At 49.8% G+C, this 57671-nt stretch carries 49 protein-coding genes and 14 pseudogenes (1 of these 63 only partly in view); 8 read left to right on the top strand and 55 right to left on the bottom strand.

Annotated elements, in window-relative coordinates; genetic code table 11:
- Positions 1–26 carry the 5' end (the start) of a class II glutamine amidotransferase gene (locus tag J4685_RS20000; RefSeq protein WP_000333387.1) on the bottom strand. 742 nt of this gene lie to the left of the window's left edge, so 26 of the gene's 768 nt are visible here — the first part of the coding sequence; it begins with the start codon at positions 24–26; its stop codon lies beyond the left edge, outside the window.
- Positions 27–189: 163 nt separating this feature from the next.
- Positions 190–768 carry a D-sedoheptulose 7-phosphate isomerase gene (gene lpcA / locus J4685_RS20005; RefSeq protein WP_000284051.1) on the bottom strand — a complete coding sequence of 193 codons (579 nt, stop codon included), beginning with the start codon at positions 766–768 and terminating at the stop codon, positions 190–192.
- 239 nt (positions 769–1007) lie between these two features.
- On the opposite strand from lpcA, the gene fadE reads away from it, so the two are divergent.
- The 4 genes from fadE (at position 1008) to pagN (ending at position 6156) form a co-directional block, all read left to right on the top strand.
- Positions 1008–3452, top strand: a complete 2445-nt coding sequence (gene fadE / locus J4685_RS20010; RefSeq protein WP_000973047.1) for an acyl-CoA dehydrogenase FadE — start codon at positions 1008–1010, stop codon at positions 3450–3452.
- Between the two features lie 108 nt (positions 3453–3560).
- Positions 3561–4328, top strand: a complete 768-nt coding sequence (locus J4685_RS20015) for an amidohydrolase (protein WP_000015789.1) — start codon at positions 3561–3563, stop codon at positions 4326–4328.
- A 370-nt stretch (positions 4329–4698) separates the two neighbouring features.
- Entirely contained in the window at positions 4699–5106 is a 408-nt protein-coding gene (locus J4685_RS20020) for a Spy/CpxP family protein refolding chaperone (RefSeq protein WP_000788200.1), read from the top strand.
- Positions 5107–5436: 330 nt separating this feature from the next.
- A complete protein-coding gene (gene pagN, locus J4685_RS20025; protein WP_000787605.1) occupies positions 5437–6156 on the top strand; it encodes an adhesin/invasin protein PagN in 720 nt (239 codons plus the stop codon).
- 3 nt (positions 6157–6159) lie between these two features.
- Here the strand turns inward: pagN and J4685_RS20030 are convergent.
- Positions 6160–6348 (bottom strand): annotated as a pseudogene (locus J4685_RS20030) (hypothetical protein).
- A gap of 56 nt (positions 6349–6404) precedes the next feature.
- Between J4685_RS20030 and J4685_RS20035 the strand changes: the two are divergent.
- Positions 6405–6517: pseudogene (locus J4685_RS20035) on the top strand (hypothetical protein); the annotation flags it as partial.
- A gap of 601 nt (positions 6518–7118) precedes the next feature.
- Here J4685_RS20035 and tioA read toward each other — a convergent pair.
- The 6 genes and pseudogenes from tioA to tcfA form a co-directional block, all read right to left on the bottom strand.
- A pseudogene (gene tioA, locus J4685_RS20040) lies at positions 7119–7736 on the bottom strand (protein TioA).
- Between the two features lie 139 nt (positions 7737–7875).
- Complete coding sequence (gene tinR / locus J4685_RS20045; RefSeq protein ID WP_000219488.1) at positions 7876–8331, bottom strand: Lrp/AsnC family transcriptional regulator TinR; 456 nt, start codon at positions 8329–8331, stop codon at positions 7876–7878.
- A 132-nt stretch (positions 8332–8463) separates the two neighbouring features.
- Complete coding sequence (gene tcfD, locus J4685_RS20050; protein ID WP_000066478.1) at positions 8464–9543, bottom strand: fimbrial protein TcfD; 1080 nt, start codon at positions 9541–9543, stop codon at positions 8464–8466.
- 22 nt (positions 9544–9565) lie between these two features.
- On the bottom strand, positions 9566–12253 hold the full coding sequence (gene tcfC, locus J4685_RS20055) for a fimbrial outer membrane usher protein TcfC (RefSeq protein ID WP_016504900.1): 2688 nt from the start codon (positions 12251–12253) through the stop codon (positions 9566–9568).
- Positions 12254–12361: 108 nt separating this feature from the next.
- Positions 12362–12937: a fimbrial protein TcfB gene (gene tcfB, locus J4685_RS20060; RefSeq protein ID WP_000287807.1), complete on the bottom strand. Its 576-nt coding sequence runs from the start codon at positions 12935–12937 to the stop codon at positions 12362–12364.
- A 50-nt stretch (positions 12938–12987) separates the two neighbouring features.
- Positions 12988–13698, bottom strand: a complete 711-nt coding sequence (tcfA, locus tag J4685_RS20065) for a fimbrial chaperone TcfA (RefSeq protein ID WP_001009500.1) — start codon at positions 13696–13698, stop codon at positions 12988–12990.
- 1034 nt (positions 13699–14732) lie between these two features.
- Here tcfA and J4685_RS20070 point away from each other — a divergent pair.
- A pseudogene (locus J4685_RS20070) lies at positions 14733–15290 on the top strand (ATP-binding protein).
- Positions 15291–15354: 64 nt separating this feature from the next.
- Here the strand turns inward: J4685_RS20070 and J4685_RS20075 are convergent.
- From J4685_RS20075 to J4685_RS22795, 12 genes and pseudogenes are all read right to left on the bottom strand, one after another.
- Positions 15355–15516 (bottom strand): annotated as a pseudogene (locus tag J4685_RS20075) (transposase); the annotation flags it as partial.
- An 80-nt stretch (positions 15517–15596) separates the two neighbouring features.
- Positions 15597–15716, bottom strand: a pseudogene (locus tag J4685_RS20080) (hypothetical protein); the annotation flags it as partial.
- 119 nt (positions 15717–15835) lie between these two features.
- Positions 15836–16783 (bottom strand): LysR family transcriptional regulator, encoded by a 948-nt coding sequence (locus J4685_RS20085; protein ID WP_000970302.1) that lies wholly within the window; start codon positions 16781–16783, stop codon positions 15836–15838.
- Between the two features lie 496 nt (positions 16784–17279).
- Positions 17280–17517, bottom strand: a pseudogene (locus J4685_RS20090) (PerC family transcriptional regulator); the annotation flags it as partial.
- 82 nt (positions 17518–17599) lie between these two features.
- Entirely contained in the window at positions 17600–18421 is an 822-nt protein-coding gene (locus J4685_RS20095) for a polysaccharide deacetylase family protein (protein ID WP_000119381.1), read from the bottom strand.
- Positions 18422–18858: 437 nt separating this feature from the next.
- Positions 18859–19299 carry an AfaD family invasin gene (gene afaD, locus J4685_RS20100; protein ID WP_000266928.1) on the bottom strand — a complete coding sequence of 147 codons (441 nt, stop codon included), beginning with the start codon at positions 19297–19299 and terminating at the stop codon, positions 18859–18861.
- 21 nt (positions 19300–19320) lie between these two features.
- The gene (locus J4685_RS20105; RefSeq protein WP_000669628.1) at positions 19321–21831 is read right to left on the bottom strand and encodes a fimbrial biogenesis outer membrane usher protein; all 2511 of its coding nucleotides are present in this window, start codon (positions 21829–21831) and stop codon (positions 19321–19323) included.
- A 23-nt stretch (positions 21832–21854) separates the two neighbouring features.
- Positions 21855–22595, bottom strand: a complete 741-nt coding sequence (gene safB, locus J4685_RS20110) for a pili assembly chaperone SafB (protein ID WP_000691921.1) — start codon at positions 22593–22595, stop codon at positions 21855–21857.
- Positions 22596–22824: 229 nt separating this feature from the next.
- Positions 22825–23166 carry a hypothetical protein gene (locus tag J4685_RS20115; protein WP_228370094.1) on the bottom strand — a complete coding sequence of 114 codons (342 nt, stop codon included), beginning with the start codon at positions 23164–23166 and terminating at the stop codon, positions 22825–22827.
- Between the two features lie 129 nt (positions 23167–23295).
- Positions 23296–23790, bottom strand: a complete 495-nt coding sequence (locus J4685_RS20120; protein ID WP_000789626.1) for a hypothetical protein — start codon at positions 23788–23790, stop codon at positions 23296–23298.
- Positions 23791–24578: 788 nt separating this feature from the next.
- A pseudogene (locus J4685_RS20125) lies at positions 24579–25152 on the bottom strand (integrase core domain-containing protein); the annotation flags it as partial.
- Positions 25086–25283 (bottom strand): transposase, encoded by a 198-nt coding sequence (locus tag J4685_RS22795; RefSeq protein WP_001224041.1) that lies wholly within the window; start codon positions 25281–25283, stop codon positions 25086–25088. The pseudogene J4685_RS20125 and the gene J4685_RS22795, both read right to left, overlap by 67 nt.
- A 52-nt stretch (positions 25284–25335) precedes the next feature.
- Between J4685_RS22795 and J4685_RS20130 the strand changes: the two genes are divergently transcribed.
- A complete protein-coding gene (locus J4685_RS20130) occupies positions 25336–25650 on the top strand; it encodes a SymE family type I addiction module toxin (RefSeq protein WP_011233128.1) in 315 nt (104 codons plus the stop codon).
- 66 nt (positions 25651–25716) lie between these two features.
- On the opposite strand, the gene J4685_RS20135 is transcribed toward J4685_RS20130, so the two are convergent.
- Both J4685_RS20135 and J4685_RS22800 read right to left on the bottom strand, forming a co-directional pair.
- Positions 25717–25995 carry a hypothetical protein gene (locus J4685_RS20135; RefSeq protein ID WP_077905025.1) on the bottom strand — a complete coding sequence of 93 codons (279 nt, stop codon included), beginning with the start codon at positions 25993–25995 and terminating at the stop codon, positions 25717–25719.
- Positions 25996–26125: 130 nt separating this feature from the next.
- Positions 26126–26298 (bottom strand): annotated as a pseudogene (locus J4685_RS22800) (RHS repeat-associated core domain-containing protein); the annotation flags it as partial.
- 136 nt (positions 26299–26434) lie between these two features.
- On the opposite strand from J4685_RS22800, the gene J4685_RS20140 reads away from it, so the two are divergent.
- The gene (locus J4685_RS20140; protein ID WP_000994226.1) at positions 26435–26692 is read left to right on the top strand and encodes a SymE family type I addiction module toxin; all 258 of its coding nucleotides are present in this window, start codon (positions 26435–26437) and stop codon (positions 26690–26692) included.
- A 90-nt stretch (positions 26693–26782) separates the two neighbouring features.
- Here the strand turns inward: J4685_RS20140 and J4685_RS20145 are convergent, their stop codons facing one another.
- The 32 genes and pseudogenes from J4685_RS20145 to tssH all read right to left on the bottom strand — a co-directional run bounded on the left by J4685_RS20145 (position 26783) and on the right by tssH (position 57478).
- On the bottom strand, positions 26783–27160 hold the full coding sequence (locus J4685_RS20145; RefSeq protein ID WP_000739708.1) for an Imm8 family immunity protein: 378 nt from the start codon (positions 27158–27160) through the stop codon (positions 26783–26785).
- Positions 27161–27500: 340 nt separating this feature from the next.
- Positions 27501–27644, bottom strand: a pseudogene (locus J4685_RS20150) (RHS repeat-associated core domain-containing protein); the annotation flags it as partial.
- Between the two features lie 169 nt (positions 27645–27813).
- Positions 27814–28152, bottom strand: a complete 339-nt coding sequence (locus J4685_RS20155) for a hypothetical protein (protein ID WP_000357802.1) — start codon at positions 28150–28152, stop codon at positions 27814–27816.
- A gap of 266 nt (positions 28153–28418) precedes the next feature.
- Positions 28419–28730, bottom strand: coding sequence for a hypothetical protein (locus J4685_RS20160; protein WP_001220174.1), 312 nt, complete (start codon positions 28728–28730; stop codon positions 28419–28421).
- Positions 28731–28749: 19 nt separating this feature from the next.
- Positions 28750–33462: an RHS repeat-associated core domain-containing protein gene (locus tag J4685_RS20165; RefSeq protein ID WP_000503223.1), complete on the bottom strand. Its 4713-nt coding sequence runs from the start codon at positions 33460–33462 to the stop codon at positions 28750–28752.
- 15 nt (positions 33463–33477) lie between these two features.
- A pseudogene (locus J4685_RS20170) lies at positions 33478–33936 on the bottom strand (DcrB-related protein).
- 59 nt (positions 33937–33995) lie between these two features.
- Positions 33996–36242, bottom strand: a complete 2247-nt coding sequence (locus J4685_RS20175) for a type VI secretion system Vgr family protein (RefSeq protein ID WP_000011511.1) — start codon at positions 36240–36242, stop codon at positions 33996–33998.
- Positions 36243–36273: 31 nt separating this feature from the next.
- On the bottom strand, positions 36274–36723 hold the full coding sequence (locus J4685_RS20180; protein WP_023211698.1) for a hypothetical protein: 450 nt from the start codon (positions 36721–36723) through the stop codon (positions 36274–36276).
- Positions 36724–36736: 13 nt separating this feature from the next.
- Positions 36737–37438 (bottom strand): hypothetical protein, encoded by a 702-nt coding sequence (locus J4685_RS20185; protein ID WP_000043960.1) that lies wholly within the window; start codon positions 37436–37438, stop codon positions 36737–36739.
- Between the two features lie 10 nt (positions 37439–37448).
- Positions 37449–37556, bottom strand: a pseudogene (locus J4685_RS20190) (cytoplasmic protein); the annotation flags it as partial.
- An 8-nt stretch (positions 37557–37564) separates the two neighbouring features.
- On the bottom strand, positions 37565–38026 hold the full coding sequence (locus J4685_RS20195) for a hypothetical protein (protein WP_011233131.1): 462 nt from the start codon (positions 38024–38026) through the stop codon (positions 37565–37567).
- A complete protein-coding gene (locus tag J4685_RS20200) occupies positions 38011–38481 on the bottom strand; it encodes a glucosaminidase domain-containing protein (protein WP_000501516.1) in 471 nt (156 codons plus the stop codon). The genes J4685_RS20195 and J4685_RS20200 overlap by 16 nt, the downstream gene beginning before the upstream one ends.
- Positions 38482–38584: 103 nt before the next feature.
- A complete protein-coding gene (locus J4685_RS20205; RefSeq protein WP_000491749.1) occupies positions 38585–39058 on the bottom strand; it encodes a hypothetical protein in 474 nt (157 codons plus the stop codon).
- A pseudogene (locus tag J4685_RS22695) lies at positions 39043–39512 on the bottom strand (glucosaminidase domain-containing protein). Before J4685_RS22695 ends, J4685_RS20205 begins: the two are co-directional and overlap by 16 nt.
- 42 nt (positions 39513–39554) lie before the next feature.
- Positions 39555–40322 (bottom strand): TagF domain-containing protein, encoded by a 768-nt coding sequence (locus J4685_RS20215; protein WP_001254136.1) that lies wholly within the window; start codon positions 40320–40322, stop codon positions 39555–39557.
- Positions 40322–44182: a Type VI secretion protein IcmF gene (icmF, locus tag J4685_RS20220; RefSeq protein ID WP_001168952.1), complete on the bottom strand. Its 3861-nt coding sequence runs from the start codon at positions 44180–44182 to the stop codon at positions 40322–40324. The genes J4685_RS20215 and icmF overlap by 1 nt, the downstream gene beginning before the upstream one ends.
- Positions 44183–44215: 33 nt before the next feature.
- Positions 44216–44647 carry a Shiga-like toxin A subunit SciR gene (gene sciR, locus J4685_RS20225; protein WP_011233132.1) on the bottom strand — a complete coding sequence of 144 codons (432 nt, stop codon included), beginning with the start codon at positions 44645–44647 and terminating at the stop codon, positions 44216–44218.
- A 201-nt stretch (positions 44648–44848) separates the two neighbouring features.
- Positions 44849–45622 (bottom strand): Rap1a/Tai family immunity protein, encoded by a 774-nt coding sequence (locus J4685_RS20230; RefSeq protein WP_000592733.1) that lies wholly within the window; start codon positions 45620–45622, stop codon positions 44849–44851.
- 4 nt (positions 45623–45626) lie between these two features.
- Positions 45627–46931, bottom strand: coding sequence for a type VI secretion system protein TssL, long form (gene tssL, locus J4685_RS20235; protein WP_000132483.1), 1305 nt, complete (start codon positions 46929–46931; stop codon positions 45627–45629).
- Positions 46928–48271: a type VI secretion system baseplate subunit TssK gene (gene tssK / locus J4685_RS20240; RefSeq protein WP_000118732.1), complete on the bottom strand. Its 1344-nt coding sequence runs from the start codon at positions 48269–48271 to the stop codon at positions 46928–46930. Before tssK ends, tssL begins: the two co-directional genes overlap by 4 nt.
- Before the next feature lie 3 nt (positions 48272–48274).
- Entirely contained in the window at positions 48275–48811 is a 537-nt protein-coding gene (gene tssJ, locus J4685_RS20245; protein ID WP_011233133.1) for a type VI secretion system lipoprotein TssJ, read from the bottom strand.
- A 67-nt stretch (positions 48812–48878) separates the two neighbouring features.
- A complete protein-coding gene (locus J4685_RS20250; RefSeq protein ID WP_000119446.1) occupies positions 48879–49364 on the bottom strand; it encodes an Hcp family type VI secretion system effector in 486 nt (161 codons plus the stop codon).
- A gap of 142 nt (positions 49365–49506) precedes the next feature.
- Positions 49507–49890: a type VI secretion system amidase immunity protein Tai4 gene (locus J4685_RS20255; RefSeq protein WP_000379146.1), complete on the bottom strand. Its 384-nt coding sequence runs from the start codon at positions 49888–49890 to the stop codon at positions 49507–49509.
- Entirely contained in the window at positions 49875–50360 is a 486-nt protein-coding gene (locus tag J4685_RS20260) for a type VI secretion system amidase effector protein Tae4 (RefSeq protein WP_001081544.1), read from the bottom strand. Before J4685_RS20260 ends, J4685_RS20255 begins: the two co-directional genes overlap by 16 nt.
- Positions 50361–50402: 42 nt before the next feature.
- Positions 50403–50587, bottom strand: a pseudogene (locus tag J4685_RS22700) (type VI secretion system lipoprotein TssJ); the annotation flags it as partial.
- A gap of 66 nt (positions 50588–50653) precedes the next feature.
- Complete coding sequence (locus J4685_RS20265; RefSeq protein WP_000312793.1) at positions 50654–51139, bottom strand: Hcp family type VI secretion system effector; 486 nt, start codon at positions 51137–51139, stop codon at positions 50654–50656.
- A gap of 251 nt (positions 51140–51390) precedes the next feature.
- Complete coding sequence (locus J4685_RS22705) at positions 51391–51837, bottom strand: STY0301 family protein (RefSeq protein WP_001573854.1); 447 nt, start codon at positions 51835–51837, stop codon at positions 51391–51393.
- 12 nt (positions 51838–51849) lie between these two features.
- The gene (locus J4685_RS20275; RefSeq protein ID WP_000323515.1) at positions 51850–52236 is read right to left on the bottom strand and encodes a BPSL0067 family protein; all 387 of its coding nucleotides are present in this window, start codon (positions 52234–52236) and stop codon (positions 51850–51852) included.
- Between the two features lie 66 nt (positions 52237–52302).
- Complete coding sequence (tssC, locus tag J4685_RS20280) at positions 52303–53811, bottom strand: type VI secretion system contractile sheath large subunit (protein WP_000013883.1); 1509 nt, start codon at positions 53809–53811, stop codon at positions 52303–52305.
- A gap of 23 nt (positions 53812–53834) precedes the next feature.
- Positions 53835–54377, bottom strand: coding sequence for a type VI secretion system contractile sheath small subunit (gene tssB / locus J4685_RS20285; protein WP_000996812.1), 543 nt, complete (start codon positions 54375–54377; stop codon positions 53835–53837).
- Positions 54378–54438: 61 nt separating this feature from the next.
- Positions 54439–54729: a hypothetical protein gene (locus J4685_RS20290; RefSeq protein WP_000175186.1), complete on the bottom strand. Its 291-nt coding sequence runs from the start codon at positions 54727–54729 to the stop codon at positions 54439–54441.
- Between the two features lie 85 nt (positions 54730–54814).
- The gene (gene tssH, locus J4685_RS20295) at positions 54815–57478 is read right to left on the bottom strand and encodes a type VI secretion system ATPase TssH (RefSeq protein ID WP_000449794.1); all 2664 of its coding nucleotides are present in this window, start codon (positions 57476–57478) and stop codon (positions 54815–54817) included.
- Between the last annotated feature and the right edge of the window lie 193 nt (positions 57479–57671).

Here is a 57671-nt window from a genome sequence, read left to right on the forward strand (position 1 = left end):
GCGCTCATCCCAAGCAGTTCGCACATACATCACCTACCTTAAAACGGTTAATTGCCTGATAAGACCAGCAAAGCACAGCTCGTAGGCCGGATAAGACGCTTGCGTCGCCATCCGCCACAATGCCCGATGGCGCTTCGCTTATCGGGCCTACACGTTCCAGGCCCGATAAGACCGGCAAATATTATCGGCTTATTTAACCATCTCTTTTTCGATCAACTGAATCAGGATATGAATTACTTTGATATGAATTTCCTGAATACGATCGGCATAACCGAAGTGCGGTACGCGAATTTCAATATCCGCCGTTCCCGCCATTTTGCCGCCGTCTTTACCGGTCAACGTGATCACTTTCATGCCTTTTTCACGGGCCGCGGCAATCGCTTTAATCACGTTACCAGAGTTACCCGACGTCGAGATCCCTAACAGGACATCGCCTTCGCGCCCTACCGCCTCAACGTAACGAGAGAAAATATAGTCATAGCCAAAATCATTACTAACGCAGGATATATGGCTAACATCAGAAATCGCAATTGCCGGGTAGCCCGGACGATTTTCACGATAACGACCTGTCAGCTCTTCAGCAAAGTGCATCGCATCGCAATGGGAGCCGCCGTTACCGCAGGAAAGTACCTTACCACCCGCTTTAAAACTGTCAGCCAACAGGACCGCCGCGCGCTGAATGGCGTGAATATTGGCGTCATCTTTTAAAAAATTAGCCAGCGTTTCCGCCGCTTCGTTCAGTTCGTTACGAATAAGATCCTGGTACATGAGGATATCCTTCAGCATGAATGTAAATGACAGTATGCAGTGTATCGGATAGCAGTACAGGCGAGAAGCATAAGCCGAATTAACGCCTCACGCTTTTGATTTTTCGTGCCCCCAAAAACGGCAACAATGTGAGCTTTGTTGTAATTATTTTGTAAACACATTGCTAAAAGATTTTACATCCACTACAACCTAATCATCACAAGTGGTCAGACCTCCTACAAGCAAGGGAGCTTTTCGTTATGATGATTTTGAGTATTATCGCTACGGTTGTTCTGCTCGGCGCATTGTTCTATCACCGCGTGAGTTTATTTCTCAGCAGCCTGATTCTGCTCGCCTGGACCGCCGCACTTGGCGTCGCTGGCCTGTGGTCCATCTGGCTGTTGGTTCCTCTGGCCATTATCCTCGTGCCGTTTAACCTCACACCGATGCGAAAATCAATGATTTCCGCACCGGTGTTCCGCGGCTTCCGTAAGGTCATGCCGCCGATGTCGCGCACTGAGAAAGAAGCGATTGATGCCGGTACAACCTGGTGGGAAGGCGATCTGTTCCAGGGCAAGCCTGACTGGAAAAAACTGCACAACTATCCGCAACCGCAACTCACTGCCGAAGAGCAAGCGTTTCTCGACGGTCCGGTAGAAGAAGCGTGCCGGATGGCGAACGATTTCCAGATTACCCATGAACTGGCGGATCTGCCGCCGGAACTGTGGGCTTATCTGAAAGAGCATCGTTTTTTTGCGATGATCATTAAAAAAGAGTACGGCGGACTGGAGTTCTCCGCTTATGCGCAGTCCCGTGTACTGCAAAAACTGTCCGGCGTCTCCGGGATTCTGGCTATCACCGTCGGCGTTCCAAACTCACTCGGCCCTGGCGAGTTATTGCAGCACTATGGTACGGAAGAGCAGAAGAATCACTATCTGCCGCGACTGGCGCGCGGCCAGGAGATCCCCTGCTTTGCGCTGACTAGCCCGGAAGCAGGTTCTGATGCAGGCGCCATTCCGGATACCGGCGTGGTTTGCATGGGCGAATGGCAGGGCCAGCAGGTGCTGGGTATGCGCCTGACCTGGAACAAGCGTTACATTACGCTGGCGCCGATAGCTACCGTGTTGGGTCTGGCGTTTAAGCTTTCCGATCCGGATAGATTGTTAGGCGGAGAAGAAGAGCTGGGTATTACCTGCGCCCTGATCCCCACCTCAACGCCGGGTGTGGAAATTGGTCGTCGTCACTTCCCGCTTAACGTTCCGTTCCAGAATGGCCCAACCCGCGGTAACGATATTTTCGTGCCTATTGATTATATTATCGGCGGCCCCAAAATGGCCGGACAGGGCTGGCGTATGCTGGTGGAATGTTTGTCGGTAGGACGCGGTATTACCCTGCCGTCCAACTCCACTGGCGGGGTGAAATCCGTCGCGCTGGCAACCGGCGCCTATGCTCACATTCGTCGTCAGTTCAAAATTTCTATCGGCAAGATGGAAGGTATTGAAGAACCGCTGGCGCGTATTGCAGGTAACGCTTATGTGATGGATGCCGCCGCATCGTTAATCACCTACGGCATTATGCTGGGTGAAAAACCGGCGGTACTGTCGGCTATCGTGAAGTACCACTGCACCCACCGCGGCCAGCAGTCCATTATCGACGCGATGGATATCACTGGGGGTAAAGGCATTATGCTGGGCGAGAGCAACTTCCTGGCGCGAGCTTACCAGGGCGCGCCTATCGCGATTACCGTGGAAGGCGCGAATATCCTGACCCGTAGCATGATGATCTTTGGTCAGGGCGCCATTCGCTGCCATCCTTATGTACTGGAAGAGATGGCCGCAGCGCAGAATAATGATGTGAATGCCTTTGATAAACTGTTGTTTAAACATATTGGTCATGTCGGCAGCAATACCGTTCGCAGTTTCTGGCTTGGCCTGACCCGCGGATTAACGAGCCATACGCCAACCGGCGACGCCACGAAGCGTTATTACCAGCATCTGAACCGACTGAGCGCAAACCTGGCGCTGCTGTCCGACGTGTCAATGGCGGTACTGGGCGGCAGCCTGAAACGCCGCGAGCGTATCTCCGCGCGTCTGGGCGATGTGTTGAGTCAGCTTTATCTGGCCTCAGCCGTACTGAAGCGTTACGACGACGAAGGTCGCCACGAAGCCGACCTGCCGCTGGTACACTGGGGCGTACAGGATGCGCTGTATCGTGCTGAACAAGTGATGGACGATCTGCTGCAGAACTTCCCGAACCGCGTCGTGGCCGGATTGCTCACCGCGATGATCTTCCCGACTGGCCGTCATTATCTGGCGCCGTCTGATAAGCTGGATCACGCCGTGGCGAAGATCCTGCAGGTGCCGAACGCCACACGTTCACGCATTGGGCGCGGTCAGTATCTGACGCCCGCCGAACATAATCCGGTCGGTTTACTGGAAGAAGCGCTGCGTGATGTCATCGCTGCCGACCCTATCCACCAGCGCATCTGCAAAGAACTGGGTAAAAATCTGCCGTTTACTCGTCTGGATGAACTGGCGCGCAATGCGCTGGCGAAAGGGCTTATAGATAAAGATGAAGCCGCCATTCTGGCGAAAGCGGAAGAGAGCCGCCTGCGCAGTATCAACGTTGATGATTTTGAACCTGAAGCGCTGGCGACCAAACCGGTAAAGCTGCCGGAGAAAGTGCGTAAAGTCGAAGCCGCATAATCAGTCTCGCCTCTTTCCTGCCCCGCTTTCGCGGGGCTTTTTCTTGCCGCTTTTTTATTATTGCTCATGCTACAGTGTAAAGACGCTGTTCAATGAGGAGCTCCGATCGTGTCTGGTTTGAAAATTACTCTGTTGCAACAACCTTTAGTCTGGATGGACGGCCCGGCAAACCTGCGTCATTTTGACAGACAGCTAGAGCTCGTATCTGGCCGGGATGTGATTGTTCTGCCTGAAATGTTTACCACCGGCTTTGCGATGGAGGCCGCTAATAACTCACTTTCGCAAGATAGCGTGATTACGTGGATGCAGGCCAAAGCCCGACAAACTGACGCTCTGATTGCCGGCAGCGCGGCGCTACAAACTGAGCGCGGCGCCGTAAATCGCTTCTTACTGGTTGAACCGGAAGGCAAGGTTCATCTCTATGATAAGCGCCATCTCTTTCGTATGGCGGATGAACATCAACATTATGCCGCAGGCGATAAACGCATCATCGTGCAGTGGCGCGGTTGGCGCATTCTGCCGCTGATCTGTTACGATCTGCGCTTTCCGATATGGTCACGCAACCGCAATGATTACGATCTGGCGCTGTATGTAGCGAACTGGCCCGCGCCGCGCTCGCTACACTGGCAAACATTACTGACGGCGCGCGCTATTGAAAATCAGGCTTATGTCGCAGGCTGCAACCGGGTTGGCACCGATGGTAACGGGCTACATTATCGCGGCGATAGCCGGATCATTAATCCCCAGGGCGACATTATCGCCACCGCCGAACCACACCAGGCGACACGTATCGATGCCGATCTTTCTCTCGTCGCCTTGCAGGACTATCGCGAAAAATTTCCAGCCTGGCGCGATGCCGATCCATTCACCTTGTAAGCAACCTGCCGCTCACCGCGGCGGGATTGTTTCACTCCGTAACTCTCCGTAAAACAAATTCGCGTGGCGTAATGTGGCAGGCAACGTATTCTGACTAAGAGCCTATCCCACCAGGCGTTATTGGCGCAGCCAGTTTGGACACGGACAGCGCGCAAAAACCGGAGCGTACACGTAGTACGTGAGGTTTGACTCGCTACGCTCGCCCTTCGGGCCGCCGCAAGCGGCGTTCAAAACGCTAACGCGTTTTGGCGAGCACTGCCCAGGTCCAAAATGGCAAGTAAAATAGCCCTAATGGGATAGGCTCTAAGATAATTGCTCGCCATTCGTGGGTAATAAGAACGGTTAATCACTCCCTTATCAGGATATCTTCATGAAAAACTTTGTACGCACAACTTTACTGGCAGCGACTCTGGCGGGCGTTTCTTTTGGCGCTTTCGCCACCGCTGTCCCCAATCCTCCCCTGCCCGCCCAGGATCCTATTGTCCAGCATCTGAAGCTGACAAACGATCAGATTACCCGGATCAAAAAACTTCACCAACAACTGGAAACCGACGTCAGTCAGATTTCTATGAAGGGAATTAAAGACGGTGCGCTGATAGAGGTGATTAAATCCGGTAAATGGGATGACGCCGCCGTAAAACAGCAGCTTGCAGCCTTCAGTAACATAGAACAACAGGCTCGCTATTATCGGGTTAAATATTATTTTGATTTAAGCAAAGTCTTAACACCAGAACAGCGTCAACAGGTACAACAAGATCTCGCCCAGGCACTTGAGTAAATATTTTTGCCCGTTATTCCTGGATAACGGGCTTTATCCAGGTCGGGTACAAATTCATCTTCATCTTTTTGTTACAGCATCGCTCTATCTAACACTACCCGTTACATAACGTAGAAGTAAAACCGTACGTGGGGCAATTTGGCGAGGAGATGGATTTCCATACCGACGATTATCGTATTGTTATTTAAAATTTTCATCTCATTTTTTACCCGCTTACAGAAAACCCAGCGTTACAATAGACCGTTTTTTGGGCTTCGTTTATGTAATCGTTATATCACACCCTATACCGTGAAACTTGTCTTTTAGCCCAATATTAAGGCAGGTTCTGAAATGAAAAACTTTTTCGCAGTCTGCATCATTCCCCTTGTGGTAGCCTGGTCCGCTACTGCATCAGCAAAAGAAGGGATCTATATCACCGGGAAAGCGGGGACATCCGTAGTCAATGTCTATGGAATCAACTCAACCTTCAGCCAGGATGAGATAGTCAATGGTCATGCAACGTTACCTGACCGTACCAAAGGCGTTTTTGGCGGCGGGGTTGCTATCGGTTATGACTTTTATGACCCATTCCAGCTTCCAGTACGTTTAGAACTGGATACCACTTTCAGAGGTGAGACGGATGCTAAAGGCGGGCAGGATATTATTGCATTTGGTCAGCCAGTACACATAAATGTAAAAAATCAGGTCCGAATGACCACTTACATGGTTAATGGTTATTATGATTTTCACAATAGTACGGCATTTACACCCTATATCAGCGCAGGCGTTGGCCTCGCTCATGTGAAGCTAAGTAATAACACCATTCCTGTTGGTTTTGGTATTAATGAAACTCTGTCTGCTTCAAAAAATAACTTTGCCTGGGGCGCAGGTATCGGTGCAAAATATGCTGTAACAGATAATATTATGATTGACGCCAGTTATAAATACATTAATGCAGGCAAAGTGAGCATTTCAAAAAATCACTATGCTGGTGATGAACATACCGCTTATGATGCAGACACAAAGGCTGCCTCCAATGACTTCATGCTCGGCATTACTTACGCCTTTTAAACACTATCGGTAAAATAGCTGGTCCTGTGGGTTCCCGAAGGCGCAATGGAGGATATCAGTAATGAATACTCCTGCGCCTTCAGAAAATCGTTGAACAGGTGCAACCTGGCGCCATTTTTCAGTACACTGCAACGTTTCTGGTATGGGCTTAACTTCCGGCTACCCAAAAACAGTCCCGTCCTGTTGTATGATCTCTAAATGTGAATGGCACGATTATGCGAGATACTTACAAGTGTCTGGTATGAAGATATACTGCGAACGCCGATGTAAACGGCGCGCGTAACATTTTAGAGCGGGACACGCCGTGCTTGCCTGTGGAAGGAGCGTGCAGTCAGGCAGCCCGTTGGAGCAGGAACCCACGCCCTTCAGGACGTGGAGGATGTCAATGCACAAGAATTGGGGAATCTTTAGCAGAATTTATTATCTCTACAGTAGCATCTCTCTTGTTCCCGTCATAAATAACCCAATGCCTCCAGAGCTGAAACCGCCTTCAGCATGAGCACTGGCTGCAAATAACACCAAATAAAATAATAATATAACAACTACCGAGACAAAAAACACCTCTCTAAAGTATTTAGAATTCATACAGTCAGCTCATTTAAATTTAACGTCACATGCAACCATGCATGCGTAAAACAAGAACCACACTCATATTAATAATGATTAGTAATGTGAGTGTGCGTATAACGAGATACAGATGTATATTCCTTAATGTAACGGAACATCATCAATGCAAATAGCAACCATCGATATATTAAACTAAAATAATACATCTAGTGCATATATAAACCATTCGTATGGTGGCTGTAATAAAATTGTTGATAAACGGTCATCCCCTAAACTTCCAGCCTCCCCACCGCACGAACAATGATGTTCTTTATATTTAATCGTAATAAAAAACAAAACAATAATTAAACAAAAAATAAATAAGATATTTTTGATTCAAATTTTCACTCCTTCTGTTATATACACCAAGTTTCATTTTTTTTATGATCCCGAAAGAAAAAACCGTCATATGACGATGGCCATTGCATTCCATACATGTAATCAACTTCGTTCTGGTACACGGCCCTCTGTTCTACATCATTTATATCCCCGACAAGAATCTTTTGGAACTTATGATAATGATAAACACTACTAATAAAATTAGGATCACGAGGCACTACGCAAGCCTAAAAAAAGAACCCAAGGTTTTTAATTTCACTGGAATAAGAATGTTTACCACAAAAATCAAACCAAACTTCCATACCATAATCTCTGCGACTCCTGATGTACTCGCTCAGAAATTTGTGGTTGTTATTAAAGTCAACAGAAACAGCAAATAACCCGACGCTATTTAATTTACTGATCCTTTCCATATGTATGAGCACAAATTCCCAGGGGATCCTGAGTATATATTTATTTAACCCATATTTATGGTTGAATAAATTAAATGACTTTTGTAACTCTTCAAAAAACATCAATGACTCAATTATGTGGTTTTCGCCTTCTTTCCAGAAGGGTTCAACGAAATAAATATCAGTAACATCATCTGTTTTAATGCGGTTTTTTGTTACATGCACGGGGTGATATTTAACCATGTGATATTCCGCTGTGTTATTCTGTGCCGCTTAATTTCACCACTGCTGATTAAAATCCTTGTTCAACAGCCGCAATCTGCCGTTGTTGTTCCGTAAGAAGGATAATAATGTATTAAATCAGTAAGTACACATCACACTTTCACACTGGCAGTTCGTTTGTTTCCTTTATTTGCTCAAGAACAAAGCTCGATGCAGATCCACTAATTGAAGAATTAGTTAATATTATTTTCTCATAAAAACTATAGTAATCGTTCATATCTGTAAATACTGTATGCATTAAATAATTAAATGTTCCAGAAATTCGATAAAAGGCAATAACCTCAGGCATTGACTTTATTTTCTCAGAAATACTAGCGTATTGCTCCTCAGATATGTTAATCATAATAAAGACATTAAGTGAAAGACCTAGTTTTTCTTTATCCAATAAAGCGAACTGACCAATGATCCCCCCCCTGTCTTTAAGTTTTTTTAAACGTTTGAAACATGGTGTGGGCGTAAGTCCCACTTTATATGCAAGTTGCCATAAAGTTTGTGCACAATCTTTTTGGATTTCTTTCAATAATTCTTTATCTTTATCATCTAAATACACAGTCATAGGAAAGCAGAACCTCACGCATTGATTTTCATAAGTGAATAGATTCTCTTTATTAAATAAAACAAGTATATAAAGAGAACTCTGATTTAAAAAACCATATAAGAAAGATATCAATAAAATAAATAATTACTGTCAGGGGGTTTGTGTTCCCATCAGCATTGTCACTGTCAGCGTTCCCTGATACTCACCAGAACGCTTCTCTCTGATGTTAAAGGGTTGTGTTGTCAGGGTAAGGGGCACTGGCACACAACGTACCGCCTGCCGTTGCCCGGGAAGTACCACCGGACGCGTTGCTGCTTTATCCACGTTATCCAGACTGAACTCCACGCCACGGGTGACAGGAATACTTCGTCCCCCATAATTCATACTGACCGCATAATCAATCGTATCAGCAGAATCGCTCTTTATAACCTGAAATCCCGTACCTGACTTATTGCTTCCTTCTATCTTCATCTGTAATGAACGGGCTTTCACACCTCCGTCATACAGACACATATCCAGATTAGCCCTGCCCGACATTTGTGAGGCATTCATCCGGTGAAGATTCAGGTCCACCCGGGGCGTTGCTGTACCAAATTGCGGAAAGTAAATAGCCGCATTTTCAGCAAAGTGGTCTGTTACATTCAGCGTGATATCTGTAGTTGATGTGCCTAAAGGATCGTCTCCGCCCCATTGTAAATAATCCAGGACTAACGTTGCTTTCCATGTTCCGCTTGTAGGTATCTTCGCAAGCTCTTCTGAAGGTATCCTAAGTTTCAGCGACCTACCCCATTGACATGCAGCAGCGTTCATGTTGATGACACCAGTATAACAGGCATCACGAACACTGCCGAGCAGTATGAGCGTGATTTCAGCATGGCTGATTTGTTCTCTGAAACGCAGACGAATTTTTGAATAAGCTCCAAAAGCATACCACCATACCAAATGTGTTTCTTCACACGCCCCCTCATTTTCATTCCTGTTTGAACGACATACCCATCCCCCCAACACATTTGCTACACTCCATTCTTGGGACCAGACAGGAGTGATGACCGGTACATTGTTCTTGTCGTAATTCAGGTCGACGGTAATCGCATCGGCGACTTGTGGCAGTGTAGCGCCAGCCATCAGCAGGATGGCAATTATCCTTGCTGGATAAACATATTTTCGGATGAAATTAATAATTGCTGACCAATGGGCTGTCATACTCGTCCACTTCATTTTATTACTCATAGTTAACGCCTTTATCTCTACGTCAGGCTTCCTGAACGGAATGGCGCAGCAAACCTGCCACGTTCAGCAAACGGATGACCCGCGGCGATATTTGCAACGCCTGTGGCAGGGCATCCACGTCACTTAATTCACACCGCACATCACCCACTACCTGCATAACATCCCGACGTTTATGTACTGACATCGGACAACGCAGGATCCTGTTTTTAGACAGCAGCCACAGGCTGGATTCTTTATGCTCGCTCTGCAGGCTAAATCGCCCGGAAGGTCCCAACGACAAAAATGGATAGTTCAGTGGCTGTGCGTCCAGCAGCGGTCTGCCATCCTTGTCCAGTACGCGGCCAACGTACAGTCGGCTCATACTGGCGCTGATGTTGTGAACCAGCAGATGCCCGGGTGTCAGGAAGTAACACCTGCTTCCCCCTCCCGCTTTTACGCCTGCCATACCCTGTGAACTAACCCCTGCATCCTCAATGGTCACCTCCGTGGCGTTATAGCCTTCCATCAGCAACAGCGACTGCTGACCAAAACCGAGACTGAACGGCTGGCTGCTGCCACGAACGCTGACTACTTTCCCGCTACTGCCCTCGTCCCCCTCTGACTCCACGTTCACCGCCATGCCAGAGGCCGGTTCACCGTCCTGACCACCTCCCCAGAACAGTCCATTACGGGATAACGCCAGAGACGAGCTGTAGCCAGCGGTGAGTGAACTGGCGCTGCCCGCATTACGTTGATGGGAGTTACTGATAGTGGCGCTCAGTTCACCCATACGGCCGCTCATGCGTCCGCCGAGACTCCCGCTCCAGCTGTCGTCGTTATAACCGGAGAAACCCACCGACAGTTCACGATACAGATCCTGCTGCCAGGATCTCACATGGTTCACATTCCAGGACGTCTGTGTTTTTTGATTCCGGCTACTGTGAATATCGGTCCCGGCTGAGGTATACCCATTACTGCCAGTCATTGTCGGTGGTTGAGAGGCATATGACACACTGACACTCATAAACAAGCCATCATCATTCACTCCGTCATTTCGGGTTCGCCATACTCCCCCATGGGTATTAATATTCATGCCAGCCATATTAAGGCTGTACGTTGCACTAGCCTGAGCAGATTCGCGGTGAGAGGCAGGGATGTATGCCTGTCGCCAGAACACATTTTCTTTGTCACTGTTATCATCATATCCCCGGTAAACCGGCCGACCTTCTGTCCTGCTGGTACTGTATCCCAGTAGGGCATACCAGTTCCCCACCGGAACCGACAGGGAGGCGTTCATCGAAGTCTGGCAGGTCATACTGGCATGCACTGACTGTGGATGACGACCACTACAGGCATCACTTTCCGTATGGTTACGCCACAGACTCGCGGAAAATCCGTCGTTGTATGTCACCTGCTCAGTGTTACCGCTCGTGCTGTCTGTCCCATGCAGTATCCCGGCAGAAAGGTCCAGCGTGCCATCCAGCACTGCATGCTGTGAATTCAGTCGGGTTTCACTGTACCAGGCCTCATGTGCCAGAGAGATACCTTCGGTCAGACTGATATTTTTCCGCAGCCCAGTTTGGAATCCGGCAGCCATGACAGTCTCACCGTCATAATGGCTGGCTTTATCCCCGGTATCTTCCAGCCCGCCCTGAATAAACCACTGGGTCTGTGCACTGAAGCGATTGCCCCCCTTACTGAAGGGCTGGGTCTCCGTTCGCCGCAGAATCCCATCCTCATACACCCGCAACGCCAGAGGATAGCTTCCCGGTGGAAGAGAATGAGTATCCAGGGTATGCATTCCCGGGGTCAGGAACTGACTCCCCAGCAACTCGCTGCCACGATAAATATCAATACGGGCATTTCGGGTAACCTGAACCATAACCGGAGTGGCATTCTGGTCCACCTCATGGTTAACATAAGCTTGGGTGGTCCCGGTTCGTAATCCATCAAACCGGCTCAGGGGAAGCAGACTGAACCCAAAATCCCCCCCCGTGGCGCTGGACAGATTCCGCTGATCCATCCGACCAGCCTGGAGATAATACTGATTGCCGAGATCCTGACGGACAAACAGATTGTCAAACCAGGCCTGACTGTTATTGTAATGTTCTGACTGATTCCAGATAGCCGCCCAGTTGCCTCCCAGATAACGACCGTCACCAAGCCCCAGGGCACCGCTACCATTCAGTGTCATATTACGACTGTGGAGATCATCACTCAGATACAGCGTCTGGCGGTGAATAAATGCGCTGACACCCTCCGGGGTCGGAGTCAGCCAGCGTTTATCACGTCGTTCTTCATCCGGCAACCAGTCCCGGTTAAGAAACAAAGATAACTGAGCGTTGTTCTCATCAAAAATAACCGCAACATCCTCTTTATCTGTTGCCACGTAACCACACTCGCTGCTGTCTTTTGCTTCTGAGACACCACAGACCAGATTGCTGTTACGTAGCAACGGACGGCTGAGTGCAGCCAGCGCTTTTTGCCGTTCTGCGGCCGGCAACGCGGCAAGCCCACTGCTTTCAAGTACCATCAATGGGGACATGAACTGCACGGTGTCCGGTTTAACCACCACCGGAAATAATCCCAGTGAATGCCCTGGTAGCAACACTTCAATTTGCTCAGTCTGTCCTTCCAGCAGAGATTCAAATCCAGGAGGGGGAATAAGAGTTGCCTGGCTGGTAAAACTGCACAATCCCAGTAAATAATACATCCAGAAATAACGACTCACGTAAAGAGACCTGAATTGCAATGAATAATAAGATCAATACCGGATCCGGTTCAGGTACGAACGGTGACACCCCAAAACCGGATCAGATGAAGAGCTAATAACCGGTTATTAGCCGGCAGTGACAGCCTGTGAAATCACCAGACTGACCAATCCGCTGTATTCACCGGCAGGCAGGTTTTGTAAGGCTGCTCCAGCCTTCTGACCAATATCCAGGTTCAGCAGAGCTGAAGCATCGCCAGTTTTTCCGTCCGGGAACAGGGTTTTAGCTTCCAGTACAGAATTGGTGGTGGTCAGTGACCGTCCTCCCAGAGTCACTTCCATATCAATGGTTTTGGTGGGATCCAGGACGTTGATAAGTTGTGGAGCATTCAACAGTTTTACATTAACCGACTTGGTCTGATCGTTGCTGTAAAGGCGGGTCTGGAGTGATTTATGGACCAGGCCCTTACCCGGCATGAAATCCAGCTTCATAGTCGACGGGAGGGATGAACCATCGGCCTGCAGCAGTTCAAGTGTACTGTCAATATTGGCAGTGACGGTAATATCCTTCTGAACCGCAGAAACAGAAAAAGAATAAACGGTGGCCAATGCCACAGCTGCGGCAATAAAAGATGTTTTCATGTTCATAAAAAATAACCTTGCTTTGTTGTTTATTACAGTGATATATGCACACTCGGTATACATCCGCTCCCCCTGAGAATAAATGTAGGGTATAGCGTACGCTCCGTGTGTTTTTACTTTCCGGCTGCTGTTAAATCAGCAGAGATTACCGGTGAATTTGCACCCGTACGATATTCCACACGAAATGCATTACTTTTTATTCCGGCCGGAATATCAGCACTCCCGCCTGGATAAATACTTTTGTCTATATTCTGCCAGTGGCATGTGGTGTCGCAGTTGCCGGCCCGAATAAGAGAAAGCCGGGTATTTCCCGTATTCAGCAGGTGGTGACCGTTCGTTACCAGCGCAGGCCTGGGGTCTGACGGAGAAACACGCAGCAACCCCCCCCAGACAAGATTCACACTTACGGATGAATTTTGCTTTCCGCCTGCCTGTGGATCATCTTCCAGTTCAGGAACAGCCTCGAAGTATACTCGCCAGGCTTCCTCTCTTTCCGGTGCCTGAGTACTGATAACACGTATTGTTTTTTTTGTTCCCGGGGAAAGGGCAAATTTCTCCGGGGAGACAACAAGTCCTGTCTCTATATCATTCCCTGCTGGTACCTCCTTCTCCTGTGGCATACCCGGGTGTTCAATACGCATGATTCTTGTTCGAATATATTGCACATGATCTGATTTAGAATAGACGAACAGCGAGGTGGCCTCTTCGCGGCTACTATTAATTTCTGCCGCCATGGGATAAACGAGCATATTCGCCCTGGCATGACCACATGCAAACATAGCGACACAGAGAAACACCCCGGGAAGAGTATCTTTAAAATTCATACCAGATTTTACCGTATAAAAGTCATCTAAATTTTAGTATTAGCATAGACAGAAAGTTATCAGCATAAAGAAGCAAATTACGATTCAGTGTTAATACATTTTGTGTGGAGGGCATCATACGGAATAAAATTTTTCGCTCAATACCTCTGTTTTTTTCAGGAAAGAAAAAATTAGTAAATAAAAGTCCACGGATTTCATTCACCAAAAGCGAACGACAGATCTGTAAGAATCGCTGAACAATTAATAACGCCGCAGTAAAAATTTTGGAAATTCTTCATAAGAAAGTTGTTACTGTGTACCTGACTTACTCAGATAAATGGAACTGTATTCCCCCCCCTTCAAAGCAACAAATACGTAACATAACAACGTAGGAGACAGAGAATCTAAAGAAAGCCCTCCAGGAGGGAGATACAATTCAGACTACAAAACCAAATAAACCTTAAACAAAGCCACAAATAGACTGATCATCATGAGGTTTTACAAAACCAGGTAAAAAAAAGTAAGCAAAGTAATTAATTTAGAAAACTAAAGTTACAGTTAGATCAGATTTACTTGCTCAATATCTGTTAAAAATATGATATCAGCAAACAAAAACTTATATACATCATATGGTTACGCTTGATGTTTACACCTCTCCAGCAAAGTGTAATCAATATAATACACTATTTTTAGATTAAATATTAGTTAAATATTCCATAAACAACAATATAAAACAGAACAATTCACCATGAAAATACAATTCACCTTTTAAAACATAATGTTATAAAAAAACACCATTCAAATTGATGCCAGTCCCTTACCTGTCAATGTTGTTTACGGTTCCTTTCCCCCTTTTGTGCGAGTAAGCAACATGAATATACAAGTCTTAACGACCAATGCCTCTGTCAGCCCAAAATAAGTCGACATTCCTGTGCATGGCGCTGCAGCAGGAATAGAACGGCAGACATCAGCGCGGAATGGAATCCCGGCTGAAACAGGCTCGTCTGCCATGAGTCAAAACGCTGGAGCAGTTCGACTTCAGCTTCCAGCCAGGCATCGATCGTAAGGTCGTCCGGGAGTTGGCCGGTCTGGCGTTCGTGGAGCGCTGCGAGAATGTGATCCTGCTGGGGCCCCCGGAGTGGAGAAAACCCACCTAGCCGCTGCCCCCGGTGTGAAAGCGGCAGATGTGGGCCATCGGGTGTTGTTCATGCCGCAGGACAGGTTGGTAGACGCTGATGAAAGCGAAGCTGGAAAACCGCCTGGAGCGCCAGCTACAACAACTGAGCTATGCGCGGGGGCTGATCCTGGACGAAATAGGTTACCTGCCAATGACCAGTGAGGAAGCCAGTCTGTTCTTCCGACTGCTGAACCGACGGTATGAAAAAGCGAGCATTATCCTGACGTCAAACAAAGGCTTCGCAGACTGGGGAGAGATGTTCGGTGATAACGTGCTGGCAACAGCGATCCTGGATCGGCTACTGCATCACTCAACCACACTGAATATCAAAGGAGAAAGTTACCAACTGAAGGAAAAACGCAAAGTCGGGGCGCTGACCAAAAGCGCAACGCCAATCAGTGAAGATGAAATGGCGGAAAGCGGACAGCAGAAGTGATCAAACAGCGGATATTAAAAATAGCGAAAAACGACCATAAATCCTGGCGTTGACATCCTCAAGATTTAATATCAGAAGCTTCCATGCCGCCGTATCCAGACTTCCAGTTGTCCCTGGTGGCTTCAGAAATACCGGCCTCCCGGTAGACATCTTTAACAATCCGTCCGGATTCAACTGATCTAATCACAGCGATGATCTGGTGCGCAGTAATACGGGCTTTACGCACAGCGATCTCCTGCGTTGGCAGATTGATTATGCCGGATGATCTCTAAATGTGAATGGCTCGATTATGCGGGATACTTACAGTGCAACCTGGCGCCATTTTTCAGTACACTGCAACGTTTCTGGTATGGGCTTAACTTCCGGCTGCCCAAAAACAGCCCCGTCCTGTTTCCGGGTATTATCATTTCCGTCAGTCGGCATCATGTTTTGTATTGGGCATCGTCAAAAGACGACTGGCTGACCAGTCGCATATCTCGATGCCTCAATTCAGTCATCATCATGTGGGTTTAAGTCAGGAACGTATCAAAACCATTCCAAACGGGTTAATCATCATTCAGAAAATCAATTTGTGGGCGATTATTCCATTTATCTTCAATAAAAGACAGAAAGCGTTGAAATAAAGGAGAATAATACTGACGATGACGCCATACAAGATAAATGGGGAGATCTGGAACCCTCCATTCAGGAAGTATAATTTCAAGTTCATTATTTTTTAAGTATTTGGTGGCAAGCCAGGCCGGAGTCATGAGGTTGATACCCTTTCCTTCTAAAACCAAATTAAGAACACTCAAAAGATTATTGGAAGATAAATGAACATTAACAGCGCCACTAATAGTGTATGATTCATCTTGACGGAAAAGAGTAAGAGGTCCGGAAAGACCATGGTTGTGAAGACCCACAATAATGTGATTTTCCAAATCGCCAGGATGTGAGATCCTGCCATATTTTCTGATATATTTCGGACTCGCACAAAGAACCAACTTTAAAGGGCTTATCTTTCGATACACGAGATCCTCACTTTCGATTATGCCACTTTTAAAAACCAGCTCATCAAACTCCAGGGATTTACTAAAAAAATCGCTACGCTCTCGTGAATCCAGGTAGATTTTTGTATCCGGATAGCTAGCTGTAAATTCCCATATCCACTTATTGGCAAGAAACTCACAGACAATAGCCGGAGCCGAAAATTTTATACTCCCTCTGATAATTTTATCCGGATTTCGCAATTCATCCAGCAAGGACTGAAAGGAAGATGTTATCCTTTTCATGCTTGCATAGGCTGTCTGACCAGCTCCAGTCAGTTCTAAGTGATGTGAATCGCGCCGAAGTAAAGTAACCTCAATAGAATTCTCAAGGCGGCTAAGCGATTTACTGACAGCAGAAATGCTAATATCTAATTCCCGTGCAGCCCGGGAAAGATTCCCTACTTCCGCCACTTTAATAAATATCATCCAGTCTCGCATACCACGATTATTGATCAGTTCCATCATTATCTTCCGTTGATAAAAGAAATTCTTATATCAAATGAGCTATCAACGACTTACTGATGCGTCATTGTGTGCCTCAATGTCCTTGATATCATCTTAATAAAAAATCTATTGGCTGCAAAATAGCATCTGAATCGATCATGATTTTGCATCCATCTCCGGTTACTAATTGAACCTGTTTACCACTCAGTGTAAATACCCTATCTCAGAAGTGATCGTCAAGGTTGTCGCCGAACCAGATACCAATAATAAAGTGGTTCATTGTCATGCGCCCGTTCTGCAAAGGCATTCTCCTTTTCTGTGACGCAGTCTGGAGCGCATTAATTGCATCGTTCACCTAACAAAGTATCCCGTGGAAACAAGCAAAACATCGCCAGATTATTCTTACTTAAGTCCCCCCCACCCGGTTCGACATTATTTGTGAAAGTGGAGGAAACAGAACAGACGGTTTAAATAAGACGCTTACTCAAAACATAAACCTATGTGCAGGCTCCTCTCATTTCGTCACGTCGCTGATATCCAGCTTTACTGGCGCTAGGGGAAGATATCTGCGCAAGGCAATAATTCCGGCGCAACAACAACCACTCCCGCTGGGCCTCTGTACATTCAAAATCTCCCATGACCAAAAGCCAGCGGGTAGAAGCCCTGCGCCAGTGACCTGCTGCCTCCAGATTCTGCGCAACCGGGTCTATCACGGCCTCCGGTGTTATCTTATTTCTGCTCAAAATCAGCACCATCATTTGGGATATAGCCTACAACCCCTGCCCGCCGATGATGGGGGAGGATTCGGTATGCAGCACTTTCATCCTGGTCTCCGGCTCAGTCAGCTATCCGACGTGCCCCCTTATGCCGGGCCAGCAGCGAAGAAAATCCGGGCGTGGTGTGATAAAACAGACGACGTTTCAGCCAGCCCACATTCTTTCGCTCCTTTGTGTTGATACGACCAATACGCTGTGAACCGATGACTGGATTGTTCATACGCCTTTCTGTGGTATACAGGTATGTGAACCCCAGCTCTTCAGCCACATGAATATAGTCAGAACAATACCAGCCCTCAGGCCAGCACAGATGCTGACTGCAATAACCCAGCATCTCCCTCATCCGCTTACGACTAAGAAGAATATCGACACGAAGCAAATCCGACGGATTACGGGACACAGGTTTCTGGTCCCAGCGTCGGTGGGTGTGCGTGTGCGAGTGAAACTCAACAAGGCCACTGAGGTGCATCTCCCGGACCTCTGACCAGCGCAGCATGACCTCATCAGCCCGGCCTTGTTTAACCAGCATCTGACACTCATCATGAGAGTACACCGGTTCGCCTGCAGGAATACGGACCGATCCGTCACTGATCAAACTGGTCACAAGAAAGAGATGCGCATGCAGATTAAACTCCTGCAGCACCGGAAAAACCTGCAACCAGTTATCCAGCCAGCCGCCATCAAAGGTCAGCATGACGCTTTTACGAGGCAATCTTGCACCATGATAAAAAGCTTCCACCTCTGCTGCGGTAACGATTTTCCAGCCAGATTCAGCCAGCCATTTCATCTGCGCCCGGAACGTACGGGGAGATAAGGTTATCTGTCCGGGTTTATCACTGACATGGTGATACATTAATACCGGTAAATGTCGTGCATAAGACATATGCTTTATTCCTTTATGTAAAAAATAAATTATTTTTACGCCTGAGGGGACAAGAAAAAGCCCCCTAAACATAAAATCTTAAATATCACATATGAATACCTGACAGATAAACAAACCTTATACTAAGGGCTTATAAAGCCCCGCTCACAAAAGAGTGAATCAAACAAATCCACAAAACAGAAAATAATAAAGGCATCAGTGTACGTTAAATTATTTTACGAAACATAATATTCCTCTCCCTACAAAAAAAGATGAATTTCAGATTTTAAAATAAATCAGCAATTGATTTTTCTGCAATGAAGATTGCTAACCATATTTGCCTTGAGTAAATTTTCAATACATCCTCGAACCTGATATACAGTATTCGCCTTATTCACTGATACAGGAAGTATGAGTGGAACAGACGGCTACGTATCCTCCTGCGCCAATGCACAGGCCTAAAAATCCAGCGTCCAGGTGTCCGCAGGCACTTCCTGATTGCCATCAACGACCACACTGAAACTGGCGTTATCTGCAGCGGTTCTTAAAATGGCGCCACGACCACTCACCGTATCTGGTTGCCATCCCTCGCCCTCCAGGCGAACCTGAATGTGATGGCGAGGATCCTGTTGCCCGCTCAGCAACAATACGGCAGGCGTATTACCCGCCTTTTGCTCATCGCTCCATACCCGAAACCCGCTGTGACTGCCGTGATAAGTCACCCAGCCTTGCGCAAGCACCATCCCATCTGGCACGTGCCCAGCCCGAAAGTAAGCCCCTACACGTAGCGTTGTCTGAAGTTTTTCTGCGGCGTTCGCTATCGGCATCAAGCTACTGGCAGCGACCAGTAAGGTTACGCTATAGATAACCGTTTTCATTCGCTGTATTTTCATCCACATTGTTCTCTCCTTCAGAATCGGCTATCTGCAGAGACCGCTCATTTGATACAAGCCCGCGATTCCCTTGTGGGCAGGTAGCTGGTAGTTAACCCGACATTGCTGTGCTCCCCATTTCACCGTCAGTTCGCCCTTATCCGCCAGACCAGTGAGATAAACCTGGCTATCAGTATCCACCAGAGCAGCACTGCCATCCTGTCCATTGACTGTAACCTGCGCCCCGAAAGGAATGGCGCTACCATCTTCCCGTTTCAGCGTCATCAGTGCCCTGGCCCCGATGCGAGTGTGAAACTTCGCTTCCACCACCGCCCCTTCGGTTGGCACCACGCGCACATCGGTTTGTGTGACCTCTGCGTCATCCGGTAGTCGCGACGGATCGAGGCTGACTGTATTCTCCTGATAGACGTTCAGGTTGCCCACTGTGGTGTCGCCACGAAAATCCGTCTTAACGCCAGGCCAGCCGCCAACTGGCACCCCCGAGGCCCCTGGCGCTTCAACCAGCGCCACTGAGCCTTGCAAAGGTTGCCCCAGCGTCACACCATGATGGTGGATAACTATACCTCCCGCGATATTGACTCCCATCTGGCGCATCGCCCGGCTGTAGCTATAGTCACCACCTAACAGGCCGTAACCCCCATTCCATGCCAAGTGCAATGCGCTGTTATTACCACCACCTGGCGGGGCATCGGCACGGTAACTCTGACGCACCTCCCAATCCAGTTGCTGACTGAATGCCTCTCCGTTGCCCCCCACTTGTTGCATCTGACCACCGTGTGATGGTGAAGTCATCTGCCAACTGGCACTTACATTATTCCCCGTCCAGCGGCTTAATGACATACTGAACCACAGGCTGGTTATGTTCTCTTTACTGTGCGCGCCATTGCGCCACAACGTTCTGTTTTGATTCCAGTTCAATGACAGCGAGCCCCCTCCAATAGAGGTTCCCCAACTCAGTCCGTAGCTGTCATCATGACCGGGGCGATTACGCCAGTCGGTACGGGAACCGGTTAAACTCAGATTGCCCAAATGCCTCCCCCATGACTGACTCAACATCAGGATGGTACGCGAGCTCGGCTGCAAATTTTCCCGCCACGACCATAGACGGTTGCCATCATGTCGATAACTGTCGAGCACATCGGATAGGGTGTTATAGCCCTGCGAGGCATACTGCCATCTCGTCAGAGAAAAATTTGTTCCCGTCGCAGTCAGCTGGTTGCTGTAACGCAGTCGCCAGGAGGCTCCTTGCTGTACCGCTTCCCCCTGACGCTGACTGTGTGTGTCGCTTCCATCGACAGATAAACTCCCCCACCGCCCGAGAGATGCCCCCAAACCAAGCGATGCAGCTTGATAGTGCGTTGCACTCTGTATACCGCCATATGCAGTGAGATTCCACGGCAGACCATACATCAACGTAGCCTGCGCGATCTGCGCCTTATCCGTTGCAGAGTCTGACGATCGGTATCGGCCCGCCAACAGGCTGTACTTCAAATATCCCTGGTGCAGTGCTATCGCCGGGGTCTGATACGGCACCACAAACATTTGTGTACTGCCATCGGCCTCCCACACGGTGACATGCAGATCACCACTACTGTCTGTTACCGACAGATCCCGCAGTGCAAACGGTCCGGGCGCCACGGTGGTGTTGTAAATGGTGTAACCATTCTGTTTGACCTCCACCCGAGCCTGCGTGCGGGCAATCCCACGCACTACCGGAGCAAACTGCCGCTCACTGTAGGGCACCATGTTGTCATCCGATGCCAACATCACACCGGTAAATGGCACACTATCAAATATCTCCCCCTGCGAAGTCTTTTGCCCCAGAGTCAGACGACTTTTTAGTGAGTACAGTCCACGCTCAGCATAGGTATATGCTGCCTGCCACTTCCCCGACAGTTGACTACTCCGCTGCCAGCTGGTCGCATTGCGGACACGCCACGCACCTATATTGATTCCCGGTTGCAGTTGTACCCAGGAAGAGTTGTCACGCCTCTCCATATCCATTTTGTAATCCGTCTGCGTTGTCCTCGCACTGTAGTTCATCAGAAACGCCGGAATACCATCATCCCAGATATCTTCAGGAGCGATCCCCTTAAATTCCGGACGCAACGCCAACTGCGGAATACTCAGTTGCAGTTGCTGATTATTGATATCCAGTACCGCTTTAGCCTGTGGAATGGCGGTCAGATCCGCACACTCATCTGGGGGCTTTGCTGCTTTCCACAACTGAGGGTAATCTTCCGTTTTTACGCCGTAGCGTGAAAGCTGACTGACCGTCAAACAAGAAGCCAGAAAAGGCGTTCCTTGCCCATCCTTTTCTAATTTGAACACCACATCACGGGTGTCGACACGTTTACCATTCACCATTACGTCCACTCGATAAGTCCCTGGCTGTTGTACCCCCTGGTTAAAGAGCGACATATCAACCCCTTTCGCTGCATCGCCCAACATTGATGCATCGAATGTGTAAGCGTGCGCATTTGCGCAGTGAACCACTCCCGCGATAAACAGTAGCAAGGCAGGTTGTTTGAACTTCATATTCTGCCGCTAAGCCCCTGGATTTATTTAAGGACGTAGTGGAACGGATGACTTTCACCACCAAAGTCTGTAATAACGCTCCACTCGATATCACCATGGGCACTACCTGGCATATTTAGTGTTTTGTCAGCAAAAGGGGGGATATACTCAAGCCCTGTAATGGGCTTTCCCCCTACTGTGACGGAGGCTAAATTCATGTAAAACGGGGTGGGGTTCTCCACCTTAAGTTTGTTGCCCGTCTCCACCCATCTTAAATTTCCTGCAACATCTTCCGGCGTCCCCTTCACGGCATCCGGGCGGAAAATCAGCTTATCACAGACGTTAATGGACAAATTGAGGTCAAGGGTCGCGCCCTTAGCCTGTGTATCCGACGATTCATTTTCGGGTGGTACCGCCTTTACACAGACCCACTGTAAAGTCTCACGATCCGTTGGCATGTCACCACCAGTACGGACAATACGCAGTTGACTCTGCTGGTTCGCTTCTAAACGAAATAGAGGCGGCATCACCAAAAAGGGAGCAGGCGAACTTTTGTCTGCTGCTTTGACTGAAGACTGAACCAAAATAGGGTAATTCTGCGGGTTGCTCACCGAGAGCGTGGCTCCAGCTGTACCAGCGTGATAAATCACCCGTGTAGCCCCCAGCTTCACGCTGAATGATTTAGTGTTTAAACTTAATTTCTGCTCAGTGGCATACACTGGAGGAGTTATAGAATTAGAGACGAATAAAACAGCCGCCATTACACCAAAACTAATAATTTTCATATTACAAGTTATAAAAAAATGTATGACTTGATATTTATTGCGCCTTAATAAGGCGCAATAAAAGTTGTTTACTATTAAGCTTGATACTCCGCTATGTGTAGCGTCACTGGATAAGTATCAGCCTTTACCGTTTGTGATCCAGACAATTTCACAGCGACTTTATCTGTCATGTTATATACCCACCACTTATGCGAAGCACCATCCACTAATGAACCTTTATTGGCACAGGCTACCCCCCAAAGGTAACTTTAATGGTATTACCACTTTTACCAGTTACCGTCCACACATCGCTGTCGTTGCCCACTGTTTCAGGTTTAGAATAATCTCCCGTTACCACGTATTGTTTGCTCGAACCGCTTACCGAAAGCATAGCAATAGCCTCATCACCCTTATGAGGCCCTGCCACCAAGCCAGACACTGGAGTAAGCTGTGCTTGTAGTTGTCCAAGATTGCTGAAGTTTACATCCGCCGACACGCCAGTGCTTGTATTCGGCACGAGCGCGCCAGCATAACAACTAGCAGCCATAATGCTCAATGCGCTTGCGATAATTAAATCTTTTACGTTTTTCATCGGAAATCCACCTTTCCCCCCCCCAGCACATCAAGAATGAATAATGTCATACCAAAATTCACCGCACAGAAAAGCCTGTGGCTGGGAATGCTTTAAGCCTTAATAATACTTAATAGAAGTTGCTTACTATTAAGCTTGATATGCCGCTATGTTTACAGTCATTGGGAAGACATCAGCTGGGATATTCTGATCTCCAGCTAGTTTAACACCAAGTTTGTCGTTAATATCATATATGATCCACTGATGCCCATTGTAATTTATATTCCCCTTTGGTGAGGTTGTCTCACCATAGAAGTACACTTTGATTCCTTTGCCAGTATTTTTACCATATAAAGTCCATGTATCGCCATTCATGACATTCTTTGCCTTAAAATCCGCTGCGATCGCGAATTGTTTAGCAGCAACAGAACTAACTGCAATAGTCGCAATCTCCGTATTAGACTTAATCACCCCAGCCTTTAAGCCCGCCACTGGAGCAAATGTTACGCTCAACTGCTGGGGAGAGACAAAGCCAATATCCACTGAACTTTGTTGCTCTGAGCCCACCACGATTGAACCAGCATAACAACTAGCAGTTATCATGCTCAACACGCTTGCAATAATTAATTTTTTTATGTTTTTCATTGAAAAAATACCTCTTTAATCGCACATCCAGAATGTTATGATGTCATAATAAATTTTACCGTATGGGAAAATCCATGGCTGGTAATAACAACTTGTACTTATTGGTGTTTGTTGCCAATTCAAACAAGTAATGTCATAAAAATCTATATATTCTATATATCAGAGCACCTCTTAATCTGAAAAAAAATTGCGTTATTGCCAATATAACCAGCATTGATGTTAACATCGTATTGTCAGGGTGGAATAGAATGCCAGTCAAAAAGCAATTATACCTTCCATTTACATTCAAGTGATAACATTACAATGAAACCCACCACACTGGGTGTGGGAAACTTATCTTCGAAGAGAGGATAATTATCAGGCATCGTTGCAACATTGTTTATATTTAAACATACATCTCCTACATCTCCTACATCTCCTACATCTCCTACATCTCCTAACTCGGCGGTAAGATTATTAGTTAACTTTTCCTCGCAGGGAAGATCTTTAATGGAAAATCTTGTTTTCCGAAACGGAAAAGCAATTATAACGCTCCAACGAGAGTCTCAACACTAAGAGCTGACTGACACAGGCCAGACTGATTATACAGGCATGAAAAAGCTCTCCCCTTCCTTTCAGTTCTTGCTGGATTATGCAAACGTCGCACCACCTCCCCGTGAACATGGCACATTAATTTGAAGCAACTCTCATCCGGTATCGCTTTTCAGTGCAGCGAAATTCATCGCAGGTGCCCCTGTAAATAGACCCGTTTTAGTTCCATGCATTTTTAAGATTCCGGCCAGATAACGTTATTGGCGGTATTCCTCCGGTATCATATTGTTCCGCGATTCATGTGGACGTTCGCAGTTATATTCTGATAACCCTTTATCCGTAATTTCCCGCACCTCATTCAGCGTTCTGAACAGATAAGAATTGAGTATTTCTGTACGGTATGTCCGGTTAAAACGCTCGATGAAAACGTTTTTCTTCGGCTTACCCGGCTGGATAAACGCCAGCTTTACTACATGTTTCTTTGCCCATTCAGCCAGTGCCAGCGAGATAAATTCCGGTCCCTTATCCATACGCAGCATGGCCGGATAACCGCGGTTGCTGTAATCCTGTCGAGTACACGGACCACTCGCAGAGCTGGCAGATTCAGATCGATTTCAATCGACAACGCTTCACGATTACAGTCATCAACAACATTGAACGTGCGAAAACGACGCCCACAGACCAGCTCTGGTTCAGCGCTTCCGGCGTGACCAGTGGCGAGGGATTGCGTACCGGCAGCCGTTGTTTACCCTTACGGCGAAAATTCAGCTTGAGCAGACAGTAAATACGGTGGAGCCTTTTGTGATTCCACGCGTATCCCTGCCGCCGTATCCAGACTTCCAGTTGTCCCTGGTGGCTTCAGAAATACCGGCCTCCCGGTAGACATCTTTAACAGTCCGTCCGGATTCGACTGATCTAATCACAGCGATGATCTGGTGCGCAGTAAAACGGGCTTTACGCACAGCGATCTCCTGCGTTGGCAGATTGATTATGTCGGATGATCTCTAAATGTGAATGGCTCGATTATGCGGGATACTTACATATTCACGCGTTGAGAGACTTTCAGTTCGTTTGTACGGTGAATGGATGCCGCAGGCGGGGTTTATTAACGGGATGCCCGTCAAGGTGCGGGTAATGAGGGATTGCATCGTGATTACGCCGCAGCATACCCACGGACTCTTTGGCTGTATTGAAGGGATGGGCGTGACTTTTATTAATCAAAAGAAGGTGAAAGCGTGGCTAAAAACCTTTCCGGAGGCGCTGAACGATACCGGGGATATTCCGGTGATTAAACGTAAAAGAACGGAACAGGAGTTAATGAGTAATTGATAATAAAAAGCCGGAAAAAGATAACCCCTCCGGCTTTTACATATTATCCATCCGGCTCCAGATGTTTTATTTCAATCCTTTTGGTTTTATTTCTGGATGTTTTTCATATAATGGATTCATTATTTTAATAAGCATTTCACCCATGATAAAACCAACCGCTTCTCGATATACCTTAAATTCATCCTCATCACAACGGGACTGAACAACAGCAACAGATTCATCAAGTTTCTTACCAAATCTCAACATTAAATCACTAATCAATATAGCTGTATCCTTATCGTTAACCATACTTATTCCTGTAGTAAAAACATCAATAGCCTTGATTTCCTTTACATTCGTTAACACAATTCCAGCAAGCAAATCCGTTACTTTTTGTAGGTAAAGACATAAATGAGCATTCACTAACGCAATTATTTTCAACCATTTTTCATCTTAATAACTTGCCAGGATCATCTCTATCAGTACCACAAGTAATAAGACCAAGAAGATCACTATCTGTAATAGGATTCAGAGGATAATAATATCGGTCCATCCCCCTTTCAGCCCTATTGGGTCCTGACTGACGAACCAGCCACACTCCGGTACATAATATCTGAACAGATTTTAATGCAGGCCCGTTTCATCGTCAAAATACGGCCCCGGCAGCCGGCTGCTCATCACCGGCCGGGGCTGGCCGGGGAGAGGGAGGCGCGGTGCCAGGATGTCGCGCCCATACTCACTCACCCTGAGCTCCACAATCAGCCAGCATCCGGCGGATAAATAAGAATTTATTTAGTCAGCAAATATGAATGCCTCCGGCGTCAGCGTCCGCCATATCAACAGCGAAACCTGCATGACCGCCTGTTACTCACAAATCCCCAGCCAGCACCTTAAGGGTGACTGGCAGGAAGAAGCGGGATTTGAGACCGGGCGCAGCGTCACCGTGAAGATTTCACAGGAGTGTATTGTGCTGATGGCGGACAGTAACGAGGAACAGAAGCTGCGCGAACAGCTTTACAAGGCTGAACAGGTGGTTAAGGGGATGCGGGACGTGATTGTTTAGTGGACTGAACGGGGGTTAATAAAAAAACCGGGAAGAGTTAATTTCTTTCCCGGCTTTATATTACTACTAATCTCTCACAAAATTAACTATCTATTTTTCGTAATGATAATCTTCATATTCCCATGAAAAATAGCGTTGTAATACAAGACAAGATTCGTCCCAATTTTCTCTTGTACATTTTTTTAGAATATTTTCGATTACTTTCCTAAGTAAATAATAATCAAAATAATCAATTACAATAACTCTGTTATCAGATATGAGAAAATTCTTTGATCGCTTTCTCAAGGCTTCTGGAGTGGCAACTTTCACATAGAAATAGTTGCTTCCTTTTTCACCATCATTCATCCCAAGGCATAAATCAACAGCCACATATGTATCTTCAAGAGAAGCAGGCTCCCACTCACTAAGTGGATCGAACATTGTTGAAGACATATCGTATAAAATAAGTTGTGGTTTATTTTTTTTCATGGCCGAAAATTCTCCACGTCTAAATGAACATTGGCAATAACATCACCATCCCCATTTTTGGTTTCAAAATTCACTTGCTTTCCAGTCTTCGACCATGGACGACCGTTAACACGATCAAATCCCCTTTTATCAGCAGGGAATCTGAATGTCCTCAAACCATCTTCTGGCACAAGTCCCTTACCACTGGACATAACCTATAATTAGGACCTACAAATGCTTCCCCTAATCTGAAAGCATCATTCTGTGATACAACGCCAGTAATTCCCCGATTACCACCTGCGGCGGTCTGATTTCTAATTCGTTTAAGCTTATTCTTAAACTACTGGTTTGTTAACTTGCAGGTTAAACCAAGAGGATCGATCCAGCTTAATGGATTCGGCGCATACTGATAAAGATTTATCCCACCCCGGATCGAAATAGGATCTGGCTGTGAGAATAATCCATAGCCCGAGTCGTAGCACCTGAACAGATTGTAGTGCAATCCAAAATTGCAAGATCAAGCATCAATCCTGAAAATATAATAAGAAATTATTATATTCCCAGTCGCTGGGTATTATGGAATATCTCGTAGCATTCCTTATTTAAATTCCATATCATTATATTTTTTTCACTTTCCATATCCTTTGTGCAGCTAAAAAAGACAATCACTTAAGTTAGGAAGAATATTCTATAGCTTGCTCCCACGAATATATCCTATGCGAACTAAGTTTTATAGATTCATCTTGGTTCATTATTTCAATAAAATAATATCCCTTATTATAATCTCTTTTTTCTATTCGATCTTCGGATCTTGCCGACCGTATAGCAATGACACAATCATCTAATAAATAAAGTTTCTTCTTTAAAACTGCTTCATCCCTATTCCATGGATTTATACTGGCCAGTTCTTCTGATTCATTAAGTTCTCTCACTACCGTATACCAAATAGCTTCAGTGCCACTTGACTTTGCATTCACTCTATCAGACTCGGCTCTAAATATAATTTTATCCATATCATGTCAAAATACAGGGTCATTATTCATACTTTCAATTAAGGCATCATTGGCTCTTTTAAATTGAACAGCATCGCTTTAACACCTATTTAACGGATCAACAAAATGATCAAATAATATATTATACTCACCATTATTATATCTATTTCACACCCCTAATGGGTCGAGCCAAGAAAGGGAATCAGGCGCATACTGAAACAGAACTTAAATAATAAATGAGCCGGGAAAATTTAACACTTACCGGCTCTTTTCAGGAGAGCCAAGGATTAATCCATAAAGTCATCTTCTTCCAGATAATAAATCACTGCTTCTAAAAGTTCATCTCTATTGGAATTGGGATGATGATTAAGTCTATTATCAATAATGTCACAAAATGTTGGAGATTCTAAAAATGTTCTAATCTTATCATTTTCTGCCATATCAAAAGACTCATCACGATTTTCAGCGAGATAATAATCTTTATTTAAAATATCCATTTTAGATTTTAAATTAAATTCCTTATCCACATATAGCCAGCCAACATCCGGCAATGTCTTAACTTCAGATAATAAACTATCAAACCCTTTAATTATTCTCATTGAATATCTCCAATTGTGGTTAACGACATCCAGTACCTCCCCCCCATTTCTTACGCCCACCTGAACCATCAGGGTGATAAATCTTGTGGTAAGTTTTATGATCCAAGCGATCAACTAAACTTAATACCCCAGGTTTATTTTCGTGATGCCACGTCAAACCTGGAGGTGATTCCGTACTGAATTTTCCGCCTGAACTTGGTTGTACATGCTCAACAACACCCGGATACTTAGTTTGCATTTCTCGTCTGAACGCAGGATCATTTTTCATCCGTTCATAAATAGCCTGATTTCCACGGCTAAAATGTTCCGCATCTGATAATCCATATTCAGTAATATCTAGATTGTGTTCATGAAATACATGATATTTGCCAAGTTCACGTTGACCTTCACCGTTATATAAGCCAAGTGGATCTATCCATTTAATCGGATTAGGCGCATACTGATAAAGATTTATCCCGCCCCGGATCGAAATAGGGTCGCCCGATATAAACTTCCCGATATCCGGATCATAAAATCTGTACAAATTGTAATGCAGCCCCGTTTCCCTGTCCAGATATTGCCCCTGGAAACGCAGGTTCTGCTGTACGGGCCGGGTTTCTTTTTCATGCGTCAGGTTCCCCCATACCTGATAGCCCGCTTCCCAGACAATATTGCCCCTGCCGTCCGTCATCTCCTCCGGCGCGCCGTTTACGTCCGTGTGGTAATACAGCACCTCATCCGCTTCGCCCGGCGCCGCCCTGTCCACCCGCGCCAGCGGCTCGTGGCTCCCCTGGTCGCTGTAGATATACAGGCTGCTGCTTCTTCCCAGCCTGCACTCCTGCGCCAGCCGCATTCCGTCCCATAAAAACGTCGTCCGGTTATACGGCTTTCCTTCCGCATCCAGCTCGTGCTTCTCCACCCGCCTGCCCGGCGCGTCGTACACGTACCCGTAACGCCGTACGGTGCTCCCCCGGATGACCGCCACTTCCGTCAGCCGGTGCTCCGCGTCCCAGCGGTAGTGCTGCGTGCCGTTGCGGCCCCGCTTTTCCACCACCCGGCCATATTCATCGTAACGGTAATGCAGCCCACGGTATGACGTTATCCGGTTGAACGGCACCACGCTGCCTGCACCCGCCTGCGCGGTCTCTCCCTGCCGCCTGTCCAGCAGGTTCGCCGCCGCGTCGTACTGCCAGCTGTCCAGGTATGCCTCATTCCGGCACGCCGTGATGCGCCCCGTCGTGTCGTAAAAATAATCCGTCACCCCCTGCCGGCTGTGCCGCTTTTTCAGCAACTCGTCCTGGCCACTATACGCATATTCCCGGTCAATAAACGTCTCCGGCACCACACCGCGCATTCCTTTACAGGTCGGTTTCCGCGTTAACCGGCCCGTCCGGTCGTACATCCGCCGCGTGTCCAGCCGCCCCTGGCTCCGCTGCACCTCACGGTGCAGGTGGTCGCGCGTGAACTCGCTGATGACATCACGCCCCAGGTTGATTTGCTGGAGATGGCCGCTCCCGTAGTACAGGTACCGCAGCGTCCGCCCGTCCGGCATCTGCGTTTCTGTGCGGTTGCCCTGAACATCGTACCGGTGCTGCAGCACGCCCTGCGCCGTCTCCTCGCTCAGCAGGTTACCCGCACTGTCGTAGCTGAACCGGATAACTTCCGGCTCTCCGCCTTCCGCCGCATCATGCCGCCTGCGGCGGATTTCCAGCAGACGGTCCGCCGCGTCGTACCGGTATTCCGTGCGCGTCTCCGGCGTGGTTTTCGCCGTCAGCCTCCCCGCCGCATCACGCTCCAGACCGTGACGGATTTCTCCCCCGCGCTCCCCGCCGTATATCACCGCCGTCACCGCATTCAGCGCGTTATACCCGTATGCCCGGCGGCTGCCGCCGGGGTCCGTCTGTTCCGTCAACCGGTCCAGAACATCGTACCGGAACCGGTAGCTTTCCCCGTTCTCGTTCGTGAGCGTGGTCAGCCGCCCGTAAGCGTCGTACTCATACGCCGTCCTGCGACCCGTCGCATCCGTCTGCCTGCGCACCCGCCCCTGGCCGTCCCGCTGCCAGCGTGTTATCTGCCCCGCCGGGCTGGTGTATTTCACCAGCCGTCCCGCCGCATCCGGCTGGTAACGCTCCGTACGCCCGTCCGCGAACATGACCTCCGTCAGATGTCCGTTGCCGTCATAGCTGTAACGCGTACTGTTACTCTCCGCGTCCGTCACCCTTTCCAGCCGCGTGCGTTCATCATAAAACCATGCCGTCTGCGAGCCAGAACAGTCCGTGTGGCGCATAAGCTGCCCGTCTTCGTTCCACTGCAGGTATTTATCTCCGCCCCGCGCGTCGGTTATCCGCACCACCTGACCGTGCCGGTCGTACCCGTATACCGTGCGCTGGTGCAGCGGGTCGCTGACCGCCTGCAGGTTGCCCCGCTCATCATACTCATAACGCCACGCCGCCCCCGCGGCATCCACCTCCGTTTCCGGCTGGTGCCACACCGGATGCCACTGCGTCTGCTCAACCCGGCCCAGCGGGTCATGCGTCTCCGTCAGGTGGCCGAGACGGTCATAGACATAACGCCATTTGCCGCCCTGCGCGTCCGTCATCCCCAGCAGTAACCGCTCTTCATCGCTCCAGCGGAAAGTGGTCATCTGCCCGGCCTCGTCCCGGTACGCCGTCACCAGGCCCTGCGCATCCCACCAGTGGCAGCGCGTACGCCCCAGGCTATCCGTCACGCACAGCGAGCGTTCTGCCAGATTCCAGTCCAGACGGTACTGCTCGCCGCTGTCCGTATGATGGCCCGTCACCCGCCACGCCGCATCGTCCGGGCCTTCAAACCACGCCCAGGTGTAGTAATACCGTTCGCCGCCCGGCTCCCGGTGCATCGTCATGCAGTCGTTGTCGTCGTACGCAAACTCGCGCTGATACTGACCTGCGTTGTCCACCACCCCGTTCAGCCGTCCCGCCTCATCGTAGCGGTAACGCCGCAGCAGCTCCGGCTCCCCTTGCGGGTGATGGCGGAAGATGCGCGTCACGCGCTGCGGGTGCGCTGCCAGCTCATAGTGCAGCCGGATGCAGGGGCGCTGCCGATCGCCGCTGATTTCCACCAGACGCCCGTGGTTGTCGTAGGTCAGGTGCTGGCAGTTACTGTTGCGGTCGCCCAGCATTTTCAGCCGCCGACGCTGTGGGCTGAACGGGTCCGCTTCAAACAGCCTGTACACGCCGTCATCACTGCTGATAAGCCAGTGGCCCTGTTCGCTGCGCCGCACTGCCAGCCCCTCGCCGGGGCTGTAAAAACCGCTCCCCGGCTCCACCGCCTGCAGGTCAATTCGCCGTCCCATTGGGGATACATACGTCATGCAGTTTTCATCCGGGTTGTCCTGCGTACGCTCCAGGCACACTTCATACAGCACGCTCCAGCCCCGCCCGAACATCCCCTCCGTCCGTTCATCACGGCTGCTGTAGGTCCGCTGCCACTCCAGCGGGAAGTGGCCGGGCAGACTGAAATCAACGTCATCATCGCCTGCCAGGTACTTGGCTCCGGTGGCGGCGTTTACCGGGCGGTTCAGCGCACTCCCCGCCTTCTGAACCATCATGTTAATGCCCAATCCCATCATAAAGCAGGCACTTTTAGCTAACGCCCGTCCGGGCTGCATGAACGTCAGCGCAATGGTGGTCACCAGGGTTATTTGTGACTTACCCCTTTTGATATCCCGTACCACCAGAAGCGGCCCGCCGATACGTACATCACCGGATACATGTACGCCGTTCTCAGGCTCATCCACCACTTTTGCCTCGCAGGTACAGCGTACCCCGCTGCGCGCCGCAGGCTGGCTGTTGATACGCACATCCCGCGTCCCTTCGGCGATATATTCTGCTGCGGGCGGCTCATCGTCACCTTTGAACAGGTTCGACACGCTGCCGATAAGCGCGCTTGCCGCCTGAAAACCGGTTTCCAGCACATCTAAAGGGTTCATCGCCCCCAGTACCGTCCCCACCGGGTCATCCATCAGCGCCTGCAGTTTCTGCGCCATAAACTGGGTGAATGAAGAGGGATGTTTGTGGCAGTCGATTTTATCATCCTGTTTCGGGTCAGACCCCGAATATGCCGTCGCCACCGTGGGCTGCCACATCTCTGAAATAAAGTGGCCCGTGTCGGAAAGCATATCGCCCGCCTCCGCCAGAGCATCATTTCCCAGCGAGGCCCATCCTTCCGCTGATCCCATCCGGCTCACCACGGAAACGACGCCCTTAGCCATATTCTCTGCCCGGCCTTTTACTGCATCCAGATATTCCCCGGCCACATCCCACATTGATTTGGCGTCCTGCCTGCGTTTTTCTTCTTCTGCCTCTGCCTGCGCCTGCGCATCCAGGGTTTCTACATCATGGCGTGATAATGCCGTTGCCGCCGCCCGCGCCGCCCGTTTGCTGTTAATCCGGGTATCGCCTGAGCCGGTCAGGATATATCCCTCAATTTTCGGCGGAAAAAGGCTGTTGGCTATGTCTTCACAGGCTTTACTGATTTTCTCCCCGGCGCCACTCAGCAACATCGTCGCGCCGACCACGGTCCCCACAAGTAATACGGCGCTGCATCCCAGCGTTGCCACTGTAGCCCCCGTCGCCAGCGCCACAACAGCCAGTGCCGCAAAATCAATAGCCGCATTGATGGCGAGTTCCAGCGCACTGCCCACCAGATCTGCCAGAAAGGACGTATGCAGCAGCGCGTCGCCTTCCCTTGCCGCCCAGAATGCTTCTCCCATACCACACTCCCTGTGTTATTGTCCGGTTGCCGTGTTTTCCGGATCCAACCTGAAACGCAGATTCTTTTTGATATCCGCCCAGCGCACCCTATCCGCTTCGGTTAACGCTGTTGAGCGGGCATAGGTCAGGGCCATCATTACCCGGCTGCTCTGTAGCACAAATACCGCCTGGTACTGATATACATGCTCATTACCCCGGATGAACTGACTCTGTATTTCCAGCCCTTCCATTTTCCCGTCAATACCCAGCCGGACAACCTGTGCTGGCGTATAACGCAGTTCCTTAACCTGCTTTTCCAGTTTTTTCATCTGTTGTTCAACCTGGGACGCCAGCTCATCACCGTCCTGCATTTTGCCGCGGCTGATAATCAGCGCCGCATCCGGATCGCTCAGGCGGATCATATTGGGGGTGCTGTCCTAGGATATATTACCGGAGAAACTCAAGATGGCTTCGTTGATATAATAGTTCGTCATGATTATATAAAATCCTTTTTGGTCTGAAAGTGTTGATAAGTCCGGCACTAAAATAAAAACTATTCTTTGGGTGGGAAAGTTTCCTTAATTACTGCTGCCATTGCTGTTTTTTCTGACTCACCAAATGTTCCCACTTTGGGTTCTCTTTTATCCATATTTAAATCCAGCTGCCCTTTTATAGTATTAATCTGACCATCGGCATCTGTTGCAGTAATATTGAACGTTTTACAGGTTACGTAAAATTCCCCCTTACTGCTCATGTACAGAACGGTGTCACCACAACTCAGAGTAATAGAATCACCCGCTGCCAGATATAACTCTTTTACCGTCTGAATGGTTTTATTTCCTCCGGCCAGAGAGGTATCGTCATACTGAACTTTATGGTCGCGGACAGCACCAATAGTGGCTATTTCTGACTGATCAATGACCTTAACCCGATTATTCCCCACCCAGTGACTTTCATTATTATTAACTTCAATACGCTGATCTTTTTCAGCATGTAGCCAGACCTCTTCACTACCGGGTTTATCTTCAAAACGCAGGGCGTTGGCATTGGTCGGTCCGCCGCCGATAGTGTGGCTGTATATCCCGCTCTGTGTTGCCGCGCCCGGCAGTCCCCACGGCGGCATGGTGTCCTGGTTGTAGGTACGCCCCACGATGATCGGCAGATCCGGATCGCCGTTTTTGAAATCCACCAGCACTTCCTGGCCGATACGCGGGATCTGGATCATCCCGAAGCCTTTGCCCGCCCACGGGTAGCTGACGCGTATCCAGCAGGAGCTGTTTTCATCCATTTTGCCGTAGCGATCCCAGCCAAACTGTACCTTTACCCGCCCGTACTGATCCGTCCAGATTTCCTGGCCCGCCGGGCCGGTGACGATGGCGCTCTGCGGCCCTTTGGTGTGGGGTTTGCTGATGGTTCGCTGCGGGCGGTACACCTCGCGGGTGGGGTGCAGTTCAAAACGGGTGGAAAAGGTAAAGTGCTGGTTCTGCCCGCTGTGCTGCGCGTTGTCCTGCACAAACAGCAAGGTCTGCATCAGCAGGTATTCCTGATTGACTTCGGCAGTGGGATAGTTTTCCAGCGTGAAGGTATAACCGGTCATGAGTGTGCGGATATTCCCTCCCCCCAGCACCCGACTGCCGGGGCTGCGCTGCGCTTCCATACGAATGCGCGTCAGCATCTCGCCTTCACTCTTGTCGAAGTAGTCTCCCGGCCACTCATAATGCTCGTAGGTGGCATGACCGGTTTCACGCGGGTTTGCCACGGTGTTTGCCAGCAATGAACGTGGCTTCGTAAAATCGAAATCATCCAGCACCCACTGGCCAGTCCGCAGACTCTCGTTTGCCGTGATAGTGTGGATAAACTCCTTGTCCAGCTTCAGCCCTTCCTGGTGCCACTCGACCAGCGGCGAGTCCGGACATGCTTTGTGGGCGCTGATGGCATCCGCCAGCACCAGCGTGTGGCTGTCCTCGCTGTGCTCAAACCACCAGTAGATGCCCCACTCCTGCATCAGTCGCTGAAGAAAATCAAAATCAGTTTCACCGTACTGCACCTGCCAGGTGCGTACCGGGTAGCTTTCCACCAGCCGCTTTTCCACCGGGTAGGGATATTCCGCCAGAACCTCATCCAGAATATCCACCACGGTTTTATTCTGGAATGCTTTGTAGTCGCTGGTATGGGTCAGCAGTTTCAGCCACGGCTCCATACGCAGCTCATAGGTAACCGAACGCCCTTCATGGCCCACCACCCGCGCCGCCGTGACCAGCCCGCTGATATGTCGTTTACCGCCACCATCCAGTTCGATGTTGACGCACAGATCTTTGCCCACCATCGGTTTGAGCGGCAGGTTGGCCGCCGGGGAGACATAGCCCAGATTCAGGGTGTCGGGCGTTTTTAGCTGTACCACATAAGTAAACAAGGTTCCCAGTGCTTCCGAGCCATTAAGGCTGGCAAACAACAACATCTGCGGCGGCACGGCACTGCCGCTTACCGTAACGTTATGCACTCCCGGTCCGGAGATAAGGGATGACATTACGTCCTGTGCGGCACCAGCTATATCCGATATCCCTGCCGCCACAGCGGTAGCCTGCGCTGCTGCCACTGCTGCTTTTACCAGTCCTGATGGTTCCGGTAAGTCGCCAAACAACGATTCCACTGCCTGTTCTGCCATTTGTTCGGCTGCGTCAGTAACACTGGCTACGACGGCATCTGAACTAACACCCTTATTTTCTCCGACAATTGGCGGCGTAGTGATAGCTGGCCGATCGCTCCCGACAGTTTTATTACCCGTGGATACAAAACTCATAATGGATCCTTCTGAGGAATGTAGTCATCTGCTAATAACAAATTTCTTTTTCAAGCTGAACACTATTTTCTGTATAGTTAACTGAAAGATAAAACGATGATGACTGATTTATCGAACAACGACTCTCCCATACAATTTCATTCTTATTGAGAATGCGCTTATGTAATTTATACCCCAGCTCTGAGAGATATCTTTTCAAAGGCTCCACATCTGTCCCCTCACTAAATACTATGGAGTTTGAAAGTGGATAACCATCACCTGGATGGTATTCAAAATAATATTTCTCAGATACTTTAGGACTATTTAATATGTCAGGATCAGTAAGCATGTGGTATTTTAAAAAGTCATTTTCCGTATAAACTCCACCATCATTCATTCCTGATGAAATCATATATATAAAAATACAAGCGATAAAAAGCATAGAAAATACGGCAAGGATAAACCATAAAAAAAGACGTCTGAAAATTCTCATCCCTTGCATGTTTATATACATCCTATATGGGTAAAAAAGAAAATGATGTTCCATCATTAGTTATGATTCTTATCTTACCCGATGTAAAATCACTCCACGGTTGGATCCATGTCATAAAATGTGGCAAATTTACCTTATAAGGTTTATGTTTGACACAGGGATCCTTCGGATCAGGAAACAGAATGGGTCGAAACCCATCATTTTTAAAACTGCCAACAGGTCCGTAAAAATCCCAGCGACTAACCGCATCATTATAACTGACGGGACGAACCAAACTACTGTATTTCCCCGGGATCATAAAACGATAAAAACCAAAAAGATCTGAAACCAAATCTTCACCACTAAATCCACTATCTGTATGCCATGAAAATGCTTTCAAGCTTTGATACGCCTCAAACTTCAATGCTGTATTCATCATCATCGCCAGCATGATGCTATTAATTTCATCCTGAGTACGTCCTCTTTGGATTTCCCAGCGAGTGAATTTTCCTGTCCCCATTTCCTGCCTCAGTGTTTTACTTCTGATTCGCATATTCTGTTTATATATCACTGAGTAATATTTATTACCGGAGCTTTCACCCGCATCAAATTGCTGTTTTAGCAGGGAAATATCGTCACCACCGGCATGTCCCATATCAAGCCAACCCAACACTTCGGTATATACAATGCCAAATTTGAGTTCATCAAGCTTCTGATTACCTTTAATTTCTTCACGTTTACTCATATAAAATCCTTTACCTGTTTTCCCCCACCAGTCGCAGCGCATCCACATACCGCCCTTCACTGTTCTGCTACCAGAACCAGCCTTGCCCTGGCAGGTAACGTATGCCTGGTAGATCCAACTATCCCGCTATTCATCTGTACAGCCCAGCCCTCGCCGTTGCACCACTTCACTGGCAAATGTCGCGCCAGTTTTTTTCATTATTTCTTGTTGTATTTTTTGCAACTGCGGAAATATAACTCTCTCACATTTATTTATTTCCCATATATCACCAGTTTGAGAACTTACTGAAAACAGTCCCCAATAATCTATTGCTCCGGCAGTCGGTGTATCATAGCCAAGGCTAAAATCATAATATCCTGGATGGGGAGGATTTCCGTGTTTATCCTGCAAATCACCGTCAACAAAAACGCCATCCAGCGATAAATCATATTTTTGATATTTAAGTGCAATAATGAGTAGTTTTTCTGCCTGTGCTTTCGTCATTCCACCGCGATTTATATCTGACAAATTAAATTCAGATACAACCACTTGGGCATAACAGACCTCAGATATAAAGAGAAAAAAAACAAGCATTATTTTACGGGGCATGCCATTCTCCGGCCGACCATAATAATTATTCCAGCAGTTATCCTGGCGTAATTATCCGTACCACCAGTAATATGAGATCCTGAATTAAACCCAGCAGCTACCAGAGCTTCAGAGAAGGCCAGAGCATCTTTTTTCCCCCGAACAGCGTCACCATACTTGACAGCAAAAGATCGCGCACAAACTGAAAACGAAGAAAAAATAGCCACCCAAGTTTTGTTACTATCCTTTGGATGAACCCGACCTGACTGAAATGATGCAGGAGCCTGGAGAGAAAAGTAATTATTATATTCCCTGGCAATACGACCTGTACCATATTGACTTTCGGCAGCAGCAAGACCCAGTATATTCTCTACCGGTACGTCAAGCTCTTTTGCAATTATCTCACAAACCTTCATGTGCTCATGGACAAATCTTACCGCACCCACGTTATTACACGCTTTATCATAAGCACCCATTTCTTCATTCCTTAGCAGATGTTTTTAAAACCACCATGTTCATTATTTCTCCGCCAGCCTTGCTCTGACAAGTAACGTATGCCCGATAGCTCCAACTACCCCGCTATTCATCTGTACAGCCCAGCCCCCGGCGCTGTACCACTTCACTGGCAAATGTCGCGCCAGTTTTTTTCATTATTTCTTGTTGTATTTTTTGTAGCGCCGGAAATGATATTCTCTCACATGAATATTCTTCCCAGACATCTCCTGTTTTCGGACTGACGGAGAATAATCCCCAGATATCCGTAGCACCGGCAGAAGGAGAGTCATAGCCCACACCAAAGCTATAATATCCAGAATGAAATGGTTTACCCTGATCATTTTTTAAAGCCTCGTCCATAAAAACGCCAGGCAATGTAATATTATATTTTTTATTTTTTAATGATAAAACCAATAATGCCTGAGCCTGTGTCTCGGTAAGCCCTTCCTGATTTAATTTAGTCAAATCAAACACCGGGATATTTGATACAAGAACCTGGGCATAACTGCTCACGGATAAAATAGTAAACAAAAGCAATGACACTATTTTACTGAACATGCCATTCTCCGCTTAACCATACCAATCATAGCCACCAGTTCACTGGCGTATCCGGTATGCCCTCCATTACTACTTTTACCTGAATTAAATCGTGACTCAATCAATGCTTGTGCAAATTGTTTAGGGTCCTTTATCTTTCTGACTGCACTACCAAACCTGATGGCGAATGATTTCGCGCAATTTAAAAAAGACGTATAGGTGGCAACCCACACGTCGTGACTTCCCTGAGGATGAACTTTACTCAACTGCAATGGTGCCGGACCATGCATTGAAAAAAATTATTATATTCAGTTGCAATCCTTCCCTGCCCATAACGACTTTCCTTTGCTGCAACCGCCAGTATAAATTCCACTGGCACTTCAAGTTGATTAGCGATTATCTCACAATCATTCTTATATTTTTGAATAAACCTTACCGCCTCTGTGTTATTACACGCTTTATCATAATTACCCATTTCTTCATTCCTTAGCAGGTGTTTTTAAAACCACCATGTTCATTATTTCTCCGCCAGTCGCAGCGCATCCACATACCGCCCTTCACTGTTTTGCTGCCAGAACCAGCCTTGCCCCGGTGTTGCCTGCCCCAGCGTCTTACCCGGCCAGCCCGGCCACGGCAGATAACGCACGCCCGGCAGTTCTACTACCGGTGCTTCATCCGGCAGCCCGGTCAGTTCCCGGCTGCGCTGCGATGTTCGTCGTAACCCGCGCAGCCACTGCGCCCACCACGGCCCCGGCTGCCACATCGCCCATAGCTGGTCCACCTGCTCCGTTAGCCGCCCGCGCCGCATCGTGTCCGGCGTGATATGCTGCGCCGCCAGCCTCGCCAGCCAGTACAGCCAGCCCTGCGTCTCCTGCAAACTCTCGTCCAGCCACTCCCGACCGCAACGCTGGTAAATCACCAGCGGCCACGGGCGTCCCACGCTATCCCGTGACGCCATCAGCACTCCGGTCAGCCAGTCAGTCGTCCCACCCATCGGCAAAAATCCCGGCGACATCACAAAGCTCCACGGCAGCGGATGGTGTTCCGGCGCGGGCATATCATGTTCGCCACGCGGCGACAGGTGCATCCAGCCGTCACGCTCTTCATCGGTCGTCTGGCCTCCCGGCAACACGATATGCCGCCCGCTGCCCACCCACGTCTGGCGGTTCAGCCAGTCCTGCCATATTCGTCCCTCTTCAGCGCCCACTCGCCAGCGCACATAGTCGCGCTGGTCCGGCAGCCTGCCGAACATCGCCGGGGCTGATACCACCGCTGGCCGGCGCATTACAACGCCCTCGCCGGACAACTGAAGTTCTGCAACAGCTCCCGGCTGACCGGGTTAAAATCCCGCCCGGCGGTGATTTCCAGCACCACCCGGCGACCGTCAAAATCATATTCCACCAGTTGACGCCCCCGCACCGCCGTTTCCTGTACCATTCCGGCGTCCAGCAGATGAAACAGCGCCCACGGCCCGCCGGTCAGTAGCGTTGAGGTGTCCTGGCGAATACGCGGGCTGGCGGTGATTTCCGCCATCGAGCCGTTGCGCGGTCCCGGCCACGTCACTTTCAGGGGCCGGTCCGGACCATGGGCGTAGCGCAGCACCTGGCCGTCGATATCAATCACCAGTTCCGTGATGGCCGGGTCCATATCCACCACGCTAATCTGCATCGACCAGGAAAATTTTTTCCCGCCCTCGCTGTTAAAAAACACGCTGCGGATCTGCTTCGCCTGCTGAAACGGCGTTAAATCCGGCCCCTGCAATGTCATGTTGCCTTCGGTCGGTTTGTAGCGCCACGGGTCGCTGGCGGTGTCCGCCAGCGGAGCCAGTTGTTTGCTCCAGAAAGCATCCAGTACGCCGCCGCTGGCGAAGATGCGGTTAAAGTCCTCGGCGCTGACCTCCTGCGGGCTGTCGGCGAACGGATAGCGCCCGTCGATGGCGTCACGGCAGTCGTCGCCCATCATCGCCTCCATCTGGGTGTTCAGCACATCGCCGGTCCCGGCGTTGATTTTGCGCGTTCCCTGCTTCGTCAGATCCAGCAGGATGTTTTTCAGCGGCGCGGGCAGTTTCGCCGCCTCCAGTTGCAACTTGTCTGCGGCAGTAATGCGCGCTGGCAACGTCCCCGCCGCCAGCGCGCTATCAGCAATGGTCAGTTGGGTGTAATACTCGTTGAGCATGGTCAGCAGCGAAGCGATCTGCATCGTCCCACCGCCGCTCTGTCCGCCGTCCGTCCGCCCGGCAATGACCTCGCGCAGCGCGGCGAAACGATCATCCACCAGCGTTTTTTCCAGCCGTTCTTCCGGGTGAATATCCTGGAACAGTTTTGCCGTCTGTACCACTTTCCCCGCGTTACCGGACGCGCGCTGCGCCAGCTGTTTCTGTCTGGCCTGCGGGTCCGGCGGCGGCGCCAGCGTGGTCTGCTCCACCACCGCTTTTCCCAGCCGCATCAGCGGTGAGTCCGGTGACGCCAGGGTGCGCAGCACCTGTAAATCATAGGCCAGGCCGGAACTGCCCTCTTCCCCGGCACTGTTAATACTATGGATACTGTCCAGAAAATCCTGCCAGCGGCGGGCATATTCTGTCAGGTACAAACGGCGGACTTCGCGGGCGACAGACTGCTCCTGCCCCGGTATCTGGCTGCGCAGGCTGTCAGTCAGCTTTTTTGGCGTACTCTCCCGGCCCATCACCCAGCCATCGTTCGCCGTCGCCGCCGCCACAAATTCCGGTAATCGTTTGTCGAACAGCTCCCGGTAACCTTCACGGGTAAAAATACCCGGCACGCCCCGATCCAGCGGCGCGCCGTTGCTACGCACAAACACCGTTCCCGCATCCGCGCCCACAGCGCGTACCAGCGTGAACTCCTGCGGCGCTTCGCTCTCCATCGCCGCCAGCGCCCGCGCATAGATACGCTCGGTACTGGTGTGACCGTCGAGGAATGCCCGCGCCTGGCGGATCAGCGCCTCATCTTTCTCATACGGTGAATGCACCACCCGGCTGCCGTCAAACAGCGCTTCGATATGCGTCAGCACGGCGGCGCGCCCGCCGAACCCGGCCACGCTGTCGCTGTTCCCCAGATCGTTAATCACCCACGACTGGATCTCCGCCGCGTTGTATTTATCTTCGTGATCTTTATCCAGATTCAGTAGCAGATAGATGCGCAGGGCATCGTAGGCCGCTTTACTGTCCTGACGGGCAATGGCGTCCGCCAGCACATACTCCATCCGTTTCACCAGCGGCGGCAGCAGCAGTTGATCCAGCAGGCGGTTGTACAGCGACGCCACGCTGTCGGTTACCGGCGGTACGCTGTACAGGCCGTAGCGCCAGGTCAGCGGCGGCGCGTCCGGGTCCAGTTCCGGCCAGGCGGACAGTTCCCTTGCGCTGTCCAGCAGTGCCGGGACGGGAGCCATCGCCGGTTTACCGGTGTAGGCTTTCACCTCGCCGTCCAGCCGGGTCGCGCGGGCGCTGATTTCATTCAGATAGTCGCCGTTGGTCTGCTGGCTGGTCTGCATCCCCTGCCACAACAGGAATGCCAGCACCAGTACCAGCAGGTGCCCGCCGAGGCGCAGCAGGCGGTAACGCCAGGCCCACTGGAGGTTTGGCTCCACCAGGTGCGCTTCACGGAAAATAAACTGTGTTAGCAGATCATGCAGAAAGTAGCTGCGGTTGCCGTCCGGCAGAGCGTGTGGGAGAGAGGCGGATGATTCGCCACGGGCGGTTTTTATCGCCCGGACAAAGCGCTGCCAGATACTCAACTGGTCGGCCACGGCGTCGGCCTGCGCCTGCGCGGCACTGGTGAAAAACACCCCGCGCAGCGTGTTATTCAGTTGCGTGGCATCGAATTTTGAATCGAGGAAGATCTGTTCAATAGCCTCCAGCAACGGCTCGCCGAGGGCGGCGAACTCACGCGGGAAGGTATACAGCCGCTGGCGGCTTTTAAGGTCGTACTCTTCCTGTAACCGGGTATCCAGTCCCTGATCCAGCCGCAGCGTCAGGCGCGCCAGCTCCTGCGCGCAGGCGGCGTGCAGCGCCTGCGGGTCGCCCGCTTTTCGCCTGCGGCTGTACGGCAACGTAAAGCCCCAGATTTGTGCGCGAAGATGGCTGGTCAGCGTGCGAAAATATTCGCTGAACCCCGGCAACAAATCCATTTTGGTGACCACCAGATAGACCGGAAAGCGAATCCCCAGGGTCTCGCGCAGTTCTGCCAGTCGCGCCCGCAGAGCGGCGCAGGCCGCCAGGCGTTCCGCCGGTGACTGTGCGGTTAAATCCGCCACGTTTAGCGTCAGGATCACGCCGTTAAGCGGCGCGCCGGGGCGATGTTTACGCAGCAGACCGAGAAAGCCCTGCCACTCTCCGGCGTTACGCTGCGCGGCGCTCGCTTCACCACCGTCATCGTGGCGGGCGTAGCGTCCGGCGGTATCAATCAACACCGCTTCGTTGGTAAACCACCAGTCGCAGTGTAGCGTGCCGCCACCCGGTACTGTCAGGATGCGCGAAGTCTGCTCCATTTGCTCCGCCAGCGGGAACTGCAATCCGGTGTTCAGCAGGGCCGTGGTTTTGCCGTCGCCGGGACTGCCGACCACCATGAACCACGGCAGCTCATACAGAAAGCGTTTACCCTCGAAGATTTTACGCCAGCCAGGCATATCCACCCGCAGCTGCCGGATGGCCTGCGTGACAATATGGTTGACGGTGCGCAGGTCGGCTTTGATCTCGCCTGCCACCGGTACCTCTTCCCCGCGCGGATGCAGGAAGCGACGCAGCAGTTGTTCATCCATACGCAGCGCACGCCACAGCCGGTACAGGCCGTACAGCGCATACACCAACAGGATGAAACCAATTAATGTCAGGCGGACCCACAGCGGCGCAAACGGATGGACATCGCCCAGGGCCAGCAGCGGTGTGACGAAGCCAATCGCCAGGCACAGGACACTGATGCCGATGATACTCATCGACCAGTTGACCAGCCACAGTACCAGCAACATCAGCAACAGGGCAATGGTCACCACCCGGCTGCCCACGGAGGCCAGCGGGCGCAGGGTATCAAATGACACCAGCGGCCCGACAAACCAGACCAGCAGCGCCAGAACCAGAACGCCCACAATCGCCAGCGCGCGCCGGGAAAAAAGCAGACTAAGAAATTTTTGCATTATATTTCGACTCGCCACCCAATAATCAATATTTTAAAATTCCCTGGATAAAGTAATATAACCATTAAATCTTACAGAACACTCATCAGCATTCATGAAGCTGGATGCAATGAAAATATCTTTTTCTTTATCTTTGTTAATATAGGTATATTTTGCCACGATAGATTTAACCTGATTTTCATAGTAACTATCGAAATAGGATTTTTTATCTAATATTGCCACTTTATTTTTGGCCTTATCTTTTTCGTAATCCATCCTGGCCAGAGATTCTGCATAGACCTTAGATACAAGTGAGATATCAAGAATCTCTACCTTTGTTTTATCCTTTATAATAGTAGCGACATCTATATTCAGGTCATTTTTTATGGCATCAAATAATGATGACTCCATTGATGCTCCAACCGTAGCACACCCATAATCGTGCGCATAAGAAATGGCAGGAATACCCACCAACAGACAGACCATTATCTTAAACATATCAATCCCTTACTACCAAGACTTTACCACCAATACTTATCTGAACTGGCAGCGATAACATTATCACAGGGTATACCTGTCATACTTCAGGCTGCATGTGCGTTGGCTTTCCTCGCTCACCCCAGTCACGAACTAATGTACGTTCCTGGGGATTCATTCCCTTGCCGCCTTGATGCAACTTGAATGATTTTATATCTTACAGGGATACTCTATTAATTTATTTATGATAAGCTCAGCCGCGCGAGAATTAAGTTCTTTATGTGTTTTATTTTTAAGAAAAACATAGACAATTTCATTTAATGTTAGCGTCTTAAATAAATCGTATCCACACCATAGTTTTTTCTCCGTTGCATCCTCCACGCCAAGCAGATAGATACCCGCCCTGAGTTTATCCAGTTGATTACCAGATACCCAAAATTTAAAAAAGTCATTACCTGAAAGATTAAGCGCATCCGGCGTCAGGGATAACACAGGAGATGACCGGGAAGCAATTTTTACGGAGGGTTCAGTCCCCTGACAGGGGAAATTTTTAACTAATGCTTCCTCTATCAGCACCGAAGCTCTTGCATCAGGCTTTTTCACAGAGTACCGATCAAGCCAGGCCAGCACAGTATGGTTTATTGTTATACTGTCAACCTGACCATATCCACACCACGTCTTACCTTCTGTGGCATCCGCTACCCCCAACACATACATCAGTGTATTATCTTTTTCCTGTAAGTTATCACTGGCATAAAACCCCAGAAAATCCCGTATACTGAGGTTGACATTATCGGGGGAAATTAATCCTGCGTTAATCAGGGACCCGGCAAAAACGCCACCGGGTAATAAACAACATAAAATGATCAAAAAAACACGGATAGATCGTTTTATGTGATATGTCGCTGAGATCCGATAATAATCCCCCGTCACGCCACATATTGCCGAATGATGAGACACATCATAGGTCGATTTTTTTATCATTCATTCACTCCACTACCAGAATTTCCACCCGACGGTTTTTCGCCCGCCCGGCTTTACTGCCGTTATCCGCCACCGGCACCGTATCGCCCTTGCCGACGATATGTACCCGTCCGGCAGGTACGCCGCCGGAGGTCAGCAACGCCGCAACTTCCGCCGCCCGTTTTTCCGACAGCACCAGGTTGGATGGGAATTCAGCCGAATGAATGGGCTGGCTGTCAGTGTGACCCGTTACAGTGACTGCGCCGCCCACGCGGGCGATTTCCCGCGCCGCTTTGTTAATCACTGGCCGGATTGCGTCACTCACCGTTTTTTGTCCCGGTACAAACATGGCGTCGCCACGGAAGACCACCCTACTGTGCTGGTCATCTTCGTCCACGGTCAGCAGGCCACGGGCGATTTCGTTTGCCAGCAGGATTTTCAGCCGCAGCTTATGAACCGGCACGGGCGGCGGCGGCAGTTTTATACCAATCGCATCAATATGCTGTTGTACGGTGACGGTCTGCACATCCATCCGGTGGCTGTAAAGGCCAAACAGCGTCAGCATCGCCAACAGGGCTATCCCGGCGCTCAGCCAGACCGGCACCCGGCGCATCCGCCGCAGTCGTCCGCTTATCGCCCCCTGAAAGTCAGGCGAGAGCGCGGGCATGACCGGATCGCGACGCTGTGAAAGCTGTGTCAGCAGTTGCTGACGAATATTGTCCAGTTGCTTACGCCCGTCTGGCTGCACGCTGTAGCGGCCTTCAAATCCCAGCCCCAGCAGGTGGTAGATAACCTCCAGTACGTTGCCATGTTCCTGGAAGCTGGCCGCCAGACGCCCGATGATCTGGAAAAGTTTTATCCCGCCTTCGCTTTCACCATGAAATGTTACCAGCAGGCTTTTTCCGGCCCAGACGCCGCGCCGTCCCCAGGTTGTGTTATTGGCGGCTTCATCAAGCGCCGTACACAGGCAGTAACGTACCGCCAGTACGTGCTCGCGCCGCAGGTTCGCCTGATCGCATAATGTCTGGTACAGATGCATCTCGCGTACCAGCAGATTACGGTAAGGCTCTACCAGGGCCGCATCCAGTTTAGCGGGCATGGCTGCGAGAGCGCACAATAAAGGCCGGGCAGCGGCGAGCAACGGGTTAGCCGCCGCGCTGATTTCAGCCAGCCGGAGTTTGCTGTCCGGACCGTCTTCAACGATGACATTGAGTTCCGTGCGCTGGCTGGTGTGTACCGGCGTTTCATATTCACTGTCCTTATGTTCCGGCGTGGTGGACAAAAAGGACATCATGTCCGCCGCTGGCGGCGTCAGGGTACTGTCTGTCATTTATCGCGCACTCCCCACAGTTCTGTCTCCAGCCCCGGAAATTCCCCGGCGGTATGCATGGCCATCCCGCCGTAACGGGCAATGTGTTCCCACAATGCTCCCTCGCGGCGGATGTCGTAATAGATGTATCCGGCCTGAAACGGGATTTGGCGCGGTGGTACAGGCAGAACCTGCAAAGCCAGCCCCGGCAGATGCGAGCGGATCAGTTCCGGCAGGCGATCGGATGGCCCGATTTTGGTCTGGGCGGCAAAATGTTGCAGTAGCACATCGGTCGGCATTGAAGCCTTTATCGCCAGTACCAGCGTGCTGAAATCGGCAAGATCGGAAGGAGCCACCACCGCATTCAGGATGCCGTAAGTCCCCTCTTTCAGTTCGATGCGCTGCGCGCCCCGGATCAGTACCGCATTCAGCAGGAACTGCACCTCATCAACCAGTGATTTCAACCCGGCATAGGGCGTCAGGTGTTTGTACTCTTTGTATTCAGCGGGCCGTCGCGTTTGTGGACGCACATACGTGGAGAGTTCCCCGGCCAGTTCGGACAGGTAGCGATACAACACTTCCGGGGCCAGCGGGGTTTTCGCCAGGTGAGTCAGCAGCGGCTCAAAGCGATTGAGAATTTGCAGCAGCAGGTAATCGGAGACCTCCGCTGCTTCATGGCCGTGGTTGTCGCTGCCTGTCAGCCGTTCCGCCAGCGAATCGGCCCGCATTCGGATGAGATCGTTGATCCACGACAGCCAGGTACACATCAGCGAACTGGCCTGATAATTAATGATGGGCGGGATCAGGTCGTGGTCGATATCTATCCGCCCGTCAGGGTTTAGCCCGGTGATGCGGGTCAGCGGCAGGCCAATCCAGGCGCCCGTCACCGCTTTTTCCGGCAGCAGCCGCAGGCGCAGGTGACTGAGCTGTAATAACTGCGCGCCACGTCCCAGCGAGTTGGCGTCGCGGATGTCGTGTTCATGTACCGAGAAACGCGCCAGTGATTCCGGGTTATTGTCAAACGTAGTTTCTTCGCTGTTCGGCGCGCGTACCGGTACCGCCAGACAAATCTGCTGGTTCAGGTGCTCCGGCAGGATGGTCAGCGGCGGCGGCAGCGGGGTGTGGTCCGGTGCGTTAAACGGCGTGCCGTCAGGAAAAATCCCTGATGCCTCTTTCAGTATCAGTTTACCGATGTTCAGCGCTTCGCCATCAATATTGTAGTGGCTGAATCCCCAGAAAAAGGGGGTCAGCGGCAGGCTACGGTAATGCATGACATGTTCCAGATAACGCTCTTGCTGCTGAAACATCTGCGGCAGTAAAAATTGTCCTTCACTCCAGACTACGCGGTCATTCCAGCTCATAATTCATTTATCCCGTTCCGTAATTACAATGGCGCTTTGTTCCAGTTCCGCCTCCAACTGCACTTTTCCTTTCCCCGGTATGAAGCTGCTGTACCAGGCTTTTTCCGGGGCTTCCGGGATTTTGTAGGTTACCCGCCAGACCGATTTGGCCAGGTTACGGTATCCGGCCAGTACGCCGATTGCCGTGGTCTGCGCATTCAGCGGGCGACGCAGTTTTTTCTCTTCGCCGGGACGCAAAATAAAGCTGTCGCGACGCACTAAATCGTCGGTAAGGACGGATTTGTCGTTGTCATGGAGCGACCAGTAATCGGCTGTCGTGAAAGCGGCGTCATTTTTTAGTTCATAAACACGTATCTCAATGGGCGCGGCCTTCTTCTGATTGTCAGGATTCACCTTATCGGAGGCTTTCACGCTCAGGTCGAGGCGCTGTGATTCGAGGTCAGGTAACGCATCGCTACTGCCGCATCCGGAAAGCAGGAGCAGTGCAAAAGGCATAGCTACCGCACATAACCACCCAGTGGGGTTACGCCATTTATTCACTGTAAATTCCTTTAAAATCAAAACAATAAAACCAGCCAGACATAACATCTGGCCGGAAAAATAGCCGTTAAATTTCTTTGTTGGCCTTGAAGTCGTAGCCTGCGGTGATGGTGCCGCCGCTGCCACCCTGCTGGTTCTGCACCACGTATTCCTGCTTCACGGTGCTGAAGGAGAGTTCAATTGATTCGCGAGACGCAATTTCCCCTCCCTGGCTTCCGCTGGGCGATACCATTGCAATAATCAGATCTGTGAAAGTGTACTTGAGGTACTCCAGCGGATTGCCGCCAGCCTTACGCATAACCGGAATGGCCTGCGGAATGTGCTTACCGGAAGAGCAGTATTTGAACAGGTTCGGGCTGGCGCGATCGATGTAATGTTCAAATGAAAGATTAGTGACGGAGACCTTACCGGAACCGAGACCGCTACCGGCGTGCATGGTGGATTCCTGATGAATATTCCAGCGCCAGCTCAGTACTTCAATTTCATTTTTGTGTTTGTCACCCATTGACTCGCCGTCGATGCCGTCAATTTTCAGAAAAATGTCATAAGACATATCTACTATCCTTTTAACTACCTAAATTAAGCCCTGATTTATCTGCTTTATTAGGTGAACAGATTAACTATTCCTGTACAGCTCTTTCTTACCCATAAATTCATCAGAGCAAGAGAACGTATGCTTTTAATATCTTTGAATTTTACTTCTCGACACGCCTTTTAATTAATTCATTTAATTCCCTGTCGTGGATAAAATCTATGCACTTCATGGTATTAAAATCTGATGATATCGAGCCGTTATATTTCAACCCTGAATATTTTTTCGCAATCTCATCAATTTCATGGTAAATCTCCACAGATTGTTTACCATATTCAAGGTAAGCACTGGCCGTAGCTCTGGCATCGTTTTTAACGACATCATCTTTGTATACTAATGCCAGACAATGACTCAGCGCCCAGTTTTTTAAGAGTTCCGACTGTGAATATTGTGTGGTCAATGCTTCTTGTGCAAAGGATGGCTGCCATACCAGCATTCCACTTATGCTGAAAGTAACTAATATTAACCATTTCACGGCAGTATCCACAGAGTCCCAACTTCAGGAACAAATGGTCCATTATCTGGGTCATTTAATAAGTGGCACTGATCTGAACAGATACTGCCATTCCATAATGTAACGTGTCCTCTGGCATTGCTCCAGCCATGCCCTTTTACTACGATAATTCCTTTCTTCCCTATAAAGTCACTCTGTTTCGGATTATTAACAATAAGATCGGGCTTGCCCATAGTATGAGTAAGATGATCAATCATATCATTCACTCGATAAATATAGAATTTATTATCGGCACCACTAACCTTTGCATACGGAGAGTTACGGGCTATTGGGAATCCTGTCGCATTCAAAACATAGCCCATTCGAATAGGGCAGGCATTTTGAAAATAACCACCAGTTATATTTTTCCCAACGTTTCCACCAATAATGCTACCCACATCAGCGACGGAATGATTCACCTTCCTAAAAGCTAGCCACGCTGCATTGAATGAAGGTCTGTTCATTTTACTTACCCTCTAAAAATTCTGTGTAGGTCATTAATTCTCAACACGTATCTTCATGGACGTCGCTTTCTTCTGATTGTCAGAATTCACCTTGTAAAACGCTTTCACGCTCAGGCCAGGCCGCTGCGATTAGGGGTCAGGTAGCGACTGCATCCGGAAAGCAGGAGCAGTGCAAAAGGCATAGCTACCGCACATAACCACCCAGTGGGGTTACGCCATTTATTCACTGTAAATTCCTTTAAAATCAAAACAATAAATCCGGCCAGATATAAATCTGGCCGGAAAAACAACCGTTAAATTTCTTTGTTGGCCTTGAAGTCGTAGCCTGCGGTGATGGTGCCGCCGCTGCCACCCTGCTGGTTCTGCACCACGTATTCCTGCTTCACGGTGCTGAAGGAGAGCTCAATCCGCTCGCGAGACGCGATTTCGCCTTCTCTGTTACCGCTAGGTGAAACGACCGCAACGATCAGATCGGTAAAGGTGTACTTGAGGTACTCCAACGGGTTGCCGCCAGCCTTACGCATAACCAGAATGGCCTGCGGAATGTGCTTACCGGAGGCACAGTATTTGAACAGATTCGGGCTGGCGCGATCGATATAATGCTCGAATTCCAGATTAGTGACAGAGACCTTACCGGAGCCGAGGCCACTACCGGCGTGCATGGTGGATTCCTGATGAATATTCCAGCGCCAGCCCAGTACTTCAATTTCATTTTTGTGTTTGTCATCCATTGACTCGCCGTCAATGCCGTCAATTTTCAAAAAAATGTCATAAGCCATTTTTATATCCTTGTTAAGTTTTACTTAAAATTAATCTGATTTTATCTACATCTTTGTTTATAGATAAATCATTGCCGTACAGAATTCCTCTCCAATAATTTCAGGACAACAGAAGACTGTATATTTTTCCGATACCGATAATGTATTTAGTTATTTTATGAGTTTGCATTATTTAATGCATATAAATAATGCCTCATAGCTTCCGATAATAAAAACCATAATCTGTACTGAAATTTTCACGTTTCAAATTGCTAATTACAGATAAAAGATACAGACTGGTCTTCTGGCGACCCCTCAAAATCACGGGTCTTACAGCGAGTAGAAGAAGCAGGTATTGGTTGCGCCAACCATATCTGTTCATGACCATAAATGCACGAAACCCAATAGCGATCGGTTTCTTTATCGCTAACACGTTCTGTTTCCCATACAGACCAATTTTCACCGTTTACTTTTTTAGTCTCTGGTTTGAGATCCATCAGGTTTTCAGGTTTACCCTGCGTTACCCCAATACTACTTAACCATAAACGCGACATATATCGAGGAGAAAGCTGCCACGGCGCTGGGACATCAGACTTCAGGCTCACAGCAGAAGACTGAGTATCAATAACAGCCGGACAACTGACTTCCCAGGCTACAGCATATTGTGAAAAGAGCAGAACAATACCAGGTAACAGATGAAAAGTTGAGCTTATGGTCATAATATGTATTTCCTACTCAATAATATAAAAAGCTTCGGCATTGTTACTGGCATCCGGATATGTGCCATCACTACGTATCCCACCTTTACGAGAAAGTGAGCGGGACGAGATTTTTTTCTTCTTTTTCCACTGATCCATAACATAAATATAGTTAGAATCCTGTTCAAGATAGAAAGCCGCATGTTTATGCACAGCGTCACCAGTTGGGTATTTACCATTAACAAAAGTTGCGATTGCTGTCCCCCTGGGGATCGACTTATCCCCAAAAACCTTTCGCCCTTGCTTCCAGGTTCCTGTAACCCCCAAATGTGCATATTGCTTGACTAAAGTCACACACTCCCCATCACCGACCTGATCTTTCCCTTGCAACGAATCAACCAAACCGTAAATATATGCCATATATCCCTCTTTATATTCTCTATCTTCTCTGACTTCACTCGCTTAAACATTCACAAAATAAATGCATCAGGCATTGCCCTGCTTCACTGACGGCAGTTTTGTCACCAGGCGCAGCGATCCCGTCAGCCCTTCAAGCTGGAAATGCGGACGCAGGAAGAATTTCGCGTCGTAATAACCTGGATTGCCTTCCACCTCTTCCACCACTACTTCAGCGGCAGCCAGCGGACGACGGGCTTTAGTTTCTTGCGAGGAGTTCACCGGATCGGCGTCGACGTAATTCATAATCCATTCATTTAGCCAGCGCTGTATATCCTCACGCTCTTTAAAGGAACCGATTTTGTCGCGGACGATACATTTGAGGAAGTGAGCGAAGCGCGAGCAGGCGAACAGGTACGGCAGACGGGCGGACAGGTTGGCGTTGGCCGTCGCGTCCGGATCGTAGTATTCCTGTGGTTTTTGCAGCGATTGTGCGCCGATAAAGGCGGCATAGTCTGAGTTTTTACGGTGGATCAACGGGATAAAACCGTTTTTCGCCAGTTCAGCCTCGCGGCGGTCAGAGATGGCGATTTCGGTCGGGCATTTCATGTCCACGCCGCCATCGTCAGTCGGGAAGGTATGGCAGGGAAGATTTTCCACCGCACCGCCTGATTCCACACCGCGAATCAACGTACACCAGCCGTAGTGTTTGAAGGAACGGTTGATGTTTACGCCCATCGCGTAGGCCGCGTTGCTCCAGACGTATTTGGTATGGTCAGAACCATCCGCATCTTCTTCAAAATCAAACTCGTCCACCGGGTTGGTTTTTGCGCCATACGGCAGGCGGGCAAGAAAACGCGGCATCGTCAGGCCAATATAACGGGAGTCTTCGCTAGCCCGCAGCGAGTTCCACGGCGCATATTCCAGGTTCTGGGTGACGATTTTGGTCAGGTCGCGGGGATTCGCCAGCTCCTGCCAGGAGTCCATTTGCAGTACCGAGGGGGAAGCCCCGGCAATAAACGGCGCATGGGCCGACGCGGCGACTTTGGCGATAGAGCCAAGCAGATCCACATCGGGCGGTGTATGGTCGAAGTAGTAATCCGCAATGATACAGCCATAAGGTTCGCCACCTAACTGGCCGTATTCGGCTTCATACAGTTTCTTGAACATCGGGCTTTGATCCCAGGCGATGCCCTTGTAACGCTTCATGTTGCGCCGCAATTCATCTTTTGACAGATTCATGAAGCGGATTTTCAGCTTTTCGTCGGTCTCGGTGTTGTAAACCAAATGCTCCATACCGCGCCACGAGGATTCCAGCTTCTGCCAGTCGGGATGTTGCAGGATCAGTTTGATCTGTTCGGTCAGTTTAAAGTCGATCTGCGCAATAATAGCGCTGATGCTTTTATAAGCGTCATCGCTGACTGTGATCGTGTTCGCCAGCGCCTGTTGCGCCAGCGTCTGCACCGCGGCTTCCACGGCTTTTGCCGCCTGGGTAGTCTTGGGTCGGAAGGCCTGATTCAGCAACGCATCAAATTCACCGGATGCGGAGACGGTATCCTGAGCAACCGCGTCGGTTGCCTGCATATTACTGTTTGCCATGAAAATTCCTTAAAAATTCGACGTTATTCCGCTGATTCATTATCCGCTGACACATCTTGCTGGGTAGCGGCCGATTTCGGCGCATTCGCCAGCGTTTTCAGCAGAGTCGGGTCCTGCAACAGTTTATTGACCAGATTTTCCGCCCCCGCCTTGCCATCCATGTAGGTCTGGAGGTTCGCCAGTTGAGTGCGGGCTTCCAGTAACTGGTTCAGGGCGTCCACCTTGCGGGCAATCTGTGCCGGCGAAAAGTCGTCCATATTTTCCAGCGTGATATCGACCATCAACTGACCTTCACCCGTCAGCGTATTCGGCACGGCGAACGCCACGCGCGGCGCAATGGCTTTCATACGCTCATTGAAGTTATCAATATCAATATCGAGGAATTTGCGATCCGTCACCGGCGGCAGTTCTTCACGCGGTTTCCCGGCCAGATCGGCCAGCACCGCCATCACGAACGGCAGCTCGATTTTTTTCTCAGAGCCGTAAATCTCTACGTCATATTCAATCTGCACGCACGGCGCGCGGTTGCGCGCGATGAATTTCTGCGCACTATTGTTGATAGCCATACTCTTTCATTTCCTTATCAATCTACCGACGACCGCCCGGACAGCGGTGCAACGGCACAGTTTAAAAATCATACTCAGAGAGTTTTTTTATAATCTCTTTGTTTTGTTTGTACTTTTCCCGTAACCCAGGAAGTGCTTTTTTCGCCGGAGGACACCAGGTATTAATGCCTTTTTCTATGTCTTTTTTATCCTCTTCCGGTAAAGAACTATCCCATTCGCCGGCCAGATGCTGGCACATCTCTGCATTGCTCAGAAAATGCTGCACATCCTGTGGTAAAGGCGGTTCGCCATGAACACTGAAAGCGAACATCATTAGCAAAGGGGTCAATAACACCGGGTCACGTAATGTCATATTTAATGCCCATCAATTGACCAGTGAGGTTTATCTGTATTTCCGCCGACAAACTTAGTCACGCCATAAACCCACTGCGCACCACTTAACTCTTTTGGCATATTCCCTCCTGCGAGGTTGTCTCAAAAACAATCTGCTCATCACCATTAACGCCGATATCAATCTGCCTGATAGCAGCTTTTTCCGTCATGGCCTGCAACCAGTAGCGCGACAGTCGTGGCAGAATGTGCTGTTCGATGTAGCTAATCAGCAACCGCGCGCCCGTTTCATGCATTGGGCAACACGCCACAATATGTGCGACCAGTTCCTCGCTATACATCAGCGTCACGCCGTGCTGTTCACCCATCCGCGTCACCAGCCGGTCAAGATGCAGACGGGCAATCACGCCACGCGACGTTTCATCCAGCAGCAGGTAAGGGATCACCGTCACGCGGCCCAGAAATGCCGCCGGGAAATGCTTGCGCAATTCCGGCATTAGCGCCTCTTTAAGCCCCGTAGCATCGGGCATTAAGGCCGGATCTTCACACATCTGGCTGATGAGGTCGGAACCCACGTTGGTGGTGAGTAATAGCGTGGTGTTTTTGAAATCGACATGTGTTCCCTCACCGTCCTCCATCCCGCCCTTGTCAAACACCTGATAGAAGAGTTCATGGACGTCATGGTGCGCTTTTTCGATCTCGTCGAGCAGCACTACGCTCCAGGGGTGGCGACGCACCGCTTCCGTCAGCACACCACCCTCGCCATAGCCCACATAGCCGGGGGGCGCGCCTTTCAGCGTGGAAACGGTGTGAGCCTCCTGGAACTCGCTCATATTGATGGTAATCAGGTTCTGCTCACCGCCGTAGATAGCCTCCGCCAGCGCCAGCGCGGTTTCGGTTTTACCGACACCGGACGGCCCGGCCAGCATAAACACGCCCACCGGTTTGCGTGGATCGCCCAGTCCCGCCCTGGCGGTCTGAATACGTTCACCAATCTGCGCCAGCGCGCCGTCTTGCCCGGTAACGCGTTGCGCCAGTCGGGCAGGCAGTTCCAGCACCTGGCTGGCCTCATCTTTCACCATGCGCCCGGCAGGAATACCGGTCCAGTCGGCGACAATCGCCGCGACCACCGCCGCGCTGACTTCCGGGAACACCACCGGCGCGTCACCCTGCCACTCCCTTAGCGCCGTTTCGGCCTGTTGCAGCGTGGTTTTGTCATCAGCATCTGGCTCTACGAGACGCAGTTCCTGCAACGTATGTACCAGTTCCAGCTCCCGCTGCCAGCGGGATTCGGATGCAGTCAGTTCATCGTTGAGCGAGAAAATTCGCGCCGTCAGCGCATCGCGCCGCTCATCTGACTGAATCCCCATTTTTTCCTGCTTCTGCAACAGCGACCGTTCCATTTCCGCCGCTTTTAGCTGCTGGCGCAGGAACTGTACGCTGGCAGGCGGCGTGTGCAGCGTCAGCGCCACGCGGGCCGCGGCGGTATCCAGCAGGCTGATAGCCTTATCCGGCAACTGCCGGGCGGGAATGTAGCGGTGAGAAAGCTGTACCGCCGCACGTACCGCCTCATCCAGAATCAGTACGTTATGGTGTTTTTCCAGCGTATCCACCAGACCACGCACCATTTCCATTGCGGGGATCTCTTCCGGTTCGGCAATCTGCAACACCTGAAAACGACGGGTCAGCGCCGGATCTTTCTCAATATGGCGCTTGTATTCGCTCCAGGTGGTGGCGCCGATAGTCCGCAGGGTGCCGCGCGCCAGCGCCGGTTTCAGCAGGTTAGCGGCATCGCCCGTGCCGGATGCGCCGCCCGCGCCCACCAGAGTGTGGACTTCATCGACAAACAGAATAACCGGCTGCGGCGAGCGCCCGGCCTCTTCCAGTAACCCTTTCAGACGCGATTCAAACTCGCCTTTCATGCTGGCTCCGGCCAACAGAGCGCCAACGTCCAGCGCCAGTAGCCGTACTTCCCGCAGCGCGGGCGGCACTTCCCCCTGCGCAATCGCGAGGGCAAAACCTTCGACGACCGCCGTCTTTCCGACGCCCGCCTCACCAGTCAGTAGGGGATTATTCTGGCGACGGCGCAGCAGAATATCCGTCATGGTGCGGATTTCATGCTCACGCCCCGTCACCGGGTCGATTTTGCCGTCGCGCGCCTGTGCCGTCATGTCCTGACAGTATTTCGCCAGCGCGGATTTACCGTCCTGCCCGCCGTTGGGAATCGCCTGACTGTTTTCGCCGGGAATGGCTGATGCCAGGCCGGAGCCGTCGTAAGGACGCTCCTGCGCTTCCGGCGATGTTTCGATCAACGAGGGCAGTATTTCCGTCAGTTCATCAACCGGAAGCGTGGCCAGCGGCGCGCAGATACTGCTCAGTACCCGACGCAGTTCTGGCGTGGTCAACAAGGCCAGCAGCAACCAGCCACTGCGAATTTTGTTATCGCCGTAACGGACGCTCGCCAGCATCCATGCCTTTTCAACGCTGAGATCGATATGGTGAGAAAAATCACTGATGGCGCTGGCCCCGGCGGGCAGCATATCCAGTTGCCGGAGTAACACTTTCTCCACATCAGAAAGAGGGATTTGGTAATGCCGAAGAACGTGGAGAATATCGTTATCGGGCTGCTGTGTTAACTGGTGCAGCCAGTGAGTCAGCTCAACCCAGGGATTAGAGCGTAGTTTGCAAAATGCCGTTGCCGATTCCAGCGACCGGAATAGTGGGCCGGCCAGTTTTCCATACAACGCACTGCGTGAAACAGGAGTTTCCATGTGTTATGCCTTGTGACATAAAAATTCATAAAAATAATGCATCAATGCACATAAATATATAAACAATTCTTTATTGATAGCCTCAAAAAAATATCGAAACAAAACAATGATACAGATCAGGGACCAATTAGCAACCAAGCCGTTAATATTAAATAATCAATGAACAGCAAGATAAAAATCGCAATTTAAGAAT

This window comes from Salmonella sp. 32100201201700099SM (genome assembly GCF_017572645.1).
Lineage (GTDB): Bacteria > Pseudomonadota > Gammaproteobacteria > Enterobacterales > Enterobacteriaceae > Salmonella > Salmonella enterica.

What these genes read in the sequence shown, in the direction of transcription:
- J4685_RS22705 (WP_001573854.1), bottom strand. Translation starts at nt 51,837, where the DNA reads ATGACCATAAGCTCAACTTTTCATCTGTTACCTGGTATTGTTCTGCTC.
- J4685_RS20215 (WP_001254136.1), bottom strand. Translation starts at nt 40,322, where the DNA reads ATGCGCCGGCCAGCGGTGGTATCAGCCCCGGCGATGTTCGGCAGGCTG.
- tcfD (WP_000066478.1), bottom strand. Translation starts at nt 9,543, where the DNA reads ATGAGTAATAAAATGAAGTGGACGAGTATGACAGCCCATTGGTCAGCA.
- fadE (WP_000973047.1), top strand. Translation starts at nt 1,008, where the DNA reads ATGATGATTTTGAGTATTATCGCTACGGTTGTTCTGCTCGGCGCATTG.
- afaD (WP_000266928.1), bottom strand. Translation starts at nt 19,299, where the DNA reads ATGTGGATGAAAATACAGCGAATGAAAACGGTTATCTATAGCGTAACC.
- J4685_RS20205 (WP_000491749.1), bottom strand. Translation starts at nt 39,058, where the DNA reads ATGTTCAGTAAAATAGTGTCATTGCTTTTGTTTACTATTTTATCCGTG.
- J4685_RS20145 (WP_000739708.1), bottom strand. Translation starts at nt 27,160, where the DNA reads ATGAAAAAAAATAAACCACAACTTATTTTATACGATATGTCTTCAACA.
- J4685_RS20160 (WP_001220174.1), bottom strand. Translation starts at nt 28,730, where the DNA reads ATGAGAATAATTAAAGGGTTTGATAGTTTATTATCTGAAGTTAAGACA.
- tssB (WP_000996812.1), bottom strand. Translation starts at nt 54,377, where the DNA reads ATGGCTATCAACAATAGTGCGCAGAAATTCATCGCGCGCAACCGCGCG.
- pagN (WP_000787605.1), top strand. Translation starts at nt 5,437, where the DNA reads ATGAAAAACTTTTTCGCAGTCTGCATCATTCCCCTTGTGGTAGCCTGG.
- J4685_RS20105 (WP_000669628.1), bottom strand. Translation starts at nt 21,831, where the DNA reads ATGAAGTTCAAACAACCTGCCTTGCTACTGTTTATCGCGGGAGTGGTT.
- J4685_RS20095 (WP_000119381.1), bottom strand. Translation starts at nt 18,421, where the DNA reads ATGTCTTATGCACGACATTTACCGGTATTAATGTATCACCATGTCAGT.
- sciR (WP_011233132.1), bottom strand. Translation starts at nt 44,647, where the DNA reads ATGGTCTGTCTGTTGGTGGGTATTCCTGCCATTTCTTATGCGCACGAT.
- tssK (WP_000118732.1), bottom strand. Translation starts at nt 48,271, where the DNA reads ATGAGCTGGAATGACCGCGTAGTCTGGAGTGAAGGACAATTTTTACTG.
- tssL (WP_000132483.1), bottom strand. Translation starts at nt 46,931, where the DNA reads ATGACAGACAGTACCCTGACGCCGCCAGCGGCGGACATGATGTCCTTT.
- J4685_RS20130 (WP_011233128.1), top strand. Translation starts at nt 25,336, where the DNA reads ATGGCTCGATTATGCGGGATACTTACATATTCACGCGTTGAGAGACTT.
- J4685_RS20120 (WP_000789626.1), bottom strand. Translation starts at nt 23,790, where the DNA reads ATGAAAAACATAAAAAAATTAATTATTGCAAGCGTGTTGAGCATGATA.
- tinR (WP_000219488.1), bottom strand. Translation starts at nt 8,331, where the DNA reads ATGACTGTGTATTTAGATGATAAAGATAAAGAATTATTGAAAGAAATC.
- tcfB (WP_000287807.1), bottom strand. Translation starts at nt 12,937, where the DNA reads ATGTATACCGAGTGTGCATATATCACTGTAATAAACAACAAAGCAAGG.
- J4685_RS20290 (WP_000175186.1), bottom strand. Translation starts at nt 54,729, where the DNA reads ATGACATTACGTGACCCGGTGTTATTGACCCCTTTGCTAATGATGTTC.
- J4685_RS20265 (WP_000312793.1), bottom strand. Translation starts at nt 51,139, where the DNA reads ATGGCTTATGACATTTTTTTGAAAATTGACGGCATTGACGGCGAGTCA.
- J4685_RS20155 (WP_000357802.1), bottom strand. Translation starts at nt 28,152, where the DNA reads ATGGATAAAATTATATTTAGAGCCGAGTCTGATAGAGTGAATGCAAAG.
- J4685_RS20165 (WP_000503223.1), bottom strand. Translation starts at nt 33,462, where the DNA reads ATGGGAGAAGCATTCTGGGCGGCAAGGGAAGGCGACGCGCTGCTGCAT.
- J4685_RS20180 (WP_023211698.1), bottom strand. Translation starts at nt 36,723, where the DNA reads ATGCAAGGGATGAGAATTTTCAGACGTCTTTTTTTATGGTTTATCCTT.
- J4685_RS20260 (WP_001081544.1), bottom strand. Translation starts at nt 50,360, where the DNA reads ATGAACAGACCTTCATTCAATGCAGCGTGGCTAGCTTTTAGGAAGGTG.
- lpcA (WP_000284051.1), bottom strand. Translation starts at nt 768, where the DNA reads ATGTACCAGGATCTTATTCGTAACGAACTGAACGAAGCGGCGGAAACG.
- J4685_RS20230 (WP_000592733.1), bottom strand. Translation starts at nt 45,622, where the DNA reads ATGATAAAAAAATCGACCTATGATGTGTCTCATCATTCGGCAATATGT.
- J4685_RS20140 (WP_000994226.1), top strand. Translation starts at nt 26,435, where the DNA reads ATGAATGCCTCCGGCGTCAGCGTCCGCCATATCAACAGCGAAACCTGC.
- tssH (WP_000449794.1), bottom strand. Translation starts at nt 57,478, where the DNA reads ATGGAAACTCCTGTTTCACGCAGTGCGTTGTATGGAAAACTGGCCGGC.
- icmF (WP_001168952.1), bottom strand. Translation starts at nt 44,182, where the DNA reads ATGCAAAAATTTCTTAGTCTGCTTTTTTCCCGGCGCGCGCTGGCGATT.
- safB (WP_000691921.1), bottom strand. Translation starts at nt 22,595, where the DNA reads ATGAAAATTATTAGTTTTGGTGTAATGGCGGCTGTTTTATTCGTCTCT.
- J4685_RS20250 (WP_000119446.1), bottom strand. Translation starts at nt 49,364, where the DNA reads ATGTCTTATGACATTTTTCTGAAAATTGACGGCATCGACGGCGAGTCA.
- tcfA (WP_001009500.1), bottom strand. Translation starts at nt 13,698, where the DNA reads ATGAATTTTAAAGATACTCTTCCCGGGGTGTTTCTCTGTGTCGCTATG.
- J4685_RS20175 (WP_000011511.1), bottom strand. Translation starts at nt 36,242, where the DNA reads ATGAGTTTTGTATCCACGGGTAATAAAACTGTCGGGAGCGATCGGCCA.
- J4685_RS20020 (WP_000788200.1), top strand. Translation starts at nt 4,699, where the DNA reads ATGAAAAACTTTGTACGCACAACTTTACTGGCAGCGACTCTGGCGGGC.
- J4685_RS20275 (WP_000323515.1), bottom strand. Translation starts at nt 52,236, where the DNA reads ATGGCATATATTTACGGTTTGGTTGATTCGTTGCAAGGGAAAGATCAG.
- J4685_RS20115 (WP_228370094.1), bottom strand. Translation starts at nt 23,166, where the DNA reads ATGAAAAACGTAAAAGATTTAATTATCGCAAGCGCATTGAGCATTATG.
- J4685_RS20085 (WP_000970302.1), bottom strand. Translation starts at nt 16,783, where the DNA reads ATGATGGAACTGATCAATAATCGTGGTATGCGAGACTGGATGATATTT.
- J4685_RS20200 (WP_000501516.1), bottom strand. Translation starts at nt 38,481, where the DNA reads ATGGGTGCTTATGATAAAGCGTGTAATAACGTGGGTGCGGTAAGATTT.
- tssC (WP_000013883.1), bottom strand. Translation starts at nt 53,811, where the DNA reads ATGGCAAACAGTAATATGCAGGCAACCGACGCGGTTGCTCAGGATACC.
- J4685_RS20185 (WP_000043960.1), bottom strand. Translation starts at nt 37,438, where the DNA reads ATGAGTAAACGTGAAGAAATTAAAGGTAATCAGAAGCTTGATGAACTC.
- J4685_RS20195 (WP_011233131.1), bottom strand. Translation starts at nt 38,026, where the DNA reads ATGCCCCGTAAAATAATGCTTGTTTTTTTTCTCTTTATATCTGAGGTC.